Genomic DNA, 57671 nt, shown 5'->3' with positions numbered 1-57671 from the left:
CGATCTTCTTTATACATATTAGTACCCTCCGAAAATAATATTCAAGATGGTAGACGTATCTTTCGACATATATTTTCGGTAAAAAATTAATTCACCAATATCTCTACACACTTACTTTAATAAGTTTAACTCGTTTTCAGATGAATTCCAGTCTTGTATTATTCACATATATGTGAGCAAAATCATTGTCGAGGGAATTGATTCTCCTACATTTTTGGCGGTGTTAGATGTTGAATTATCACCCGTTATGTCATTAACAATAATCTTTGCGAAAACAGCCTATCTATTTTATCACGTTTCCTTCTTCCACTAACCTGCCCTTTAGTTTAAGTACATTTCTTCACAAACTTCTATAAGTTATTCAACAATATGGCCCGTTTGTTGAACAAAAACATCCTGCATATCAACACAGGATGTTTAATCAAATTTTAATATAAATTATCAATCTTTGTTTTAAATAATCGAACTTTTTTTAATGATCAAACTTTTTTATAAAACTACAATTAAGTATTTTGGAAACACTTGTTCTAATATAATTAATTACTTCTCAGGCTTTTCTAAAACAGGATACAAAGACACATTCAATTTTTGAAGTAACATTTGGGTTTCTAGACTAATTGGCTTTAGACAAGCAATACAAAGTAACTCCTTCGGCCTACTAAATGCTACATACCCTAACCTGCTTGTATCCTGATTGCTATTTAACCGTGTATCTTTATCTTTTTCTAACCATTTCAATAATTCGTTTTCAGTTTTAGCTACAACTAGAACTGCATCTGCTTGTAATCCTTTTGATTTATGAATTGTTAAAAAAGAATCCTGATACAAATCGGCTTCACTAAAGGAATCCATACTTTGTGCAGATTGTCTAACTGTTAGTGCTTCTACAAATTTCTTTGCCTTTTCTTGGATAATAAATTGTGCCTTAGCTTCATTAATAGCACGTTTGAAATTAAATACACCTTCTATCGAGAGCAAGATTTCTTCCAAATCAGTTGGTTGCTTTTGATTGATAACATTAAATAGCAAAAAGCACTTCTTTCTCAATTCAACTTCATCTAATCCTAATGTTTCGGATAAATTACTTTTTTTTACGTTAAAAAATGCTGATAAAAAATCTAATATGGAAGTAATCAAAGGTACATTTTCTTTAGATTTATGATTGAGTGCTGTGGTTCGGAAATCGCCATATAATTTATTTTCAAATGCTAGAAAATATCTAGTTTTAGGCTGAATTTGAGCATAGTTCTCATCTTCACAAATATTATTAAATTCATCTATTATAGTATTAACTTTTGTTGATGATATAAATATTACCGCATTTTTCGATTCAATATCTGTATTAGCCCAATTTTGTTCAATACTCGAATGAAAGTTATTAATAAATTTCACTATTGTTTCACTCGACCGATAATTATTCTTTAATCGTTTTAAAATATATTTTCTTCCATTCGGTTTTTGTAATTCGTCTATCGGATGTTTTTTTATTTTATTTTTAAATCCCATTATACGTTGCTCTGGGTCGCCGACTAGAATAACCTGAGTTTTCTTTTCTTTGCGCAATTTCTCAATTATTTCAAATTGCCCATTTGAAGAATCTTGAAATTCATCCACAAACAAATATTTAATTCTATTACAAAAATGTTCTTTTACATTGGCATTTTCTATAATTTTTTTTGCTAATGTTTCAATATAATCATAAGTCACTATACCTTTTCTAGAAAGTTGTGCTTCAATATTTGCTTTGGTAACAAACTGATATTTAGACTCTTCTAATTCAATTTTATATTCTGTGATGATTAATTCATCTGATACAAACCCTAATATTTTCCCATAAGGCCTTATTAGAAATCTTAAAAGGAAACTATGTATAGTACCAATGAACACATTTGATTGAATTGTAGAATTCCCACCTAATCTCTCAATAATTTCATTAGTGGCCGCATTAGTATAAGTTATTACGGCTAATATCTTATTGCTTGGTAGTACCTCTATTTTATTTTTAATTAGGCTTATTAATTTTGTAGTTTTACCCGATCCAGCAGCAGCAATTATTAAAGTATTATCCAATTGTTTTTTCATACGCCTCACCTACTATGAATTCAAAAATTGAAGTTATGTACTCTGGTATCACGAATCCATTATTATCTTTTAATAATTCTTCATGCAAAGTAAAAGCAAAATCAGATTTGTCTCCTTCAATCTCACTAAAGTATATTTCCACATCAATTTCTTTTTCCCATAATTCTTCATACTTTTTATAGTTAATTTTATGAAGTGCTTTGAAGACTCGCTTTAAGATTGCATTTCCTTGATCCACTTTGTTATATTTAATTATTTCTTTTTCAAAAGTATCTTCATTGATGGCCACTTCAATTAAATGATTTGATTTAGCATATTTGATTTTTAAATTCTCTGCTCTATTTTCAGTTTTCTTTCCTTTATCTCTATCTGTAAGAACTCCACATTTAATGAAATAGCCGTTTTTTATTACTTCAAGGAAATGTTTGAACGCCACTCCATTAACATTTACAATAGTCGCTCCCATACTTTCTAAAGACTGTTTATACTTCATCTCAAAAAATAATGGTATTAATATTTGTTCGGAGATTCCTTCTACTAAAATTATTCTTCTTGCATAAAACATTGATGAATTAGTAGCATCTAAATATTTCCTTAAATATGTAATATGTTCTCTCCCTGCTTTTTGATCAGAAAAACCATCTAAAATATAATGAAAACATGTTTCCCCGTCTTCCCCATATAAAACAACTAAGTTGTTTAAGTCAATCGAAGTAGTAATATTTGTCGAATGAGATGTAATGATAATTTGAGTATCCTTTTTTGTTTCCTCTGGATGTGTATTTTTATTGATTTTGCTCAAATTTCTAGCTAAATGAGTTTGTAGATGGGGATGTAGGTGTGCTTCAGGTTCTTCAATTCCTATTACTCTAAATGCTAGTTCTGTTTTATCTTCTGTTTGAGAGGCAAGGTGTGATAGTATAAGTGAAATGAAAAGCAAATTATTTTTCCCTAAACCATTTCTTTCAATAGATATAGGATTTTCACCATACACTATACTTAGTTTTTTTATAATCTCTTTAACTTGGGGTGAAACAAAATTAAAATCTATATTATTCTTTTCCTTCGGGTTAGATAAAGAAATTTTATCCAAGTATTCAGTAATCTCCTCTTTTATTGAGACTAATTTTTTATTTTTCATTAACTCTTTATTTAAACTTGTAAGCATCGTTTGGATCTCAACAAAATCTGTTTCATAGTTTTTATTTAAGATTCGATACAGTAATTTATATTCCCCATTTGCATCAAGTTCCTTTCTTGCGTCTCTTAATGCATCCAAAACCTCTAATTTTAGCATTTTCAAAAAATATGGATCACATTTATTTGTAGGGTTATTACCTCCAAAGATTAAATATTCATATTGCTCAATAGGGAATTCCACATGAGTATGTAATTGATCCTCAGTAACCACATCTGTATTACGAAGAATAGTCAATTTAGCAAGTTGTTTTTCTAGCCACTCTGATTTTTTAAAACCTGATCTAACTCTAAATAAATATGTCAGTTGCGCTTTTGAAAGTGTTCCTTCAAAAAACCAATCTCCTACAACTGCTTTTTGATCCTCGTCTAAGTCATCTAGAATAATATCTACTTTTACCTCTGGAAACACCAAGTTATCAGCATCCATTTCACCAGGTAGCATTGCTACAACTGACTTTTTAAAAATATCTAATGTACGTGAATTAATGTCTTCCATGTCTAAAACACGTTTTTTAAACATAGTTATATCTTGGCTTAGTATTAATCCAATACAATTGAGAAGATTTGATTTCCCGATATTATTCTCTCCAATTATTGCAGTAAAAGGTTTCAAAGGTATAGTAAACTCCTTTTCACCAAAACTTCTGTAATTTTTTATAGAAACACTAGAAATATGCATCATTTACCCTCCAACTAATAATAATGGAAAATCACTACAAATCCATTATATACCATTTGCTATACTAATTTCTCTTCTAAATACAATTGTTATCCATTAAAATAATAAACAAAAAACCACTCTACTGAGTGGATTATTGAAGTCTCAAGTATAATCAATTTCCTGATTATTTATCTTTTTTTTCATACGTCTTAAACACTTCATTCGCAATATTAATAATTAAGCGAACTTCAGCTTCATTTCTATCTTCTACTAGGTTTTGTAAGATCATAATTAATTCTTTTTTTTCAAAGTACTTATTATTAAAATTTAGTGTATCAAAATTAACAATACTACTTGGTGTTTCTTCTAGGCCATCAATAATCTTTTCTAAGGACTGTATGGTAATATTCCTATCTCCTCGTTCAACCCCAGCCACATACGAAGTTTGGAGACCACATTTCTCAGCCAATTCTTCTTGAGTAAGTTTCTTTAACTTTCGGATCTCTTTGATATTGCTACCAATTAATTTGACTAAACTTTCCACAAAATCACCTCACATTTAGACTATGTGAGGTTTGTACTATCTTACAGTTGCATATAGTATAAATTTGATTGATATATGTACTTATAAGTACTATAATGTTTGAGTATTAAATTTTATTAAGGAGTTTTTATTATGAATAATAACTTACCTTCAAATATAGCAATAGAAAATGTATTACAATCTAAGATGCGCGGTCGTGTTACTTACCAGGGCTTTGTCTCATCTCAAATTGCAGTTAACTTTTCATACTCCAAACTTTATAACGATCCTTCTGGCAAAGGATATCAACGCCCTATAGATAAAAAACGATGTAAAGATTTTGCAAATTATCTTTCTCAAGGAGAAGAGGCACTTTACACACCGATTTTATTAAATGCTTCAGGAAATTGGGAGTTTCATGCATATGATGGTCAGAGAAGAAATTTTGGGAGATTAATATGTACAAAAAAAGCTACATTGATGGATGGGCAGCATAGATTAGGTGGGATTAGTGAATATATAAATGAAACAGATAGCACATTAAACGTTCCCTTTTTGGCTTTTCATTATTTAGATGAGGATGAAGAAATTAAATTATTTGATGTAATCAATTCAAAAGCTAAGGGTATAGGTACATCACTAAGTCGCTATTTAAATAGGGATAATGATGATATTAGCTGGGTTGCTACAAACTTAATACTTAAGCCAGAGAGTCCCTTCTTTAGTAAAGGAACATTAATCGGAAGAAGAACAAAAGAAAAAAATGTAACATTACAAAATCTGTACAACATCATAAAATTATTAACTAAAAAATCTGCTTTAGCAAATCTATCAAAAGAACGAAAACTAAATATTGCTTTATTTTACTTTAATTTAATAAAAGATTTGTTTCCAGAACAGTGGGATGATAACCAGTTATATAGGATGACACATATTACTTGTCTTAATGCATTGGCTATTGTTGGGAATGAAATAATTAATGACAATTATTCAATTAAATCTCAACAACCAGATTCTGTTCAATTAACTAAGCTTTTAAGTAATTTAAAAGAGATTGATTGGTTATCTTCAGGAAATTTGAAATATATAAAGGGTGCTGCAGGTTCTAAGATGTTAGCAGAAGATATTTTAAATTGCCTTAAAAACTAAATCAAACATATATAAAACCATTAAGGACAGCTTTCTTAATGGTTTTGCTTTCTAACTATCACTTCGGAAGAGTCCCTCTTTTATCCATATTAATTATTGCAATTTGGGATGGTGTTAGATATGGTTCATATTTTTTATTCTTATCAAAACCACAAATATTTTTTTCTTTTCGCATCTCCTGAATTAATTTTTTTAATTTTTTATACACATTTTGATAGTATATGGTAGTTTTTTGTATATTCTTATCAATTACAATCAAATGCATTGGTATTATATCAGGTAAAATATAATTACTTGACTTATATTTCGAAGGATATAGTATCAACTCTAAATATTCACAGAACCTTTCAAGTAATAAAAAGGATAGCAGACTACTTACAATCTTTTTTATTTGATTTAAATCGATTGAATCAAAATCATTTGTGATTTTAAAACAATTACCCAATAAATCTTCAAGATAATTACAATAAATACCTTTAGGATAAAGTGAAAATCTTTCTAAATAACACTCAAAGTTAAATATTCTTGTTTCTACTGGTCCTTGCTTTATTCTTTGAGATAGCTCTATTTCTTCAAACTCTTCTCTCCAAAATATAAATGCCAAAGCGAAACCGCAGTAAGAATCATTACTATTTAGCTCATTATTTAATTGAATACAAGTTTTATGGTTATTTAGGTGGTGATTCATCAGATATCTTTTAATTGTTTTATAGATTTCTCTGGATTGTATATATATATCATAGAACACAGCATCGATCTTATCTTTTTTTCTTAGTGAAAGAATATTATAACGATAATTGAAAGTGTATTTATAGGCACTAATAGAACTTTCTAATACTCTTTTTGAGGACAGAAAGTTAAATGAATATACTTCTTTTAGATCTGTTTTTTCTTTAAATTCTCTATTCAAATAGTAATTTTTTTTATAACTGATTAATGAACTTAAATTTGATTGATCTATTTCATTATATTTTCTTAAAATCCGTATTGGGTGGATTAATAAAGGGGTTTCTTTATTATGTTTATATAGGTTAAGAAGAAATAATAGTTCCTCATCTTTAATAGTAAATTTCTTTCTCCAATCCTTAAAAATTGAAATCACGTTGTTATTTTCTAATATACAAAAACCACATTCACAGGTAAACGGAGGGTTTGAAAAATTGGACAATAGGTATTTACCAAAGATCTTTCCACATTTTTCACAGCTATCTTCTAATGGTACATTGGGATGGAAAACACAACTTTTAAAAAGAGTCATCTGATGAAAAATACTGTGGAAACCACATTTAATACAACTGGGGCAAAAGGTAATAGTATCTCTGATAGTATAAGCATATGTTAAACCTAATATGGGTTTTATTTTTTTGTATATCAGTGAATTTCTACTATTCAAGTTTACCCCTAATATATCAAGAGATTTATTTTTATCTATACCAGATAAACTTACAAGATTTCTTAGATAATCACCTACACTTGTAATACGCTTTACTGATTTTACATTATTGTTTCCAAAAATACCGAGTAGATCATTATTATTGTATAAGGCGTTAGAAAATTTAAAACGTTCGAATATACACCAATTGGACATATAACTATGAATCCACTCCCTATCCCATACAAACTCTTTTTTTTCCATATTGCCCCCCCCTTTATTCAACATCTAATAAAACTAACTCAGATTGAATGTAACCCGAATTAATTATTGCTTTTTTGAAAAGATTTTTATTAAGTAGTTGAACATTTTCACCAAAAAAACCATAGGTTTTCAAGATATATTCTACAGACAGTGTAATGTATTGCATTGGTATTTCTTTGTTTTCTTGTAATCCTTTCTCTAATTGAAGTTCTAAATATACACCATGTAACTCCCCTGCATAGTTAACCAACCTAAACCCATTTTCAAAATGGTCCCTGTAATAATAATGAGTATATGACACATTTGAATTAACAGGAAATTCAGTTCCTTCATCATATTGCTCCAGAAGAATTTTAAAATCTTCTTCATTTTTTACCCCATTAAACTGATAGCTATCACTCATAAATCTACCTACTATTTGAAAATCCTTATTTTTAATAAATCTTTTTCTTCGGTCGATTAATTCATCATGTCCTACTAATATAGTAGTTAATACAATCCCATATTCATCTAACTCATTATATACATCCATAAGCCAATCATATTGGATTGCTGTTAGTTTTTGTGCATCATCAATGAAAATAACAATTTTATTTTGTTTTGATTTTTCTGCAGCATTTATAAAAAAATGTTTTAAACGGATTCTTTTTTCACTTGGTCTTCCTAGTTCCGGTGATGCATGTCCAACTCCCTCTAACAAATTCTCAAAAAATTTATATTCACTAGGATTTTTATGAGTTTTACATCTTATATGGAACATAGGAATATTTTGATCTAATTCTTTGGGTAGTACTTTTATTAGGTATTTAATAGCACGTGTCTTACCTAGGCGAGGGCGTCCATGAATAATAGCACCTGGAAATCTATTATCAATCCAGTTCCCTACTATATAACATAATTTATCAATTTCATTTGTTGCAATTAGATATTTCCCAGTGTCAACAGGGTGTTTTCCCAAAGGAACGTTTATATTTGATAAGTTCACCATAATATACACCACCTACAGAGAGATTGATTTTCTTTTATTTTTATTTTTGTTTTTTTCTACGTTTATTAAATGGTCATAGTAGTTTGTTTCTGTGATTTCAGGGTTGATGTTATTTAATCTAATTTCATCTTTATCTGAATTAGTGTTAGGCGTCGTAGAACTTTTTTCTTTTTGAATTAATTTTTGTTCTATGATTAAATCGTGAGTTGATTTGAATTCATCATTTTGTTTATTCCTAGGATTACCTCTAGAAATATTTTCAACAGTAGCGATTTTTCTGTCATCAATAACTTCTTGGTGTAGTATTTGTTGTTCTTTCTTTAACCTCACTTGAACTTTTTTCTTCTCTTTATTTTTCGAATCAATTTTATATCTCTTTTTATAGGATTTGAATTCAGCTAGTAGATTCCTAAGTTTTCTATCATTAATTGCATTTTCTTCTAAAAAAGCTTGAAAAGCATCCATGGGATCTTCATCTTCGGTATAATGAAAATATCGTTCGCGTTTAAATTTATTTATTGCATCTCTTATTTTTAAAGAATGCTGTACAGTTCCCCAATAACCACTACAAGTTAATACCCCATACTTTGAGCCATCCTGCCTATAAACTACAACTGAACGAAGATCCTCAGTATTAATCAAGATAATTACTTTTTCATTTACCATTGAAAAATCTTTACTAAGTTCAGGGCTAGAATAACGTTCTTGTTTATAATGTATAAATGGTCTTCTCCCTTGTTCCAAGCTCCCTTTAACGCTCCGTTCACAAGTTATTGGAAATAAATTAACTAAGTCTCTGTTTTCGATCGGAATAGTATTAATATGCATTCCTTGATTAATCCTACTTTCAAAGACCTCTAATGGAGTAAAGCCATCATTACCATCATGAGGTGTTGCATTGTAATTTGCTATAATTACCTCACATAATTCCTCAATCGCATCAGAAGTAATAGAATACTTAATTGCATTCTTTTCAGCATCTTTTCTTCGTGGATCCATTACATTACTACCTGTAGTTGAGGGGAGCCTATGAAAACTGTTCTCTTCAATTTTTTTGAAAAGTCGTTCAACAATTGGTCTTTTAACAGGAACTGCTATCGGTCCCATATTAATAGAACAACCTATTTGTTTTGTTAATAAATCTTTTATTTCATTTGAAAGATGTGATTTTGCATTGTCATAGCTTATTTCATCCCAAGTACCATATTCAACTTCAGAAAATTTTGATGAGGGAAAACCAGCATTTTTAGAATAGTCTAATCCTGGTATAGTAAGTTCTTTAGATTTCCAAGGTAAAATTGCTGATTGAAAACACTTTTTTACATCTTCTTGGTTATATTCCTTATTGAAAGATAAATGGTAACCTATAACTGCTCTAGTTGCTACGTCAACAACAGTTAATATCCAAATACGATCTATTGTATCTATTATTTCTTCACCCTTTGGCGTTTTATAGACAATTGCTGTTATTACATCAAGTTTATGACCATCAAATTCTACTCTTTCTAATGGTCTAGTGATTGTCGAATTTGAATTAATAGAATTATTTACATTATTTAAAAGCATATAGGATTGCGCCCCATTAATGCTAGCTACTTCTCGAATGTAATTATTAGAGATATCTTTAATAAACCTTTCAACTGACTTTCGGGCCAAGCTAGTCGTATTGAAAGGATACTCATTAGGTTTTATTCCTAATTTCCTACATTCATTAATAAACTTTCTATGCAAATTTTTTAAACTAATTTTACGTTCTCTAGCACTATTCTTTACTTTAGATTTTTTAAAATACTCCTCTATTAAAAAGGTTTTTAATTCAGGGAAATTCTTTAAAAGTAATTGGAATGCACCTGAATAATTAGTGATATCTTGATTATTAAGTGATTTCCTTTTATACGGAACAACCTTGTTATTGTGTAATAGAGCTCGGTATCCCATTATTTTATTATTATCGTCATAGATCATACATCTCAATGCTAAACGATAGATTTCACTTCTAAATAAGCCCGTTTCTAAAACTATTTGATTTATTGGTAGTTCGGTACTAAAGAAAAGGTCTATTGCTTCCTTTTTTGTATTAAAAATATTCAGTTCTTGTTCATTAAGATGACCTGTATATATTGCATCCCACGAAAAGATATTTATATCTTCAATTAAAACATCTTTTTCTGAAAAAAACCTTCGCATATTTATTTCCACACCTCCGAATACTTCCCTAAATGTTTTACTTCAAAATTACATTTAATACTTCCCTCATATAACAGATTGCATAAAATATAGAATAATGTTTGAAATTCGATTTTTGTCTCATTTGCTATTTGCAGAATAGTTTTTGGCTCTTCATTAATATGATTTTTTATAAAATCGATGGTCTGAGAATTTGGACTTATTGAATTATTAACTTGTTTTATTAATAATTTTAGATTTGATAATTTAATTGGATTCAGTCTGATTTCCCTCTCTGTTTTGATTGAATGTTTTTTTTGATTCGCCTTACACCAAACTTCTTGAACATAAATTTGTTTTTCAACAGATTTTTTTAATAAATCGTTGGAATATTTTATTTCAATAAATGTTTCCTCACCATCTATATATTTAACCCACATATCAATTATGGATGAATGTGTTCTACCGTCTTGAATGATTTCCATTTTAATCGGTTGTTCGCAGAAAGTAATTATAGCTGGATCAGTTTCTACCTGTAACCAATGCTCATATTCTAAATCGCTAAATAAATAGACTACTCTTTTTAATTTATTACTGTATGCCAACCACCTATTGTTGCCATATTTTTTACTAGCGTCAGTAATTAAAGGTTTGTACAATATAAGCACCTCGTCTTTTATTTTTTGAATTTTCAGAAAAAATAATGTATAGAAGTTCTTGTCTTTATTATACAAAATCTAAAAGTTCTTGTCCTTAATTTTGGACAAGAACTTTTAGACAAATTTTATAAGATTGTTATTTTATCAATGTTTAATAAAAATTATAATGTCTAAAAGTTCTTGTCCATATACAACAAGGACATGTATATGGACAAGAATCTACAGACAAAATATAATTCCCTACTTTTGAGACAAGAATGTCCAGACAAAGTCACGTTTTCAAAAGAAAAAATGGACAAGAAAGTCCAGACAGCTCATTTTTTAAAATACATGATTTTACATAAACCGTTGGGTTTGAAATTCCTCATATCCTTTAATATCTAAAACAAAGTTTGATCATTTTCTACATGTGCAGCTCCACAATAGCCATAACTTCATAAATTATCCTGGTTTACTTTAACTTTTTAATTTCTATTTTAGAGTAATTATATGTGTGATCTTCCTTATTTTTAAATGGACTGCTCTTTAGTGTTTGTATTGTAATAAAGAATAATTACTAAATGGTATTCAATCCCTATTTAACAACAACAAATGCAAAACCCTCATTTTAGCTAGTATTGATTAGATAATTCACCTAGCAAATTAACAGTCAATTGGTCTTCTATTATTGCATCTGTATGAACCAATTCTTTTGTCGTAATCCTCATTATCCTAGCTAATTGTTCAATACGTTCCGATTTTAGAGTACAATCTCCTTTTAACATAAATCCTACAAGTGCTTTACTTACACCTAATTGTTCAGCTAGCCATTCATAAGAAACTTATAATAAACAACATGGAAGTTCATTATAAGTTATTCTGAAGAACAATACTAAATAACCAGTCGTCAAATAAATTTCGACAACTGGTTAGGTGTATACTTTTTCGACTGTAATATATCAGCAATTTTCACTTCTACCTGTAAAAAGGATACTAAACATTAGTTTTTACAGAAGGAAGTTCTCATCTTCTTTTGCAAATTTATTTTCTATAAAAAACTTTTTTACTTTTTGCTGGTCGGCTATATAAATAATCAGCACTAGGGATTTAATGGCTCGACTACATGCAACATAAAATAATCTGTTTGTTTTATGAAAGATTATTACGTTCTTTCATGGGAGTTTAAGTATATTTCTTCACAAGGTGATTACATACCATGCGTAAGGAGCAATACTTTGTTCAATTCGCATTTTACTACCTCAGGATACTGATATGTACGCTGTAATTGATTAGCTGTTAGATTCTTAAGTAAATATATCCAGCGTTCATGTAGACAATCTTTTTTTCAAACAGTACGACTTTATTTCAAAGACACAACGATCTTACTACACGCTTTTTATTTATCCCACACTCTCATCTGCAAGTACTACTATTTTTTATTACCAAATTAGCCGTTTCACTCGGATGGTTAAGAGGAAAATGATGACCATATGGAACAAAATCAACCTTACCAAGATGCGAAGGAGCAGAATAGCCTCTGTCATAATCCCCCCAAATAATGTGAAGATTATACTTTGTTACTTCATTGAAATCACTTTGATAGTTTTTCAATAGTAAACTGTTAAGCTGAACCGTAGTATTTAAAATTCTAGGAGAAGTAAAACTGTTACTTATTTTTTTAATATAATGTTCAGGGATGCTCTCAGTACTTTCAAACAAACCATTACTTAATACATAACGCTCTATCAAATTAGTAGTTGCCAATTTCAATGTCCATTTGTTCATAAATTGAGGAACATTAAGTACTTTAGCATTTCTTTTAGCAACAGGTGGCTGAAGTAAAGTAATTGTATACTTCTTTTCTATATACTTTTGTACTAATGCTTCCAAAAGAATAAACGCACCAAATGAATGGCCAATTAGATGTGCACCATTAGTAGCTTTCTCCAATAACTTTTTCACTACATTCAAATAGATATCTAGAAGATTTTTCTCTCGTTTAAAAGGAGAACGTCCCAAACCTGGAAGATCCAAGATCCATACAGGTTGACCCGTTTTTTCATGAAGCTCTTGTCCTAAAGGAAATAAATCCTCTCCATCACTCAATAAACCATGTAATAAAATAAACGGTTTACCCTCTCCTTGTAATTGGTAAATGGTAGTGTTATCGCATAATGTTCGTTTAAATAAATGATTATGCTGGCTATTTGGATACATCATGCGATAATCCAGATCAGCTACTACGGCAGGGAAAAATTTCATTACATTTGTCTCCTTAAACCAATCTTCTCCCATAATCTTTTTCGCTGAACCATTTGAAAATGTTCGATTTGTAATAAAGTTTAGCCCATCAGCAGGAATTTGGGTTATTTTGCTTACGCCACTATTCATAAGTGCTTTCATAAATGGCAATGGGGCAGAGATTTTAGGTGCAGTCATATTCATACTTTCTGACATAGTATCTAATAATTCTGAAATATTCTGATCATGTTGTTTATCTTCAACAAGTGTATATGTTTGTATAGTTGGTTGCTCCAATCTGAAAACCTGCACAATAAACTTTGCTAGTTCATCGTTTGCAATAAGTGGTAATCTATATTCCTTACCTCCAGGAATCACTGGCAAGAGCCCTTTTCGCATACTCATCACAAGCAAGCCTAAGCCTCCTGTTTGCTCCGTACTCCCTGTTTTACTACTACCAACTACAGTTGGTGGATTAATTACTGAAAGCGGATAACCTACTGTTGATGCCTGCTGACGGATATAAAGATCTGCTAAAAACTTTGTTCTCTCATATGGATTTTTTATTTTCAAAAAATTGTTTCCTTCTTTAAACACATCTATCGCAATCTTGCTATTTTTATCATCAAAGGGACTCATATAGCCTACAACATGAATAAATTGTTGCAATCCCTTCAATTGATGAATATTTTTAGCAAATTCACTAATATGTTGGGCACCGTTCAAAAATACGGAAGCTGCCTCTTTGCTTGTCGCCTGAATATCCATGGGGCCTCCTGCGTGAATAATCACATCCGTTTTCAATACCAACTCCTTATCTTCAGCACTTAGACCTAAGTCTATTTTCGTCAAATCACCTTCAATAAAGTGCATAACTGCCTCGTTTAAGATGCCTCTTTCTTGATAAATGCGTGTTGCTTTACTTTTCGATCTCACTAATAGAAGAATTGTAACATGCTCTTTGGCTAATTCCTTCACTAATTGCTTTCCAATAAAACCTGTTCCACCAGTTAAAAATACTGTTCTCATATAAATCCTCCTTTTAGTACTATTCAGTACTAATTTGATGTAAAAAAAATGCTTCTTTTATCGAAGCAAGTTAAATAAATGATCTGCTGTTTTCATAATTACAGTTGCATCCTTCAGAGTTTCTGAAATAAATAGCGCTCCTTCAAGATTTGTAATAAAAAGAGATGCAACCTCGTCAATATTAATTGTCTTTCTAAATTCCCCATTCTCTACCCCTTGTTTAAGTAATAGAGAAACTTTCGTTTGTAATCCTGCAAAAAAAAGACCTATTTTTTCTTTTACTTTTGTGGCATTTGTAGGGCTTTGAATATAAAGCGTAATAAATGGACAGCTCCCCTTATATTCTCTCGTCTGAACTCCTTGTGATAATTGCTTTAAAAACAGTTGGATACGATCTTCAACTAATAATTGGTTTTGAGATAGTAAGCCATCAATTGCAGATTGATACATTTCAATCCAATAATCAACGACCCCTTCCAACAATTCTTCCTTATTAGAGAAGTGGTAATACACATTAGACTTTGAAACTTTACTTACACGAACTAATTCATCCATGCTTGTAAAAGCAAACCCTTTTTCTAAAAATAATGTTGCAGCTACTTCAATCACACGTTTTTGATTCATTAATTTTCCTCTCGTCATAATTAGTACTGTACAGTACTATAATAGGTGTTGCAAGTATTTTTGTTAGTTTAATAAAAAAATTGATCAAAAAAGCTATACTTTAATTGATTTTACTGTTAAAAATTATTCTCATTTTGAACAAAGTTGAACTGAAACCCAAAACTGTTTTGGATGGCTTGCAATTTTTCACTTGTGTTTTAACGCTAGGTTCATATATTTTTGAAAAGAAAACAAATATGTATTTTGGAAGATACATACGAATTTATTTTTGTAGTCACTAAATTGTTTAGAGGAGATGCTTTTATGACCATTTCAGTACATCATATTCGACATGCTACATCAATTATCTCAATAAATGGAAAATGATTACTGATTGATCCGATGTTGAGTGAAGCTGGTAAACTTTCACCTGTCCCTTTCACTAGAAATTATCGCAGAAATCCATTGACTTCATTGACTGTTTCACTTCACATTTTCGAAGATGTAGATGGTGTCTCAAGAAAATGGCCTTTTTCATGAAGAAAGACGCTTTCCTCATTACAGAAAAGCGCCCGATTGTGGAATAGCGGAATATGTGTCAGAGCTGTAAAATGTCATTTCTAAATTTTTTCTAATGCACCCCATCCTTGGTTATAGTAACATCTTTTTTAGTCTCGCTAAATTTCCTTTAAGAAAGTATTTTTTCAGCTCCACGGCGGTTACACCACCTTATACTATTAAAAGCATCTGTAAATCGATAAAAAGGCAATACAATTACCTGTTACAGGATATCTAAAATCGCTTTTACCCGTTATTTATTTTGGGGCAATTACTTCTTTTCCACCCATATGTGGTCTTAAAACTTCAGGAATTACTACGCTTCCATCGGCTTGTTGATAGTTTTCTAGTATAGCGGCAACTGTACGACCAATCGCAAGACCTGAACCGTTTAATGTGTGAACATATTCTGGTTTTACATTTGGGTCACGACGGAAGCGAATATTTGCGCGTCGTGCTTGGAAGTCCTCAAAGTTTGAACAAGAAGAAATTTCACGGTACATGTTTTGTGCTGGTATCCAAACTTCTAAATCATATTTCTTCGCTGCAGTAAAACCTAAATCAGCAGTACACATTTTTAGTTTACGATATGGTAAGCCCAGTAATTGCAGTACTTTTTCAGCATGACCTGTCAACAACTCTAACTGTTCATATGACTCCTCTGGTTTTACAAAGCGTACTAATTCTACTTTGTTGAATTGGTGCTGACGGATTAAACCACGTGTATCACGACCCGCAGAGCCTGCCTCTGAACGGAAGCACGGACTATAAGAAGCAAAGCCTTGTGGTAAAGCCTCAGCCAGTAAAATTTCATCACGATAGAAGTTTGTTACAGGTACCTCTGCCGTTGGAATCATGAAATAATCTGTTTCCTCTAATTTAAATAAATCTTCCTCAAATTTAGGGAGATTTCCAGTACCCGTCAAGCTATCACGATTAACAATGACAGGTGGCAGCATTTCCTCATAACCATGCTCTTCTGCATGTAAATCCATCATAAATGTCATTAACGCACGTTCTAAGCGAGCCCCCAGGCCGCGGTAGAATAAGAATCGGCTACCAGTTACTTTCGCGCCACGTTCAAAGTCCACAATTTTTAGATCTGTAGCTAGATCCCAGTGTGCTTTAATCTCAAAATTAAATGTTGGAATTTCGCCCCATGTATATTCCTCAACATTGTCATCTTCTGTTGTACCCACGGGAACAGATTCATGCGGAATGTTCGGCAGACGCATCATCATATCTTTAAAGCGCCCTTCTACATCATTTAATTGAATATCAAGCTCTTTAATTTCATCGCCCACTTGACGCATACGAGCAATCACTTCATCTGCATTTTCTTTGTTGCGCTTCATCACTGAAATTTGTTCAGATACTTTATTTCGTTCTGCCTTTAATTCTTCTGTTTTAGCAATTAACTCACGACGTTTTGCATCTAAATTTTCAAAGTCATCTAAGTTTCCTAAATCTTCATTACGTGTTAATAGCATTTCTTTAATTTCCGCGAAATTATCGCGTACGCGTTTAATATCTAACATAGTCATACCTCCAGTAGTTTAATGATGGGAATCGTTGCATCCATTAAGTCTTGGTGTAATTGCGTTGCAAGCTAAACTCGCATAGCTCCATTTTGAATAAAAATAAACACAAAAAAGCCCCCACCCCTAAAAAGGGACGAGAGCTACCCGCGTTGCCACCCAAATTGATTAGGCATATGCCTAATCCACTTATTTCATAACGGCATTTTAGCCGGCAACAGCCTACTTGCATTACTTCGACTGTGCAACTCCAGGACGGATTCACAAGTGCTTCTATCAGCTTCCACCAACCGCTGACTCTCTAAAAAAAACGTGATTGCTACTACTTCCCATCATCGTGTTCAGTTATTTAAATTTTAACCATACTGTACTATATTAAAACAGATTTTTCAAGTCATACCATAGGATACAAATTATTCTATAATCCTTAATACCTTTACAAGATACTCCACAATCTGGCCCTTAAATGGAAAAAGACGCATTCCTTACTAAAGAAATGCGCTCGATTGTGGAATAAAGAAATACTCTACAAAATAGTTTTTTTATCTTCAATGCTCTATTTTAAATCTGTCTCGGCTGGGGTAAATGCTTCCCATTGATTATATTTGGTTGTTATTGATGAAATAAACCAATACTCTTTAAATGGTTCTAAATTCTTCTCCATGTGCTCTTACTGTGCCACAACAATGCATATTTGGGTCAATTAGTGGCGCTAATGCATGCACACTTTCTGTTGCTGAATCAATGGAAAGACGTAGTTCGCTGTTAATCGAAAGGTCTGGTCGATTTCCTGCATTAACAATAAGCTCTTCAAATCCTGATAATAGCTTTTGTTTCTCCATTTATAGTACCAATAATATTGATGTTCTCTTCTTTCTTCACCTACGAGATATAGAAAGGTGTTATTACCTCAACCTTACCTGTATCTACTAATTCGTGAATACGTATACCGAGTGCGCCACGTGCTGCCAATGCATCTTTTTCTTCGCCACCATAGGCTTCTTCTACAGATCTTCTACGCATAATCCATACTAGCTTCGTTGAAGGATTCTCTTTTTGTAATTCAGCAAGTGATAGCAAGGTATTGATAGCTGAATGGCCACCACCAATAACTGCAATCTTTTTATTGGCATATCTCTTAGTATTCGTATTTATGTCTGGGATACCATACTCAATGTGATCTGCTAATGCTTTTTCATTTTGTAGCCATACACCTGTAGTATTTGCTGAGTTTGGATTTCCCCATGTACCCGTCGCATCAATAACAGCTCTCGCATCAATGATACTGATATCATTCTCTTGTTCAATATAAATATTAAAGGACTGTTCTACTCGAATTTTTGTTTTCATCTTATCATTAAATTGTCGTGAAATCCCTACTACTTTTGCTTTCAATTGAATGTTAGATTTTATTTGTACTAGCTCAGATAAAGGTTTTAAATAAAGATCAATTAATTCATGTCCTGTCGGTAACGTATCTAAATTAGGTTAGGTTCTACCCAACCGGAGACAATCTAATAAGGCTTTAGCAGCTTTATTGATGTTATATCGCCATGGTGAAAATAATGTAACATGCCCCCAGGTACGAATATTGTGTGCTATTTCACGCCCAGCCTATAGTAAAATAAAGGCTTGCTTTTGTTCCACTAAATGAGCAGCTGCAGCTAATCCAATTGGACCCGTACCAATTATTACAATCGGTAAATTATTATTGGAATTACTAACCTCCTATACTTCAATATCCTTAGTAGTACAACAAGATCCATTTTGGTTGATTACTTTTAGTGTTTTCATCATTAACTTCTCCTCTTTTTTCTTTATATAAGCATTCCCTTATATAAAATCTATTTTTTACGTCTAGCAGTTAGCTAGACGTTTAAACTTTGCAAGTGCAATTAACACAATTCAATTTCACACTTTATTTTATCCATTTCTTTTATAGCCTTTTCAAACTGCAACCATGTAGAAGTGCCGTAACGATCCATATCTCCTTTAAAAAAGAAATCAAAAGCAAACTCCTTATCCTGCATCAATGTGTATTCTCTACTATTCATAATTAACTTTATATAGGCGATAAAATAATCTTTAGTTAATACGCTAGCATTATATTTCAACCTCTGTTTCAGACAAATTCAATGCTTTTCCGCCCACCTTTACCTCAATAATTTCTTTCCCTTGAGTGGTTAACGCTATAACTATTTCTGAAGGTTTTTTCATAGAGTAACCTTGCTCAACAGATATATTAATAACATGTTCAGGTTTGATTTTTCCATATTTATATAGATAACATGAAAGGGCACCATTGGATGTACCAGTTGCAGATTCTTCTGAAATTCCATATAAAGGTGCCAAATTTCTACAGTGTGCATTTGAACCCTTTAGTGATTCAAGGGTAAAAATATGATAACCAATGGTATTATATTTACTGCTGATATTTGTTACTTTTTCAAAATCTGGCTTTATAGAATTTAATATATCTAAGTTTCTAATCGGTACAAGTATATCCCTAAGGCCAGTAGATACAATTTGCACTGGTAGATCCTCCAACATTTCATCTATAGTAATATTTAAGGAATCTGCAATTTCCTCCTTGTCTATTATTTCATAATAGCTTGGAGCATTTTGATCCATCATAATTGATAGGTCTTCCATTACTTCTACATTTAAAATTCCAGCCTTTGTTTCTTGAGAATATTTTCCTGGTTTAATATATCCTTGGCTTGAAAGTGTATAGAACGCTGCTATCGTTGCATGGCCACAAAGATCAACCTCTTCATTAGGTGTAAAGAATCTAACCTTGAAGTCAGCAAGGTCTGACTTCATGACAAAAGCAGTCTCACTAAAACCGATGATACCTGCTATTTTTTTCATGTCCTCATCTGATAGATAATCAGCGCTAAGTACCACTCCGGCAGGGTTCCCTCCCTCAATGGATTTTGCAAATGAATTTAATGTATAAACTTTTAACTTCATAATATGATCCCTCCAAATTGTATATCGATTTTATATTTGCACGATTGTCCCAACATTCATTTCTTCTGCTTTTGATACAATATATTTTGAAACTGCAAGATCCTGCAATGCTATGCCAGTACTATCAAAAATCGTAATTTCTTCATCACTTGTACGTCCTTTCGCATTTCCAAGTATGAATTGTCCGATTTCAGTCAAATTGTTTTTGCCTAATATACCAGCCCTTATAGCACTTTGTGTTTCTCCGACTGTCGATGCTTGTGTAATATCATCTACATATACAGAAGCTACCTCAAAGATCTTTTCATCTATTTCCTGTTTTCCAGTCATGTCTGCCCCCACACAGCTGAAATGTATGCCTGGCTTAATCCACTCCTTAAAAATCAGTGGTTTTCGCGAAGGCGTTATCGTAATTACTGCATCGGTTTCTTCCAAAGCTTTCACTGGATTTTCTACAGCTACAAACTGAACTGACTCAATTCTTTGTTTCCAGCTCTTATTATAAGTATCGTTGATATCATTTATGATTTTATGTAGTTCCGTCTTTATTGAATACTGGAATTTTGATGCATTTTCATATTTTACGGGGTCATATATATATACCTTGTTGATTGTCTGAACTTGAGATAGAGTGGCTGCAATTTGAAAAATCGCCTGAACTCCTGTACCTACAATCATTAGTGTTTTTGAATCTTGTTTTGACAGGTGTTTCACGCCTATTGAACCTGCTGCTCCAGTACGCATTCCTGTCAAATAACTTGCGTTGATCATTGCCTTAGGAAACCCATTCTTCAAATCAAATAACATAGTCAGCCCAGTTATAGCTGGAAGCCCTTGATTTTTATTATCACCAAACCATGAAACGAGTTTTAATCCAAACACATCTTCTTCATTAAGCATCCCTGATTTAATATCCATTTCTGCCCTACCCTCAAAAATCACCTCAGATACCATGGAGAATAGTCTCACCTGATTGTTGGCTTTAAGCGCATAGGCTTTTTCTACACATGCTACTGTATTCTTGATATCAAGAATGTTCTTAACATCATTATCACTTAGAATTCTTATTGGTACCATAGTTATCATTCTCCTTTAAAATTTTAATATCTGTTAATGAAATTGTATTTGAACAACAACAAAAAGTCTCCAACCATTCTTGGTTGTTATTTAACCAACCAAATGATATGGTAAAAATACTATGATTTTGGAGGAATTTTATGTTGGATATCAACTGGAAACCTGATAGAAATAATCCTACTCGATTGAATATACAGATTGTTAACTTCATAAAAGATAAAATAGCAACTGGAGAATGGCCGGTTGGTTTCAAATTGCCAAGTCAGCGGACACTTTCTGAAATTTTCTGTGTAAACAGAAGTACCGTAGTATCTGCCCTTGAAGAGCTGGCAGCTGAAGGCCTTATTAGCGGTAATGCTGGTGGAGGTACAAAAGTAATAAACAATACATGGACATTAATGTCCATTAATCATTCACATAATTGGCTTCCCTATATATCTTCGGGATTACATCAAACAAATCAAAATATAATGCAGCAGATCAATCAGGCTGAATTCCAACCTGATATCATCCGAATGGGGTCTTGCGAACCTTCCCCTGAATTAATACCTAACAAAATGATTCAGGGCGTACTAAAAAAACTGTCTAAGTCTATGGCATCGCTGGGTTATGAAGAACCAAAAGGAAATATCCATCTAAGAAGAGAGGTATGCACATATCTTAAAACAATAGGAATAGAAGCTGATCCATCCTCAGTTTTGATTACCTCTGGTGTTTTGCAGTCACTGCAGCTTATTTCCCTTGGCCTTTTGCACACGAACTCAGTAGTATATGTTGAAAAGCCATCCTACCTATACTCTCTTAGAACCTTTCAATCGTTCGGAATGCAGCTTTCGGGAATTAAGCTGGATGAAGAAGGTATAGAAATAAAAGAATTGGTTGATCGACATAGGCGGAGAAAAGGAGCCATGCTTTTTACAATACCTACTTTTCAAAATCCTACCGGGAGTGTCATGTCACTTGAAAGAAGAAAAACGCTTGTTGATGCGTGTGATAGGGAACGTTTGCCTATTATCGAGGATGATGTATATAGGGAGCTTTGGTTTGATGAACAACCTCCACAGCCAATAAAGGCATTTGATAACAATGGACTTGTATTATATATTGGTGGAATATCGAAGAATTTAAGTCCTGGTCTCAGGATTGGATGGATTGTTGGATCAGAAAAAGTCATTGAAAGATTGGCAGATATAAAAATGCAAACTGATTATGGAACCAGCTCACTCTCCCAGAATGTAACCACAGAACTATTCTCTAGTGGTCTTTATTATCAGCATAACGATATAATGAGGAAAAATGTTAAGATCCGAAGAGATGTTGCTCTTGAAGCATTAAAGAAATATTTTACCGGCATCGGTACATGGAATATCCCTAGGGGCGGATATTTCATCTGGCTTAAGTTAAATGAAGGTATATCCATGTACCAGCTTTTTACTAAAGCCTTAAGTCGGAAAATACTTGTTCACCCTGGAGATTTGTATGAGTTTCACTCTGATCAATATTTAAGAATTTCTTATTCTTATGCATCCTTAAATGAAATTGACTATGGAATTAAAACTCTTTCAGAATTGGTAGCAGAACAAATTTTTTAAGTTTCATATAGAGATTTAAATATGGCACATAATTATAAAAATGAGTATTGAATAACCACTGTATGAGATTCGAAAGCATCATCAACTCCTCTAGTTCCTGAAGTTTTGAATCATTAATCTATCTAATTTTCTAAAAAACAATTGTCTTATAACTCAAATAACCTATGCGCAGAACTCGAACTTTAACACAAATATCCATAGTTCTGCGTATTTGTTCGGCCCCCTAAAGCAAACTTCCCCAAAAATAATTAGTCTGAGGGAACACTTCAATATACTGCACATTAATTTCACGAAATACATCATAATCTCGAATGTCATAGTAATCGTGGATATAACTGATGTTTCTTGCCATACGCTTTGTCCATTACTAATCGTTAATAAAAAATCCGTTGTCATCACAATCGGTTCTTCTGTTTTAGGATCAATAGGATGTTTAATACCTAACTCATCTGCAATAGCAAGTGTTTCTTCCAATGGTAATAAAGGGAATTGTTCACGAACTCATAAATGTTTTTAATTCAACTTACTATTTTTTACAATAACGCTATGAAGTGAATCGAGATTGAGCAACACGTACCGTTGTCCATCTCAATCGCTCTCATAGCGCATAAAAAAGCCTTCCATGTCTTACGGATGACATGGAAATTAAAATTTACCTTGCCTTTTCAAAACAAATGTTCACTAATGGAAAAAAATCATCTTTCGGTTCAATTGAGATATTTGTAAAGCTTGCCTACATCCTTTAAAAGTTCTACTACTAGTTTGTAGCCAAACACCTTTTTTGACTGGTGCTTTGATTAAATCGAAATTTTTTCTAGACACATTCATTGAAATTTGATAATCATTAAGTGAATATTTTTAATAAATATTGGAAAGATATACTTTAAACGATAATTAACATAATTTATCTCCTTTTAAAAAAGAAAATGGATTTATAAAACTGATTCTATTAATAAATACTTTGAACTTTTAACTAGAATATTAAATTAACACTATAAAGCATAATATAACAAGAATATTTGATACGAATCATGCATATATTGATTTTAGTATTTCATTAAAATAGAAGTCTATAATTATCCTAAGATGGATTTAAAATATAAGCGGAAATTTTCTATAAAGATAGGATGATGACAATTATTGAAAAATCGGTTCTTGCTATGGTTATTTTACGTGTATTGTCTGGAAGTATTGAGGTAAGTGCTGGATTGTTGATGCTAAAGTTGAATAATTTAGAAAAAGCATTCTATATTAATACAATGCTTGCATTGGTTGGTCCAACAGTTTTAATCGTAACGACAGCAATTGCATTATTTGGACTAGCTGATAAAATTCCTGTGACGAGAATCATTTGCCTATTTACGGGAATAACACTTATTATTATTAGCTCACATGTTAAGTAATTTGGACATTCCATTCTTATTCCTTGCTAAACTCTTTATTACAAACCTCACATTTATTAGCCGTAATTTTTTGTCCTTTCTAAACAATATCTTTTGGATTATTCTTTCTAATAATGTTCATTAGTTTGCTGTAGCGTGTGATGACGCTACGTTTTTTTATGTATAAGTAATCTCTATTTGCACAAATTTATATTGAGTGTATCGCACGCAATTATACGGTTGTGGCGTTGGTTGACCGTCACATCCTCCCTCATTCAGGGTCACCTTAATATTACCTTTAAAAATTTCCCTTCGTAAAACTGCTCGATTTCAAATGGTCTTTCGCAAAAAGCACGAATTTGTGGGGTTGTTTAAATCAGTACCCAAAAATCATATTCCAAATCGCTAAATAAACGAACATTTCTTTTAACTTTTGGGCTATATGCTTCCTAATAGTTATTTCCGAACTTGCTGCTTCTCTTTATTTGAATGGGTGAATACATGAGATCAACCCCCTTAACGGCATATCTGAAGCAATATTATAAAAAGAACATTATGTCAGATATTCTACATTACTTTGCAGAATCCTCTGTCGAAATTTCGATAATATGTAGAAATATGCAACTGCTTAAAATGATCACTTTTTGGCTTCCATATAAAGAATGTACCCACTTTTAGTTCTAACGTTTAGACACAAAAGTGAGTACATTAATTGGTGAAATGGTTGATTAATAGGCAATTTTAGATAACGGAAATGTTCTTACTTTTATGACCTTCTACAGTTAACTCCCTATTGGACTTTTCGATTTGCACTTGTAAAGTTCCTTATAATTTACATGTGAACGATAACGCTCCTCTTATGATTTTGTATAGATAATAATTATTTGTTTATTATGATATCTGGAGATTTTATACTTGCAGCTCCATGCTGTCATTATTGATAAATTTGTATTGAATATTGAGATTGAAAAATTACACAGCCAATATTATTAAGGTAGAAAGCTTTTAAGTATAATGTTCGTATTTTATTCGATTGATGAAGTATCCAGCCGATGAAAGAATAGCACTTTCACTATTAAAACACGAATGTTACGATTGTTTTTATATCTAATGGTTCGTTAATTATATTCTGTTAGTATTTTTGTAAACTATCATTTCTAAGTATATATACTTAAATTCCCTTCTTTCCAAACGCTGTTTCTCAAAGGTATTTGTTTTGTTAATTCCCATTGTTCATCAATGGCTGCATATGGCTGTTCAACCTGTTTAAACGAAATCACCAAGACCCAAGTACGTCGATTCATCCAATATCTATTAGGATCATTAAAACAAAACCTCGCTCGGTAAACCGAAAAATTTCTTCTTTAAAATTGTTCGCCAAATATTGTCTCTATGGTTCCCAAAATGTTGCCGGATTTGCGCTCTTTATCACATTCTTCGTAATAAGGATAACCTTCATCAAAGCCTTTCTCCCAATCATTTAGATTTTTAATACCTTTTAGCGGTACACGATTATGAATAGCATTGATTACTGGTTCCTCATTCGAAACAGACTCAATTTCCCCGAACTTATTCTTTAAATGCTTCCATACTTCAATCAAATGATATGTTGGAATTTGACGTCCTAATTCAACTAAGGCTTTCTCTTGATCATTATTGTAATTCGTGAAGTAATCATCGCCAATGTATATCCATGCCGTTATGGATTTTGCAAATTTACTTTTCAACACCTTATTGCCATTTGCTATTAACGTGTTTGTAACCTCATCTTTATACTTTTCAAAATTTCCACAGTTTATAATACTAATTGCATCTCGCATACTACGTGTAATAAATGCTACTGCTTTAAGATTTTCGTACTGTACTTCATCAAAAGTCCGGTGTAGTATACCAAAATAATGTTCTTCTATTTCACAGGCATATAAAACTGGCACCGTTTCAAACTGTATTTTTGGTGTACCCGGAATGCGATCATAGCCATTACCACGTTTTGTAAACAAGTAGGTTTTCTACTGTTCTAATTTAGGTTTGAAGATATTTTTCTAATAAAGTTAAAAAGAGCTTGATATCATCTTTGCTAATATCACCAATGTTGGCTACCCTAAAAGAATTTAATTGATAAAGTTTTCCAGGATAAATCGTTATTCCATTAGCATAAAAATAATCATGCATTTCTTTAAAATTATATTTTTCACTTTCGGGCTCTACTATTGCTGTAATAATCTTTGAATGGTGCTCGACAGGGACGAGATATCTTAAACCAAGTTTAGAGAGGCCTTCTATTAAAATTTCCCAACATTCGGAATATCGCTCATATCTTTCTTCCATTCCTTCTGCTTTTAATTCTACTATCGCCTGTTTTAGCGCATAGATAGTTTGTACAGGGGGAGTAAAACGCATCTGACCTGTCTCGATGAAATGGGTATATTGAGAATAAAGATTCAAGTAATAATTTGTCGGCTTTTTTGTTTTTCCTTTTTCTAGTTCGCTTTTTTTAGCTATAACAAAAGAGACTCCTGCCATTCCTTGAAGGTTTTTATTGGAACTAGCCGCCAAATAACTTATTTTCATTTTACTCATATTAATAGGAATAGCCGCAAACGAACTCATTGCATCTACCATCATATTAATCTCATTTTCTTCACAAATGGAGCCAATCGATTCTATATCGTTTAATAATCCCGTTGTTGTTTCATTATGCACGACAGCTAGAAAAGAAACTTTTCGTGGGATTTTTTGAATGAATGAACGTAACTGATCTAATTCAATAGGTTGATCGGGTTGACTTAAAAACTCAATCCAATCCAGCTGATAAGCTTCTGCAATTTCACACATTCTTTTTCCATAGGCTCCGTTATTAATGATTACTAAAACCCCATCAGTCATTACTGAACTCAAGATTGATTCTACAGCAGCAGTACCTGAACCACCGAATAAAACGGTTGTATATTGATTCTCTTCTGAAACTAAACTAGTAATTTCAGAAGTAACAAATTGCAATAATTGGCTGAAGTCATCTTCACGAGGGCAAATATCAGGTACCACTTGTGCGTATTTAACCGTATCTGTTGTAGTAGCAGGTCCGGGATTCAGTAATATATTTCTTTTAATTTTCTTCACGGTACTCCTCCCTTTAATTTTATTACATTTTTATACGCGGTTTGAATTATCTCTGTAAAGAGGTTCTTATAGACAAGATCAACCTACTAATATTTATTTTTAGAAACAATTATTTAAGAAATCTCTGTAGGCGAGTTTTAACTTCACTTGGAGTAACTTTTGGACGTCCTAGATTTTGTTTAGATCCCTTTGAGATTTTTAAATAAATAAAAGTCAGCCCTTTTGTCATTTTCCATTCTTGAATACACTTTTCAAGTTCATGTAAACTATGGATATAGCATGACTTTGCATATCCGCAAGCTGCAGCAATATTGACAAGATCAACATTGTGAGAAACGGTGTTTTGCCCTCCAGTTGAATCGTGAACTTGATTATCTAGAAGAATGTGGAGCATATTTTCAGGTTGATAGTAGCCATTTGTAGATAAGCTCCCCATTCGCATAAGGAGAGAACCATCTCCATCAATAACAACTACATCTATACCTTTTCGTGTATAGGCTAAGCCTAAGCCTAAAGAACCGACACAACCCATGGAGCCAACCATATATAGATTATTATCAGAATCCTCGACCTGATATAGTTCCCTTCCTGTTTTACCAGTTGTGGCCATTAGTACTGTTTTCATATCTTTGAGTCCATTTATCACTTTTAAAGTGTCAAAACGACTTGGCAGTTCATCTAAGTCAGTTTGTTCACTTTTTTCCTTATTTTTATGATTAAGACGTTGCTCTATCTTCAATTTCTCACTTTTAAAAGTTTCTTTTCTCACTACAAAAAAGAATGGTTGATTAGCTTCAATCCACTTGTTAGCTTCTTCAAGCTGTCTCTTTGCCTCACTATCATCAGGAGATAAGAATTGCCATTTTATTTGCATGAGATCTAATAGTTGTGTAGTAATTTGCCCCATTAATTCATGCTGGGGTTCATCATTCAACCCGGGTTCTCCACGTAGACTTACAAACCCAAGTATAGGTATTTGAAATGGGTAGTTTAAGGAAGTCAATGGAGAAATACAATTGGTTAGACCAGAGTTTTGCATTAAAACAACTGATTTCCTTCCCCCAAGGTATGCTCCTGAAGCAATGGCTACTGCATCACCTTCATTGGCTGCAGCAATATATTCACACTCATTTATGGAATAGTTAATAAGATTCTTTAAAAATGAACATGGGACCCCACTGTAAAAGTCAAAACCATGTCTTTTAAGCTCATTTCCAAATTCGCTTGTATTTAGCATACCATCACTCCGTTTCCGTTTTTGATTGGTTATTAGTTGATGGCAAATATTTCTCCTCCGCTTTTTGAAGCTCCTCAGCATTTTGGAGTCTAAAAATCTCTTGCACACTTACGATCGATTTCTCTACTTGAATGAGACTTTCATCTTTTAGGATTTGTTTTGAGATGTTCTGCATAGCAGTGATCGCTGCTCTTAAGTTATGGTTAGCCCAGATGGCAGTACTTATTCCTGCTTTTCTGAATTCATTAGTTGGGGTTGTATAATATTTTGTAGGCACAATAACTACTGGATGTCTTCCACTCCATTCCTTCATAAATGCTTCAATTTCTTTAAAATCTGACTTTTTACTATGCACCAGAATTGCATCGGCGCCTGCCTTCCTGTAGGCTTCCGCACGTTTAAGGGCTTCATCTAATCCCAAGCCTGCGATAAAAGCCTCGACTCTAGCTACAACCATAAAGTCTTCATCCTCTTGCGTATCTTTCATTGCTTTTATTTTCCCGCAAAATTCTTCAATCGATGCGAGATGCTGTTTTTCTCCATTAATGAATGAGTTCGTTTTCGGAAAAATTTTATCCTCGATACAGACTCCGGCAATATCCAATTGTTCTAGTTTTCTAACTAACCTCCGAGCATTATTAAAATTTCCATATCCCGTATCCCCATCTAATAGAATGGGAATTGTTGTCGTATCACTCATAAATTCAAGTATATCTAATACCTGCGTCCATGATGCTTCATTATTATCTCTTACACCTAATGATCCTGAAATCGATAGACCACTCGCCCAAATCCCTTTAAAACCGGCCTCCTCTACAACTTTTGCGGAAAGACCGTTATGGGCTTCCATTAAAAATTCGAGTTCATCTGAATATATTAATTCTTTTAATTTCTTCGTCTTTTTCAATATCTTCCATCTCCTTACTCGACATGTCGTATTATCATATGACTAAAAGTAAAGATTAGCAGGGCAGATACATTAGAAACTAATGATTTTGAAATCAAAAAATGAAGTATAGAGAACAATCAAAATGCTATTTTCTGTGTAGTATACAGAAAAAATGGGAGAGATTAATTGCGTTACTAAGTCACACCCACCTATGCAAGACAATTCTATTTTCATACAATACAGTTACCTTCATAAAAGGAGAGGACTACACTCTTCATACAAAAAATAAAATATCTTACTAAATGAGGTGCGATTATTGAAAAATGGACTTGGAAAATGGGAACAATTCTTACTATTAAATCAAAATCCTTTAACAACTAACTGTATTCCAGAATCGACACTTTACAGCCTAGAAAACCTAATCGATTTATTAAATAGGTATGAGTATGTTTATGTGAAACATACTAGCACTGGACAAGGAAGAGCAATTTATAAAGTCTACAAAAGAAAAGATGGACACTATTGTTTTAACGGTTTTACGATGCAAGGTGAAGAAATAAATAAGTGTGTGGCAGCAATTGAGGATTTCCATCAAGTTCTACACCCATATGAGAAACACGATAGATTAAGCGGAATTTATATTATACAGGAGGGGGTCAAGAGTCTAACCCCTGATGGGGATTCAATATCCATTCGTGTTCATGTTCAAAATCTAAAGGGAGAATGGATAATTGGTGGAATTTACGGAAGAATTGCAACTGAGGATCATGGGATTGTCAATTCAAATCGGGGTTCTCAAGTAATACCGATTGATGAATTATTATCAGATTATATGATGATGGATAATATAATGAAAGTTGAAACAATAGAATCTCTAAAAAAAGATTCAATTTTAGCATCTGAAGTAATAGCATCCCACTTTCCTTGTAGAGAATATGGCATTGATTTTGGAATAAATCCTAAAGGAAAACCTATGTTATTTGAAGTAAATACAACGCCAAGCATAAGTAGTTTTGCCAAAATTGATAGGGCGATTTGGAAGAAAATTGTTGAGATTAGGAAAATGCAAAATGAATAAAAGTTCCATTTGGTGGTAAGAAGATAATGAGCAATGACGTTTATTTTTCCATCAAGGAACCCCTACAAAATAGCACTACTATAAAAGCGTATTCGAAAAAATCCCGAATACGCTTCATTTAATCTTCAATCGTTTCTAAATAGCATTGCTGTAAACATGTATCCGTCAAAAATTTCTTAATCCCCGTAGCAAAAGACAATTCAATCGTGCTACTCGTAACGGCTAATATTTCTCCTTCTCCTAAAATCACATGCTTTACTTTTGAGCCGACGATTAACGCTGACTCGGTTGTAATCGTCCGCTCATTACGGTATTGCTTCGGTACTTTCCTCGGACTTTTCGGCGCTTTCTTTGGCAATTCCTGCGGTGAGACGATTTGTTTTAACGCCTTCATGAAAATCGATGGCACCACACTTGTTTTAAAACGCTTGCTATACGAAATTAATTCCAAATGGCGAATCGCACGCGTGATACCGACATAAAAGAGTCGCGTTTCTTCTTCGATTTCTTCTTCCGCATCACTAGGTAAAATCCCCTCAATCAAGTCAATCAAATACACATGATCAAATTCCAAGCCTTTTGAACTGTGCAATGTTGTCAGAGTAATTGTATTCAATTCATTTTTCATATGAGAAGAACGTGCTAAATTTTCAAGCTGCTTCAAACGACCCGCAAATTCGGTCATCGTCGTCGTATGACGAGCAATTAAACCGAGTACATCCACAATATCTAGTAAATTTTCATAATTAAAACCGAGATTCTCGCTCATATTCTTTAAGGTACGCTCATAACCAAAGTCATAACGGATATGCTCTAGCATGGCTGTTGGCGTCGTTTTATCAAATTGAATGCTATCATACGTTTTGCGAATGTGCTTAATATATTCAGGCTGATAATCCTTTAACTCAACATGTTCTAACAACTGTGTAAATACACAGCCATCTTCCGGCACTCTCTGTAGCGCCTTCAATTGCGTTGGTGTAATATAAGCATTCATTTTTCTGTAAACTTTTTCAAATACCGTGATATTTTTTGTATTATACGCTAGACGCATGAAGTTCATAATATCCTCCACGACCCAATGCGTGAAAAAGCGAATTGTGGAATCTTTCATATAGAAAGGCAAACCTGCTCTGTCAAACGCGTCTATAAGCGGGATGGCTGACGTATTATTTCGATATAAAATAGCCGTTGAGCCGCGCTTAGACAGATTTTTCAACTGGTCTACTAAATACTTAGCCTGTAAATTGTAATTCTCTAGGATTTTAAACGAGATCGGTTCTGCAGCAGGGTTTTCCGTAAACATTTGTTTGTTAAAACGCTTTTTATTTCGCTGAATGAATAGATTGGCTGGCTCTACAATCGTTGCAGCTGAACGATAGTTTTGCGTCATAAGTAAAACTTGCGCCTCCGGATATATCTTTCGGAAATTCAACAAATAATCTGGCTCTGCACCGCGCCAACTATAAATGGCCTGATCCTCATCTGCAACGACGCATAAATTTTGATGGACTGCGACGAGCTTCGCAATGATTGCATGTTGAACGGGCGATGTATCCTGACTTTCATCCGTTAAATAATAATCGTAGCGGCGTTGGTATTGCGCCAGCACCTCTCGATTTTTCGTGAAAATATCATTCGCCATTAATAGCATATCATCAAAATCAATTAGCAAACGGTCACTACCTGTGCGTTTATATTCCTCATAACGCTGTAAAATCTCGACTTTTTTAGGTACCTTTACTTCTGCAATTGCCCATTCCTGTTCTGGCAGCATTTTATTTTTGATAAACGTTATGTACGTCAGTAGCTCGTCTAACTGATCTTCGGTAATTTTTGAGCCATTTAATTGTTCAAAAATCTCTCGAAGCACTCGCTTTTTTGAAACAACACCAGGCTTGTCCGATTCTTCAATGATACCGTACGAAATGCCCTGGCGTTCAAGTGTCTGTCGCACAACTTGAAATGCTAAACTATGAATCGTCGAAAAATCAACTGGTGGCAAATGCGGGAAAAAATTTGCAAAACGTGCCTTCATATCATCGGCCGATGCCTTACTAAACGTGACAGCCTTTATGCGAGAAGGATTCACACCGAGCGCCTCAATCATATAGCCAATACGCATAATAATCGTCGTCGTTTTTCCTGAACCGGGAGATGCCAATAGTAACAGCGGCCCACTCGTTTGTAACACCGCCTGCGTCTGCACATCATTTAGACGAACGCCAAGTGAACGTTCCTTTTCCTCAAAAAACGCTTTTTGCGCTCCATTCATATCAATCTCTCTCCGTTCAAAAAAAGTCTATACTTTATTATACCAAATGATGAGGATTCATCCGAGGAAAGCAGCACAATATTAAAGCAAAATAAGAATAAATGTAAGCGTCAAATAGCGCCCACCTGTTGTTCAGTGTGCGCTATTGTTATCATAATTTAAAGTATTCAGCCGATGACCATTAGCACTTTCATTAATGAAATACGTATATTTCGTGTCGATTTATATATAATAGTTCGTTAATTATCCTCTATCATGATTTTTACAAATCCTGATAGAGGATAATTAAAGCATGTTTTCTCAAGGATTGTTTCTGTTAAAACCAAAAGACAAAATTAATCTACAAAATGTGTAGAATGAACTCTGCCTTTTGGTTTTGATATTTCATGAATCGAATATTGAACTAAAGCCTACCGTTAGCCATCCATGAAGCGCAAAAATAAGCTCTTCACCACAGAAAATGAAAGATAATTAAGTTCTTTCATGGGAGTTCAATAAACTTTAGCTGCTAAAATAAATAGTGTTACTATTAAATATTTATTTCATTGTGCTTCCACGTCGGCCGAGGGAATGTGGATGCCTGGCACTGAAATATCAAGTAGGCGCAAGTATACCCCGAGCTGCGACCGGTGGTGGATCATGTGGTTTAATCCGAAGGTGCGGAACGTAGTCGCTCGCTGCTCACGACGGATGATATGGTCACCATGGCGTAGCGTCCATTCTTCGCTGAGCGTTTTTTCGTCACATTCGGCGAGCAACTTTTCAAACTTGCCGACGTTTGCGTCAAACTCATCTAGAACGTCAGATCGTTTTTCCAATGGCTCCCGTCGCAGCGGTACGAAATGCTCTTTCGCATGACGGTCATGAATTTATTTATATTGTAGAAGGTGAATTAACCGTTATTATTGAAGAACAAGAATTTGTTTTAAAAGAAAACGAGTCTAAAATGTTCGATGCTAGAAAAATACACTATTAGTACAATTACCAAAATAAACCTGTATAGTTCCTGCTTGTCTCATCTCAATAAAAAAATGTTATGAAGGACACAGCCTTTAAATTATCCAATACTTGTTTATTACTGGTAACGTTATTTATTGTGAAAATCAAAAGAGCCATGCTACATTATACATGTAGCATGGCTCTTAAAAGCTGTTTCAAATACAACCAACTATAAGTTTAATAGGTTTGGTTCTCTTGATATGCAATCTTCACCCGTTCAATTTGATCAAGATGGTTTCGAACGTGTTGCACTCGAAATTCCAGCAATTGCTTAAATGTGAACTGGGCCTGATCGACATACACCCCCACTCGCTTGCTTTGTTCACTAGTTAGATGGTCTAGAATAGGCTGCATACTGGAACGTAGCAATTGAAAAAGAAGCAAATGTTGTTCACGGTCCAACAAATCATAACCCAAGTTATTTGCCCAAGCCTCTTGGTCAAATGAAATCAGAAGCGGCGCATCCTCTGCCAAGACTTTTTTTAGCCTAGATGTGGACGAAATCTCGGAATCCGTTACATGTATGAGGATTTGATGAATGCTCCATTTGTCCGGTGCGGGCTTGTAACGAAGCTCCTCCTCTGTTAATCCTTCAATGGCTTCCCGAAGCATTGTGTATCCTAAAGCGTACTCCTTAATTAACTCTTCCAATTCATTACCTCCTATTCTCAAGTATTGCTTATTAAAATACCAATAAATATATATTCTTGTTTCTGCGAAAGAATCCTTTTATTTTTTCTTTAACTAACCTGCTGCTTATTACAATAAGTTCAATATAAAATTATCCAATACTTGTTTTTTATTGGTAACATTATTTATTGTGAAAACCAAAAGAGCCATGCTACGCTATATATGTAGCATGGCATGGCTCTTAAAAGCTGTTTCAGTAACCAAACCCTATCACAATCTAATGCATCGCAAACGACAGTAGCTGGACAGCTATCAGATTATATCAAAATTGAAAATGACATGCTAAAAGCTGTTAATTCAAATGACTTTTCCTCAGCGAAAAAAGATGCGGATGATCTGGAACATCAATGGGATACACAAGAACCTAGACTTAGGGCAATTGATGGTAACACATGGACGAAAATTGAAGGAACGATTGATATTGTATTAACATCTGTTCGTTCATCAAACCGTGATGCCAACAAGAGCAAATCTTCTCTTAACAATTCACTAAGTGTTATAAACAGTGCAAATAAATAAAAATTTTAGGGAATCGTAAATTGCGGTTCCCTTTTTGCGTTGAAGATAATGTCTAAACAGCTATTTGGCTATTTAGAACGCGACCAATCACGTTTTTCGATGCGCAATGAGATAATGTTTAAATTGTTAGCAACAACAGGTCTGAGACGTCCAGAACTTGTTTCATAAAGATGAGATCAAGTTGATTTGTAAATGAAACGATTTGCATTGATGGAAAAGGGAAAAAGAACGGTTATTCCCCTTCATCCACACCTAATTCCGCTTCTGGCATCCTATAAAGCTTCTTTAAGATCATATCAGAATCTGTTTTCCTAAATAAAAATCGTAAAGCATTAGATCCGCGGGTTTTACATGTCATCTTTTAAGATGTGTTGAAAAAGGTAGGCCTCCCACCTACCCGCTTCACACTACATCACTTATGGCATACTGTTGAAACATTGATCTTACAACGAAATAAAGAAAACGATGATTTACGAACACTTCAGGAATTTTTTCTTTACGCAGTTTTCTCAAAAATTGTTTCTATTCAACTAACGGAGCAAGTTCGTTAAATGGAAATTTGTAACTTTATTCCACTTTTTTCGTCTGATTTATTATGAAGTTTGATTGTACCAATATTATAAAATTCATTGGAGGATAATAGTATGAAAACTTTTTACCATTGTTTAATAATGTGGATACCTTTTGGATTGCTGTTTTCCTTAGCGGGATTAGGACTAGAAGCATTAGAAGGAAATAAAATCAGGACATCAGAATATATGGGACTTCGTGATTTTGGAATTCTTTATTTGTTCTTTATTGGTTCTTTCGCCTTTATGTTATATCCTATTTCATTTTTGCCACTAACATTTATCGTAAGTAAGTTTATAAAATCTTTACTGTTTAAAGGGATTATCTTTACTTTTTTTGGCGGTGTATTAGGGGCTTTTACTTTTGAGATAATACATGCTCGTTTTAAAAATGAATATAATTTAAGTATGATTAGTTCTATTATTATTTTTGGTATAGCAGGTTTACTCTATGCTTTGGTGGAATATTCTTTCAAGAGAAATATAAAATTTGTTTAAACTAACGGAGCAAGTTAGTATAAGAAGCAATATGTAAAGTAAGAAATTGTGGCAAGGTTTATTAAGAGGAGGAATTATTAATGCAAAATGTTGTTCGTTTATTATCAGAAAAAGATTTAGAAGAAGCATCAATCATTTTTACTTATGTTTTTAGTTCTAATCCGTGGAACGAACCTTGGAGTTCTCAGACAGCTTACAAACGGTTGTTAGATATAAGTAAGACTCCTGGATATATCGGGATAGGTTATTTTAATTCCGATAATCAAATGAGTGGTTTTTTAGTTGGAAATGAAGAACAATGGGCAGATACTAAGAACTTCTATATAAATGAAATCTGTGTGCTAACTAATACTCAACAAAATGGGATTGGCACGATTTTACTTAATTATTTAAAGAATATCCTTACACAGAAAGAGGTTGATACTGCATATTTATCAACTGAGAGAGGCGATGGTAAACCAGAAATATTTTTTAGAAAAAATGGCTTTGTGACAATTGAATCTAGAATATTAATGTCTTTGAGCGTTTAAGTACATAATACCGTAACTCTTTTTCAACTAACGATGTCTTTAGTAAAGATTCGGTTTTCGAAATATAAAAAAGCAGAGTTGATCTCTACGCATTATTGTAGATTAACTCTGTTTTTTTGTTGTCCTTCAAGTTTTAGTTTAGCAACAATCCTTTAAGAAAACAGCCTTTCTTTAAAAGGAAGTAACTACCTGTAATTGGGTAGTTATTTTTTATTGGAAAAAATATCGTAACCGTTCAAATGCTTTGAATAAACAGGCTGATCATGATTAGTTGTTAACTGCGGTTGATAAGGATACTGCATATTTGTTGGCGGCATTGCCTCCCCATCCGCGTAGTGCCAAATTATCGCTACACCACAGAAAAATTGAGAAAATAGCATTTTACTTATGTTTAGATAACTTCCAGATATAATATTCGTCTTTTATTGAATTGATGATGTCTCCAACCGATGAGAGAATAGCATTTATATAACAAAAACACGAATGTTTAGTGGGGTTTTGAATAAAAAAGTTCGTCATTTATCTTCTGGTAGGATTTTTGCAAACAATCGCATCTAACTATAATTAAAATATTTTTTATAATACAACTCTATTAATTACCAAGTTTACGAATTAAGTAAGATCAAATGAAACCTACCTTTTATCTAATGTCTATACCACGAAAATTCGAAAGCTGTTCTAAAAGCGATTTTAGGTCCAAAATGAAGACTTGATGATTACTATATAACGCTACGGTTCGAAACCCTTCTGGCTAATGAAAAGTTCATCTTTCGAAAAATACTGCCGCATTCGTTTATAAACCATTTGATAGACGGATGGATGATACCATTCTTCCATTTCCAGATTTCTATATAACGCTTGTAAGCCCATCTTTTGTGTTCGTTTACCACCGCTGCCGTCCCCCATAAAATAATCGTCAATACATACTCTATTAACCAAGGGACGCAATATTTCTGCAAATCGCTCGCTACTTGGTAATACGGGTGCAATGGCAACCTGTGCAGGAATACCGATTTCAGCAAGCTGTTGGAGTGTTTTAAGTCTTGCTGGAATAGGGGGAGCATAGGGCGTAAAATGCTTACGAATATCTTCCCTATCGGTTTCTATAGTCATACTTACTCGAACTTTATCTTTAAAATGTTGCAGCAAATCGATATCTCGACTTACAAGTGGGCTTCTAGTCTGTACTAATAGAAAGTCAGGTGGATCCTCTACCATAACTTCTAGTAAAGATCGCGTCACTTTTTCTTTATGCTCAATTGGTTGATAGGGGTCTGTACTTGACGACATAAAAATGGTTACACTCCCTTTGGCTTTGTCGCGATGAAGCTCCTTTTTTAATAAATTCGCAGCTCCGTTTTTAACATCGACCCAATTTCCCCATTCTCCTTCTCGAAAAAGAGATACAGGCATTTCGCGTACATAACAATAGGAACATCCAAATGAACAGCCTGTATAAGGATTTAGTGAATGCGTATAGCCAGAAAGAAAGCCAGTCCCTTTATTTAGAATGGTTTTCGGATTTTTATAGAATAATTCACTTTTCATGACGGAGCCTCCATTCATTGTACGGAAATAATTACTCATTGCTAGATGAAGCTTGCTTTTCCAGATCCAGGAGCTGTGTCTTCATTTCTAAACCGCCCCGATAGCCAGTTAATGAGCCATTCTTTCCTATAACACGATGGCACGGTACAGTAATTAATGCCGGATTAGCCCCAATAGCCGCTCCTACAGCACGAACAGCTGCTGGTTTATTGATAACATTTGCAATATCGGAATAGGATTTCGTTTGTCCATAAGGAATTTCACAAAGTGCATTCCAGACAGCTAGCTGAAATTGCGTACCTACGTACTCAAATGGAACAGTAAAGGTTTTCCGCTTACCTTCTAGATACTGAGTGATTTCAACGACAAAGGGTTCAAGCTTTTCATCATTTTCAACAAGAGGACTTCCTGGAAAGCGTTTCTTAGCCCATTCGAACAATTCCTCGAATGGTTTGTTCTGTGATCCTACAAATACAAGCCCCTTTGAAGTTGAAGCAATATAAAAATGCCAATCCTTAAACTTTAGTAAAGACCAATAAAGGGTTGGTTTATTCTTTGTTTTCATTGTACTTTTCCTCCATTTTACTCATTTGACGAAATTGCGCTGGTGTCTGTCCAGTTTTCTTTTTAAATAAAGTAATAAAATAAGGCGCGTTAGCCATACCCACGCATATGGCGATATCTCCAATGGCTTTATTTGTCTGAAGCAAATACTTTTTAGCAGCGTGTACTCTAACTTGCTGTATATACTCAACCGGCGTTATGCCTTTAATCTTTTTAAATGTTCGATGCATATGGTACGGACTCCCGTGACAAATAGTTGCTAACGATTCTAAAGTTAATTTTTCTGTGAAATGTTTATCAATGTATTCAGTAATTAAATCAATCCACTCGCTATCCGGCAGATTTTCATTCGTGGGCTTGCACCGTTTACAAGGGCGAAAATTTGCGCGGAGAGCTTGTTCTGCGTTTGAAAAAATGCATACATTTTCTTTTTTCGGAACGCGAGATTTACAGGATGGTTTACAGAATATCCCTGTAGACTTTACAGCGTAGAAAAATTGATGATTGTACGCTGTATCATTATTTATAATTGCTTGCCACTTTTCATCTGTTATCATTTCAACATCATTCAAAATTTTATGATCATGCCTCTCTTTATGTCCGTTATTGTTATTATCCGGCATTTATCTCACCTCTCCTTACAATATACTCCCTTTAAATTCAAAATGTACAATTCTGGAAATGGAATAGCAAGATAGTGAAGTTTAATTTTTATTTAGAATCGTGAAAAATGATTCCAAGACCGTATCGTTCTCCAGAAGTAACCGTGCTTACTCCGTGACGAACCGTATTTTTGTAATATCCTTTTTTACCTAGAACAGGTCTATGATTAGTAGGAAAAATCAGCGCACTGCCTTGTTCTAAAGTAATGACATGTCCCCGACTCTGCGCACGAGGAATTTGTTCGACTAATAGAGATTCTCCACCGCAAAAGTCTTTATCTCGTTGATTTAAAACAAATACTACTTGAAACGGGAAAAATATGTCGCCATATAAATCTTGATGCAAACAATTAAACCCGCCTGTTTCATACTTTAATAGTAAAGGTGTCGGTCTAGTTTGTTCATATTCTTCACAGGTGTTCAAAAAATCTTGAAGCTGATCTGGAAACTGTTCTATTTTCTTTAAATAACCTAACCATCGATTGGCTGTTTTGGCCAATTGTAGATAAAAGGATTCTCTTAAACTTTGGATGATTTCAGGTAATGGATAGGAAAAATATTTGTACTCCCATTCCCAAAGCGATATCTCGTCATATTGATGGTCGTTCTGTATGGTTCTTCCTCACAATACAATGCCATGAAGAATTCACATTCCTCTTTTGTTAAAATCACTGGAAGCTTTGCAAATCCTTGCTCATCTAATTCATTTTGAATTGACGCCCAATGTAAGTTTTCGACACGTGTTTTTATATGTTGGACCAATTTTATCAACTCCTCTTTAGCATTCTTGATAACTAACACTATAACCTCATAATTAGAAAAAAATAAGGTGTTTAGAATGTAATAGCAAGATAACAAAATTAGGTAAGATGATTATGTGATAAAGTAAAATTATAGAAAATAGATGAGGAGAATAACAAAATGACATGGCATGAAGTTAATGATGTTATTGTAATTACTTTACCTGACAATTTCGACATGAAGGTTAACCTAGGCTATCTAACAAGAGAAAAAAATGAATGTATGTATGAAATAGAGAACGATATCATTACAAAAGTTATAGCCATTGGGGAAATTCGGTCCTTAGTACAGATAAGCGTAATCAATAATAAACAAATGGTTGTTCAATTCCTAAATGATTCTAGACCTAATGAAAAGTGGAAGCGGGAAGAGATTGTAAAATATATTCATGAATGGTTTGATCTTGATAACGATTTAACGCTATTTTATGAAATGGCAAAAGCTGACCCAATACTTAAAATGCCTGCCCAAGAATTCTGTGGATTGCGAGTTGTCGGCATTCCCGATTTATTTGAAGCTTTATGTTGGGGAGTTTTAGGGCAACAAATTAACTTAGCCTTCGCGTACTCCTTAAAGAAGCAATTTGTAGAAGGATTTGGCGATTCCATCGAATGGAATGGGAAAAAGTATTGGGTATTCCCACCGTACGAACGAATTGCACAGTTAATACCTACCAACCTAGGAAATATTAAAATGACGGTGAAAAAAAGTGAATACATCATTGGAATTGCTAGATTAATGGCAAGTGGAGAATTATCGAAGGAAAAATTAATGACAATGAACTTTAAAGATGCCGAAAAAAACTTAATTAAAATACGAGGAATCGGTCCTTGGACAGCCAATTATGTTTTAATGCGCTGCCTCAGGTTCCAGACAGCTTTTCCAATCGATGATGTGGGTCTTATTAATTCAATAAAATTATTATGTAATATGAACCGAAAGCCTACGAAAGATGAAATTTTAGAAATATCGTTTCCGTGGAAAAACTGGGAATCATACGCTACCTTTTATTTATGGCGTGTCCTTTACTGAGTAATTACAAATTAACCGTAATGTACTCAATAAAAAGAGAATGAAATTTTAAACCTAAACCCTGTAGTTTTGTAATAAAGCTTGATTCAAATAATGATATTAAACTTGATATGAGAACAAATCTAAAGAGCGTGTTTTGAAAAAGATAGATCAAAACACGCTCTTATTTGAATGGGGGCAGATTAACTAAATGTAAAAGAGCCATACCCTCATCCTAGTGTATGGAAAACGGTAATCCAAATGGTAAACTTCAATTTCATAAAAGCTTTAGATAATTTACTCTTATTAACACATATTATTTATAAAACGTATTTTAGTGAGGCTTAATACCCCATGAAAAAATTAACTTATATTTTAATGGCTACAGTAACTATTTTGATTATTCCCAGTAAGATTAATGCCCAAAGTGAAAAGACTGATTATAAGCTTATGAATGATACATTGATTACAATCCTTTCCCCATCTATAGATAAGGAAATTATTCATTATTATGGCTACCGCAAGCAATATGGTTTATATGATGCTAAGATCCTGAGTATCATCAGAGAGCATGAAGGTCAGTTTAGTTTTATTATCGAAGTTCAAATCACAACATTTGAACATGCACATGACCCTCCTTATGGTAAAGAAACAATGACTTTTGAGGTAAGCCCAAATGGAGTTAAAACGATTAGTTTTAAACATGTGGGAGATAAAGTAGAAAAAGATTTAAATGCATTCTATAGTGCAACACTATCTGATGTTAAACAGACTTTAAATCTGAACTTAGAGTCTTACAATTCTTACACATATCATCAATTGCAATACCAAACAGAAATAAATAATGAATTTAAACCCCTTTTTAAACTTGTAGAAGAAATAGTAACTTACATTTTGTTTCCCCAGCGAAAGATACCCTACAAAAATGTTATAGACCTTGTAACTTTTATAAAAGGCAATACAGCTTATATAGTCTTTAAGCAATCTGATGGTACAAATGTAAGTTATCAAGTACAAAAGAAAGATGGTAATTGGATAGTGACAGATAAAATTAGTGAACAAGGTAAGAAAATGGATTATAAATTGCCATGGTATCTATGGAAAAATGAAGCCTACGGAATCAGCTAGGCTTCATTTTTCGCAAAACTAACTTCGAAACAAATGCTCACTTTTAATCATATTTGATAATAAAGAGCATGCTTTTGTTTCTAAAAATTGATGGATGGGAAAAATTTCAACGATAACTTAATCTCATAGTGTCCTTAATCGATATATGAAAGACATAATGAAAAGATTGATCAAAATAGATTTTTTTTCAGTTACTTCCTATTTACTTAGAAACTATTCCGAATGTTGTTGTTTAGTATTGTAAAATTTAATAAATCACCTATTCATCGCGACAAAAATCCAAATGGTAAGATAGCGATGGATAGGTGTTCAGTTTGGACCCATTCCTCAATTACTTTTACCCTATATGGCAACAATCGGTGCCACAATTGTATCCAGTTAAAGACTTAATCGGATCTAATATGCCCTTCATCAATTGCAATTGATCCTTCGCTAAACTACCAACTTTCAGTAATAATGCCTACCTCCTTTAATTTTCGCGATGCTGACTAACTGCGGATAGTGAAATTCCTAGAACAAAAATGCAACGTTGCATGATTTCCTTCAACCCAATATACCTGTGAATGTACATTTTTATCAGAAAAAACAATAAAATTCGATTTATTACTTCGATTTGATATAATGAATCAGCATTTTTATATTATTTTCCCGGAGGATTTATGAGCAACCAAAATAAAAATAAATTTTTAGCTCCAATAGCTATTATTGCTGGTTTAGTATTACCAATTTTTCTACCTGCATTTATAATGATGGCTCTAGTAAAATTCATGCCTAATGAAATTTCTCATTCAGGAATGATGTCATTATTTATTTTATCTTTTGCGCTATTTATAATTGCTGGTATTTTCACTAAGGTATTAAGCCTTATAGGTTTAACAGAACAAAAGATAGAAGAATTAGGCTTTCTAGGCTTTATTATTTCTGTATTAACGTCATTTACCTCTATAGTTGTAGGCTATTATTGGATGAAAACGCTCCACCTTACATCTGTCGATATATCTTCCGTTGGGATATTACTAATTGCAGCTATCACTACAATTGTATTAACAGTCCTAACAAGAATTTTAGAGAAGCTATAATAAACACAAATGCCCAGGCTCAAAATTAATTGAGACCTGGGTTTAATATTATTCAGCTACTATATTTGGTACATGGACTATTTAACCGTTTCAATATTATTTGCTCCTGCCTTGGCAGTAATCACGGAGTAAGTAGTTAAAGGCATTCATTTCCTTGAAACTATTCCAAGTGTTGTTATTCAGTAACTATTTTATAAATAGAAATAAAATCTTCTACTGTTGGCCCTCTTTTGATTGGAATTAGTATAGCTCTTTAAGTTGTTACATTTCTTATTCAACAAACGCCACCCGTTACTTTAATTATATTTCTTCACAATCTGCTAATTTATAAAAGATTAGTTATATGATAGTTTAAAAATGAGTTTGAGTTCGGGATTGTTTTTGTTGCTAAGTTAAATTTTCTTTAATATTGTGCTATGCACCATTCTTTCGTTTCTTGATCCGCAAAGGATGCTTCTACACTATTTAAATAAATTTGTCGATAATCTTCTTCACTTAGATTAAATTCGTTGTCAACTAAATAGATTTCTTTTTCCATTGTAGTATCTGATACTGTTCGGTTATCCGTATTAAATGTCACTTTTATTCCATCTTTATGAAACTTATAAATCGGATGTTCCGAATAATTATGAACGGCTTTCGTCTGGACATTACTTGTTGGACACATTTCAAGCACTACTTGTTTTTCTTTCACAATCTTATAAGCCTCGGCGCAATCTTTAATAAATACTCCGTGCCCTATTCTTTCAGCACCTAGCAGTTCAACAGCATCTAAAACGTTTTTACCAATTCCTGTTTCACCTGCATGAATAGTGACTCTGTAGCCATATTTTTTGGCTAATGCGATTGGATCTACGAATTTTTCACAAAAGCCTTCTTCTTCGGATGCACATAGGTCAATTGCTACCACACCTTTTCCAAGGAACTTTTTCCCCTTTTCAACCACCTCGAATGCGCTTTCTACAGACATCGTCCTCATACAAGACAGGATTATATTTCCCTTTATTTCGTAACAGCTTTCAGCGTCCCTCATGCCCTCTATAACAGATTGAATAACTTCTTCAACACTAAGACCTTGTAGTGTATGAAGTAACGGGGCAAATCGGACTTCTAAATATTTCACATTTTCTCTTGTTGCATCCTCAAATAGCTCAAAAGTAATTCTTCTTAAGTTCTCCTTGGACTGCATGACCAAATTAGGAAGAGAAAACCTTTTTAAATACTCATCAAGGGATTCACATTCTAACGGAGCAATCAGCTCCTTTTGCAGTTCATCCTTATCAAAAGTGGGTAGCTGAATACCTTCCTTTTGTGCAATATCGATAATAGTTTCAGCCCTTAAGCTTCCATCCAAATGACAGTGTAGTTCAATTTTGGGCAATGCTAAAAAGTTCATGTTTGACCTCCTGAAATAAATGTTTAGATTAAAATACAAAAAAATTCCTGACTACAAAGAAAATACAAGTGTTTTGTACTTTCTTCGTAATCAGGAATTTCGGTTCCTGGTAGAGACCCCCAAACCATATTATTGGGGTTATACGAAAGTTTATGGATTCTTTAACGTTTGTAAAATAATAATAAAAAAATAGTAGATTGTCAACATACGAATTAAGCACTTTAAGGTGTTGATTACTTTTAAGCATTTCCAAATGTGGTCGGTTAGTAACCAAGTTATATACTTCTCTTTCTATTAGGTCATCTTCAACTTCTTTTTTCCATTATAATCGTATCATGCCATTTCCCATGTAACTGAGCAATTCTTTCTCGCGTACCAACTTTTCTAAATCCCATCTTATTATGTAATTGAATACTGGATGTATTGATAGCAAAAATAGATGATTGAAGCGTCCAAAAACCTGCGTTTTCACTTTCCTCGATTAGTTTTCGAAAAAGCTTGGAGGCAATACCTTTCCCTTTACTATCATTTGATATATAAACACTTACTTCCCCAACTCCAGAATATACAGTGCGTGTAGAGACAGGTGAGATGGTAATCCATCCAATTAATCTGTTATGTTCCTCTGCTACAAAGCGCAAATTTGCATGATGTCTTTCATCCCATACTTGTTCACTTGGTACATTTGTTTCAAAAGTGGCCATCCCTGTATCAATTCCTTCTTTATAGATGCTTAATACCTCTTTTAAATCTTTGTGTTCCATTTTCCGAATAAGTAATGTTTCCATTCAATTTCCCCCTTATTATTAGAAAAGGACTGCTAGCTTTCGCTAACAGTCGAATAATTAACAACATGTATTGGATTGATTGGAAAGATTGCTACTGCAGACGCCTGTTTCTGGTAGCTCTAATTCCACACGTTGCGAAGCTTCCTCATCGCCTGTTAAATAGGCAGTTATTGATCGGACTTGTTCAAAACCTGTTGCCATTAAAAATGTAGGTGCACGTCCATAACTTTTGGCTCCGACAATATAGTAACCTTTTTCCGGCTGTCTTAGTATTTCTTCTCCATGTGCTCGTACTGTTCCACAGCTATGCACATTTGGATCAATTAATGGTGCTAATGCTTGCACACTCTCAGTTATGTTATCGATGGAAAGACGTAGTTCGCTGTTTATTGAAAAATCCGGTCGATTCCCTGCATTTACAATGAGCTCATCGAAATCTGTTAATACTGTTTGTTCTCCATTTGAAGTACCGACAATATTTATTTTTTCATCTTTTTTCAACATTGAAATATAAAATGGTGTCACTACTTCGATCTTACCTGCATCTACTAATTCGTGAATACGCATACCTAGAGCTCCTCGTGCTTTTAAGGCATCCTTTTCTTCCCCACCATATACTTCTTCAACAGATTTTTTACGCATAATCCAAACAAGTTTCGTTGAAGGATTCTCTTTTTGTAATGAAGCCAATGATAATAAGGTATTGATAGCCGAATGACCGCCTCCAATAACAGCGATCCTCTTGTTTGCATATCTCTTAGTATTCGTATGAATATCTGGAATACCATACTCAATGCGACTTGCTAATGCTTTTTCATTTTGCAGCCAAACACCTGTAGAGTTTGCTGGGTTTGGGTTCCCCCATGTACCTGTTGCATCAATAACAGCTTTAGCCTCAATGATATTTATGTCGTCTTCCGTTTCAATATATATCTTAAATGGCTGATTTACACGATTTTTTGATGTCATCTTATCATTCAATTGACGTGAAACGCCCACTACCTTTGAGTTTAAATGAATAAAAGGTTTTATTTGTGCTAACTCTGCTAAAGGCTTTAAATAGAGATCAATTAACTCATGCCCAGTTGGTAATGTTTCTAAGTTAGGTTCTTGCCAATCAGTTTCCTCAAGTAAAGCTTTAGCAGCTTTATTGATGTTATATCGCCATGGAGAAAACAGTGTAACATGACCCCAAGTACGAATATTATGCGCTATTTCACTCCCGGCCTCTAGTAAAATAAAGGACTGATTTTGTTCCACTAAATGAGCAGCTGCAGCTAACCCGATTGGACCAGCGCCAATTATTACAGTAGGTAAATTCTTATTTAAATCATTAAAAGCCTCTTGTGCCTTAATGTTATAAGTAGTACAACAAGAATTATTTTGCTGAATTATATTAAATGTTTTCATAAATAAACCCTTCTTTTCTATAAAATATTAATATAAGCATATCCTTATATACAGTGTATTTTTTACGTCTAGCATTAAGCTAGACGCGGTAATATTTAATACTTTCTGATTATGTTTCAATCTCACATATTTTTTTTAATAATGCCGAAGAAGCGGAATGTTTTCGCGTCTGAATCAGCTAATACTAGCTCTATAATTTAATAGTTTTATAATATTTCTTCTGCCATCGTAAGGCGACCCAAACAAGTCCAATAAGTACTGGCACTTCGACAAGTGGACCAATAACAGCAGCAAAAGCAACGCCACTATGAAGTCCAAAAACACCTACAGCTACAGCAATTGCCAGCTCAAAGTTGTTACTAGCGGCTGTAAAAGAAAGGGCTGCTGTAACGGGATAAGATGCGCCTACTTTACGTGAAGAAAAGAATGAAATGGCAAACATCACAATAAAGTAAATAAATAATGGAATCGCAATACGCACTACATCAAGTGGTAATTCCACTAATTTCTCACCTTTCAATGCAAACATCATTACAATTGTGAACAGAAGTGCTATTAACGTAAGTGGTGAAATTTTTGGTAAGAACTTTTCCTCATACCACTGTTTCCCTTTTGTTTTCATACCTATTAATCGTGTTAGGAATCCAGCAGCAAATGGAATACCTAAGTAAATAAGGACGCTTTTCGTAATTTCCCACATAGAAATGGATACATTAAAATTTTTAAAACCAAACCAACCAGGTAATACGTTTAAGAAAAAGTAAGCAAAAATCGAATATGTTACGATTTGAAAAATAGAATTAAAGGCAACTAGACCAGCTACATATTCACGATCTCCACGAGCTAAATCATTCCACACGATGACCATTGCTATACATCTTGCTAAACCAATCATAATGAGTCCAGCCATATAGTCTGGGTAATCATGCAAGAAGATAATCGCTAAAAAGAACATTAAGAACGGTCCAAGTAACCAGTTTTGAAAAAGTGATAGTAAAAGAACTTTCCAGTCCTTAAACACACGCCACATTTCTTCATATTTTACTTTTGCCAACGGCGGATACATCATCACAATTAGCCCTATAGCAATTGGTATGGATGTTGTACCAACCGACATGGATTCTAATGCTTCACCAATATTAGGCATTGTCATACTTAATAGAACGCCAATACCCATCGCAACAAAAATCCAAAGAGTAAGGTAGCGATCTAAAAACGAAAGCTGTTTTGTTAAAGATTCATTACCCATTAATTTTCCTCCCTTATGTTTGTACAGTCAGAGCCGCAATTGCATCCATTTAATGGCTCAATTTGTTCTAAAACACCTTTCATAAGTGGCGTCTGTTCTTCCACTAAACGATAATGTTTCCATGTACCAACCTTGCGTTCAGTAATAATGCCTGCCTCCTTTAATTTTCGAAGATGCTGACTAACTGCTGGCTGAGAAATCCCTAGAACATCCACAAAATCACATACACAAACTTCCCCATTTTTCATACATGCCAGTAATTTAATGCGGTTCAAATCAGCTGCTGCCTTTAATTGTTTTTCAATTAGATTATTTTCCATATCTGCTCTCCTTATATAATCATTTGCTTATATATCATTTAAAATAAAATCACCCGATAAGTACAGGTGACAAAATAAATATATAACTATACACTTATATTATGATTGCTGAATAATAATTGCAATAGATTTTTACCCATTTTTTCTAAAAAAATTTGACATTTTACAATCGATTTTGAACAAAAAATTTTTGAACAGTCCTAACATGAAATTTAGAGAAGCTATAATAAACACAAATGCCCAGGCTCAAAATTAATTGAGACCTGGGTTTAGTTCTGCTTTGCGTGGCTTTTTCAGCTAAGTCTTTGCTTGCTTTAGAAACGCGACCAATTACTCCTATTTTCTTTGTAGGGTTATAAGAGACAATTTTATTTTATCTTCAGTCGTGATGCGTTCGCCACCGATAATAAGTGGGTAATCTTGATCTAAATAACTCTCAACTTTATTTAAAGCCTCTACATATGCGTTGTAGTTTGCCTCTTGTGAAAAATCTGTGAATGGTTCGTGTTTGTACTCTCTATTAGTAAAGTTATTCATCGTCTTATGTTCTCCTCTTCTATTGCATTTCAAAAGAATATTGGCAAGAGATTAATGTATCTATACCCTAGGAAAACGTGCTCATAATCGCTCTAAAAAGCAGCTTTTAAGATTTCTAAATAGTCGGCCTTCGTAATAGTACGTACATTACTTGGAGTAGAGTTATTTTGTTCAGCTAGTTCCGCCATTATATCGAAATCTTCCTCTTTTACATAAGATAATTCTTTTAGAGTTGGAATTCCAAGTCTATTTGTAAAATCATATAATTGATTGACTAATTTATTGATGGCTTCCTCATCTGTATCGTTCTTTTCTGCAAAATTCATGATTCTCGCTAATTTGGCATGCAATGGTTTATTTTCAGTAGAATTGTATTGAATGACATATGGTAAGAATACAGCATTTGCGATACCATGTGGTGTGTCATAAAGACTTCCCAAAGCTTCAGCCAAGCAATGTACTGCCGCAACATCAGCTGATCCAAAGCATAATCCAGCCAGCAAACTTCCTTCCTGCATCTTGTATCTCGCTTCTAAATCCTCTCCATTTTCGTATGCTTTTGGAAGATATTCTACAATGGTTGCCATCGCACTTGCTCCCATAGCTTGGGAAATAGGGTTAGTTACTTTGCATGTAAAGCCCTCAATGGCATGTACCAACGCATCGACTCCTGTTGCAGCTGTTATGCTTTTGGGAACTGTAGTCGTAAGTACAGGATCTAATATGGCAACTGTCGGTCTAAGTAAGGCATGCTTTAAAGTAATCTTTTTATGCGATGAAGCTAGAGTAATAACTGATGAGCGAGTAACTTCTGAACCAGTTCCAGCTGTTGTTGGTATACAGATCACTGGTGCAACATTTGTATACGCTTTCTTTCCTGCGACATAGTCTTCTGGTGTTCCTCCATTTGGTCCTAGTAATGCTATCGCTTTTGCTGTATCCATAGGACTTCCTCCACCAACAGCAATCAAGCCACCTACTTGTTCTTTTCTAAATATCTCTGCGCCCATTAAACATTCATTATCTCGTGGGTTTTGAGACACTTGATCAAATAAGATAACGTTATATCCTGTTTCTTCAAGATGCTTTTTTATTGGAACGATTAATCCCGCCTTCATTACTCCTGGATCGCTGACAATCAAAATTTTCGAATGTGGTTCAATGATATCTAATAAAATATTGCCTATTTCTTTTGATTTACCAGCACCCATAATCATTTTTGTATTACAATAATATTCGAAGTTCATCATTTTTTTCTCCTTCTATATGTTTTGTTGATATAGCGGATTGCTTGTCTGACTCCCAGCACTCAACGCCCTTCAAACCTGGGATACTGGAAGCATAAAATATAGGACTTAATCCCAACTTGCGTTGCTGCATGTAATCGTGTAATGCTGCAAATGAAAATTTCCCCAAAAAAGCAATGGCGATCAGATTTATGACTGCCATAATGGCCATAGATAAGTCAGCTAAGTTCCAAACAATTTGAAGATTGGCTACAGCACCAAACATAATCATGATTAACACCGCAATCCGATAAATTAACAATGCTAATGAACTATTATGTATAAAGCTTAGGTTCGCTTCACCATAATAATATCCACCTACAATGGAACTAAAGGCAAAAGTAAATATGGCAAAAGCTAGAAAAATACTTGCCCATGAGCCAAAATGCTGTGTCATCGCTGCTTGTGTAATTTCAATACCAGATAGTTCACCTGATGTTTCTACGTTTGAAAGCATAATAATAAATGCTGTACAGCTACAAACAATTAAAGTATCAAAAAATACACCTAACAATTGAACAAAACCTTGTTTGACAGGGTGAGAAACATTTGCGGTTGCAGCCGCATTTGGAGCACTTCCCATACCTGCTTCATTCGAAAATAATCCTCGCTTCACCCCGTTCATAATGGCTACCCCGATGCCTCCTCCAGCAATTTGTTCGAAGCCAAAGGCACTTTTAAAAATACTTGCCAAAGCAGCGGGAACGTCAGAAATATTGGTAACAATAATATAAAGTGCTAAAGTGATATAAAATACCGACATGATTGGTACTATAATTTGCGTAAAATTAGCAATTCTCTTTACACCGCCAAATATAATTAAAGCAGTCAGGATTGTTATAAACACGCCCATTAAAACAGGATTTAATCCAAATGAGTAATTAAAAGCACTTGTAATTGTATTTGTTTGTACAGCATTAAAGATTAATCCAAAACTAAGAATAATCGTGAATGCAAAGATCATGCTTGGCCATTTAAGTCCGGATTGCTTTTGAATATAATACCCTGGCCCTCCTTTAAAGCCTTCATCAGTTTTAACTTTGTAAATTTGGGCTAATGTACTTTCTACAAATGCCGATGCACCACCTAACACAGCTGCAAACCACATCCAAAAAATTGCACCCGGACCACCGATAGTTAAGGCAATGGCAACCCCTGCCATATTCCCAGTACCAATTCTTGTTGCTGCCCCTATGAAAAAAGCCTGCATTGAGGAAATTTCATTACTTCCATCTTTTGTTTTAGGTGCTTTTTCAAATATGGAATGAAAGATCTCTTTTAAATAGAGTATTTGCATGAATTTCATTTTCACTGTAAAGTAAATCCCCAAGCCTATTAGCATTACAACTAAAATATACGTCCACAAGAAATTATTTACTGCATTTATTATGTTTTCGATCAAAGCCATTCCCTCCTTCCGAATATTCAAAATTGTTCGTCTTTAGGTACCTGCATTCATCATATAAAAAATGCTATAATCAATCTATAGAGATTTTTTGATTACATCAATCGGCTGAACCGATTTAGGGGTGGTTGAACTTGGAAATTAAACAATTAATTATGTTTCAAACAGCGTCAAAAGTACTGAATTTCACAAAAACAGCTCAAATTCTTGGTTATGCCCAATCCAGTATCACTGCGAATATAGTAGCTTTAGAAGAAGAACTGGGAACCCCTCTATTCGAAAGACTTGGAAAAAGAGTTATTTTAACAGAAGCTGGGGTATTTCTTCAGGATTATGCTGACAAAATTTTAGGATTAACAGAAGAGGCATTAGATGTTGTTGGTGGAATTAATGAACCAAGTGGTATTTTGAGAATATGTGCATCCGAAACACAATGTACGTACCGACTACCTAATATCTTAAATGACTTTCAAACAAAGTATCCTAAGGTTGAACTTGTATTTCGCCCAGGAATATCTGAAAAGGATTTTTTAAATTTATTAATGGAAGGTCAAATTGATGTTGCGTTATTATCCATGAATCCTGTAACATCTTCACATTTAATAGTGAAAGAATTAAAAGAAGAAACAATGGCTATAATATGTTGTCCAAACAATCCACTAAGCGAGAAACAAGAGGTCAATCCAATTGATTTAGATAACCAAAGATTATTGTTAACTGAAGAATGCGACTACCGTAATGCTTTTGAAAATTCTTTGATTCAAGTAGGTGCAAAGCCAAGAAGTAAATTAGAATTAGGAGATGTAGAGGCCATAAAAAAATGTGTAATTGCGGGACTGGGAATCGCCATTCTACCAGAGATTTCTGTGAAAAGGGAAATAATAGAAGGTAGTATTCGAAAAGTAAACTGGGTCGGACCAGACTTTACTACCAAAATACAATTATTTTGGCATAAAAATAAATGGATGTCTCCAGCTTTAAGTGCATTTGTTGATTTAACAGAGAATTATATATTAACAAATGATTAATCTGCCATTTCTAATTTAAATAATGAAATAGATTTAGAATTTTTAATATGATAGTTCGTAAATTGTCTTCTGTCAGGATTTTTACAATCAACCGTCTCTAACTATATTTCCTCAATCCTCTTCTTTCTAAACGCTGTTTTTCGTATTTAAGAGCAATTAAAAACGCCAGGATCAATGATCCTGGCGTTTAGTTTTATTATTGAAATATGCACAATTTTATTTATGTGTTCAGCGACGTTACTATGTCAACTGTTATCATCTTTTTATTGCCGACTAGCTTGATGCGTATTTTACATGTAATAAAAGACGGCAATTAATATGTTTCCAAATAACATCGCTAACCCAGCATTCGTTGCTGAAAGTAATAAAGATCCTTTAGTAACTGTATTAAGTCGAATGTATAGAAAACCTAAATTTCACACACATTATTATTGAGTGTATCGCACGCACTTAGGTTGTGGCGTTAGTTGACCGTCACGACCTCCCCCATTTGTTACTTAGGGTCATTCCATCCCAGTGACCCTTTTAACGTTATTTTACTTATATTACATATCGAGGTGCTTAAATTGACTACATTCGGAAAATGCTTATATATCACTTTCTTTGTAACACTGTTTTTATTTACAACGGTTTGGGACTATTTCAAAAATAATAATTTGGCTTTGCTTGAAAATTTTTTCTTTTCGTTTTGGGTAGCAAGTTTTTTATTTATTGCATTGCTACTTAGAAGTAAAAAAGAAGAAATGGAAAAAAGCACAGAAGCAGAATAGATATTTCTATTATGCTTTTCTCATTTCTAATGGCCATGAACTATACAAACTTAGTTATTAAATCATATAAATAATAATTTACAACTAAATATAAATTAAGTTTATTGTTGGTCACTTTCTTATTAGGGGGTGGCCATTTTTTCTTAAGGAGATAGCTCATATTTTCTAACAAATTTATAGTTGTAATGTTTTTAAATACTAGTACATACACTTGTTTTGGGATAGCAACCTGTTGCATGCATCGCCCCAAGTTGTTTATGAACTGTGCTATCCCGCCAATACATCATTTTTACCTTCATAGCTAATGTATAAATAAGCTAAAATCCATACAAAATAATAATGTCAATATTGTTATTTTCGCAATACCTAAAGCTATAACGACCGCGTTATGGCTTTTTGGTGATTTACCACAACCCGAGGATGTGGCACTCATTCTTCTTACTGCTTTTCTTTATTATCAATTTGTTCTTTCTTTTGTTCTTTTTCTTCAGCTACTTCTAATTCTTATGGACTAAATTCCATGCCGAATTCTTCTTGCTCTAATTCTTTCTTTTGCTTTTCTTTTGCTAATGTACTCACCTCCAGTAACTATTAAATTGTCCGTTTTTGGGTGAGTTATACTTTTTATCGTAGTCAAAAGTTCAAAATGATGTTACCTCAATATTTTATAAACGTGACCTATTGAGATGTATTAACCTACAAATACTACGAGGTACTTACTTGGAGCTAAGCTATTACGTCCTAATAAAACTAAAGCTTGGTTAGTTCCACTACCATTACCTTGGGTTTTTGTACCCTTTTGAAAAGAGTTTTTGAGTAAACTAGGAATTTAAACACAAAAAGACCAGGTACCCACTTTTTATGAGCACCTAATCTAATCCTCAACATTTTATTCTATAACTTATTGCAGAATGTACATGCGATTGTATTTTGTTTGAATCTATGGTTAATGAATGGCTAGACCTCTCCCTTCACTCTTGTACATTACTATTTTCTATCTTATTTTCATGAATACCCCATAAATAAAAAATGAAGGCGATAAAAATTGAAAAACTGATAAACATGAAGAATGTATTGACATTAAAATATTGGTTGTTTACATGAATCGATAATACAGTTGTGATGTCTTGTATATATTGACTATCTACTTTCCCATACTTTTCAAGATATGCATCTTTAATAATATCTCGATAATTTGCTAGAGAGATTCTTTGATAAATAAAAGCGATCATCAAGTGAACGAAAGTCAAAATTATTCCAACAATTGAAAAGCGTTGACTTATTGAATGCACTCGTAAAATTCTTCCCCATAATAAAACCATTAAGATAAATAGTGGGAGCAATGGGGCTACTACTAGCAAAAATGGATTCCCGTTGCCTGAAACAGTGATTGGGCTCACAGTATTTATGTTAATCACATAGAACAGTATTAGTACTACTAAACTTGTTATAAAAAGTGTTAGCTTAGCAGCTTTCAAATTAACATCCCCTCTCAAATAGTATTTTACAAAATCTCGTTAATTTTATTTTTCTATTCTCTGGTTCTAAAACAAAAAACGGGCACCACTAAATGCTGTGCTCTCCAAAAAGCCATTTCTATTCCATGTAAAGTCTGCTAATGGTCTGTTAGTGCAAATCCACTTTTTCAAAAATTCCGGGAAAATAGCATTCAAAAAGTAAATTATTAAAATGATTATTACAAGAATAATAAACTCTTTTTTATCGAAATCTTTATGATCCCGGATTTGATTTTTACTTCTTCTGTAATTTCCCTGCACCTTTTTATGTATATGTTTTTTATTTTCTGACATAAACCCTCCCCCTTTTTGCCCTTTCACCTATAAATAATTCCGCTTCTAGCATTTTATCAATCTTCTTTAAGATCATATCAAGTTTATCCATAAACCATGAATCATTAGATCCACGCGGTTTGCATGTTATCTTTTAAAATGTGTTAAAAAACCGCTTCACGTTGCATCATTTGAATACATTAACAACACCGATATTACAGCAAGATAAAGAAAACGTTGAAAAATAATAAATGAAAAAAGTTTTCACTTACACCTTTCCCTAATTCTTTGCAATACAAATTTTAACACGAAAACGACAAAAACGCTGAATTTTCAGATAAATTATCCTTTTGTTTAACTATCTAACTTCTGTAGTAGCGCTCCTTACCCTGGAATACCTCTAAGTGCTCTACAATTGTATTGATAGCCAAGAAAAAAACAAGAAGCCTTTTATTCGAAGGCTTCTTGTGATTATCAAAAATATTCTCAAATACTGAACACAGCGTTTATTAAACTGTAAAACAAGCAATAACTACATCGATATTAGCGCCTGCGCAAAATTGTAGGACTACTCTTGATTAGGTTCTAAATAGTATGGATTTACATGGATAAGGACTTCCCCTACATCAGGGTATTTTTTTATTAACGCATTTTTTATCTCACGAGCTATATCATGGCCTTGTTTAATTGTTAAATCATGATTTAGTGATAGACGAATGTCGAGAAGCTTATAGTGACCGTGTTCTCTTGCACGAAGTTTGTCTATTCGTTGCACTTGATTAAATTCATGAATAGTAGCTTCATACTCGTCTAAAAGTTCCTGATCCACACTTTTTTCCATTAAAACATCAACAGAAGGTTTAACTAATTCCATTGCGATTCTAAAAATAAAATAAGCTACTAAAGCACTTGCAATAGCGTCAGCGTATAACAAAAATGTCCACCCAATTGCATTTCCTATAATTGCTAAGAGGACGCCAATAGATGCGGCAAGAGAAGCAACAATATCCCCTTTATGATCTAACGCAATCGCTATAATAGCCTTACTATTCCACTTTTTCCCCTGTTTTATGGAGTATCTATATAATATTTCTTTCGCTATGTAAGAAATTATTGCCGCAATCAATGCACTGTATTGAGGTACGCTCGGTTTTTCAAAAAATGCTAAAATTGCTTCTGCTAAAATATATAGGGAAACTATTATTAATATAATGCCAACGATCGCTTCACTAATAACCTCCGCCTTACCATGCCCAAAGGGATGATCCTTATCAGGTGGTTTATTAGAAATACCGACTACTGCTAGAACAGCAATCGAAGCTACTACATCTGCTCCAGAGTGAATCCCATCTGCAAAAACAGCCTCACTACCACCAAAAAGACCAAAGAAGATCTTACCTATCATAAGAATTAGGTTGGATATAAGTGCAATCCATGCAACTTTTTTGCTAATTTGTTCTCTCTCACTAACCATTTATATCTCCTCCGAGTAAGAGTTTTTTACATAAAAAATACGGGAAGAATTTTCCTCAAATACCCTTTACTCATCTTCCTTCAATTAATACTCAACTATGATAACAGACGAATATCGAGTGGGTCTACAGCAACCTTTTTTACCATTACTAAATAAAATTCGGGCGTAAAAATAAGTTGCCTTAGACCAAATTAATCAAATTTAAGGGTTGCCCAAAAATAGACGTTTCACCGGGTCCCTTTGCATTCGAAAAAAACAACCATTCCAATTTTGTGTTCAATATGCCAATTTATTACATATATACGTTTAACATATTAATTAAAAAGCTATGTATCTAATGAATACTGTAAAATTAGGAAAAGGTGGATTGATTAGAAATTCAATATACAAACCATTAATTTTAGCGTTGGTAGTAGGGCTATACGTTTATATAGCGAATAAAAGTGATAATAGTGTAATTCTAAATTTTGTCATACTTTATTTTGTACTTACAATGGTTTCTTTGGTATTTCGAAAAATCGAACAGAAAAGAAAAGCGGTTCGAAAGTTATAGTTACTCTGAAAAGATTCACTGTAAATTGCTTCTTAGACTGTAGGCAAAGTCGGAATTTCGTGCTTGTCTACAGTCGCCCTTATAAATGCTTTTTACTATTAAAATAAAAAGTTGTTTTCCCTAAGATTATTGCTGTAAAACAAAAAGGCAGATTTAATCTACAAAACGTGTAGAATAAATCTGCTTTTTTGTTTTGATATTTCGTGAATTAAAAGACGTCCTTTTATTGACTATTTTTCTATTAGTTTTTCTTGCCATAAACGTTTCATATTTACTTCATTGTTTGTGTAACATAATACAAACACATCAGGATTACTAAGATTCTTCCAGCAATCAAAATCAAAGCTGTTATCATAATTCATTAGCAGCAGAGACATTAAATTTCCATGAGTAACGATTATTGTGTTTTTAGATTCACTTTTAAAAACTTCA

At 33.5% G+C, this 57671-nt stretch carries 50 protein-coding genes, 4 pseudogenes, 1 riboswitch and 1 other annotated feature (2 of these 56 cut by a window edge); of the genes and pseudogenes, 14 read left to right on the top strand and 40 right to left on the bottom strand.

Annotated elements, in window-relative coordinates; translation table 11 throughout:
• The 4 genes from ACQKMI_RS11565 to ACQKMI_RS11550 all read right to left on the bottom strand — a co-directional run.
• Positions 1–17, bottom strand: partial view of a hypothetical protein gene (locus ACQKMI_RS11565; RefSeq protein ID WP_427488989.1) — the 5' end (the start) only. It extends 487 nt beyond the left edge of the window; the window shows 17 of its 504 coding nt (coding positions 1–17); it begins with the start codon at positions 15–17; the stop codon falls past the left edge of the window.
• A gap of 523 nt (positions 18–540) precedes the next feature.
• Positions 541–2082, bottom strand: coding sequence for a UvrD-helicase domain-containing protein (locus ACQKMI_RS11560; protein WP_427488987.1), 1542 nt, complete (start codon positions 2080–2082; stop codon positions 541–543).
• A complete protein-coding gene (locus ACQKMI_RS11555) occupies positions 2063–3961 on the bottom strand; it encodes an ATP-dependent nuclease (RefSeq protein WP_427488986.1) in 1899 nt (632 codons plus the stop codon). Before ACQKMI_RS11555 ends, ACQKMI_RS11560 begins: the two co-directional genes overlap by 20 nt.
• 166 nt (positions 3962–4127) lie before the next feature.
• Positions 4128–4487: a helix-turn-helix domain-containing protein gene (locus tag ACQKMI_RS11550; RefSeq protein WP_427488984.1), complete on the bottom strand. Its 360-nt coding sequence runs from the start codon at positions 4485–4487 to the stop codon at positions 4128–4130.
• 132 nt (positions 4488–4619) lie between these two features.
• Between ACQKMI_RS11550 and ACQKMI_RS11545 the strand changes: the two genes are divergently transcribed.
• Positions 4620–5615 carry a DGQHR domain-containing protein gene (locus ACQKMI_RS11545; protein WP_241603747.1) on the top strand — a complete coding sequence of 332 codons (996 nt, stop codon included), beginning with the start codon at positions 4620–4622 and terminating at the stop codon, positions 5613–5615.
• A gap of 58 nt (positions 5616–5673) precedes the next feature.
• On the opposite strand, the gene ACQKMI_RS11540 is transcribed toward ACQKMI_RS11545, so the two are convergent.
• The 12 genes from ACQKMI_RS11540 to ACQKMI_RS11485 all read right to left on the bottom strand — a co-directional run bounded on the left by ACQKMI_RS11540 (position 5674) and on the right by ACQKMI_RS11485 (position 21062).
• The gene (locus ACQKMI_RS11540; RefSeq protein WP_427488982.1) at positions 5674–7251 is read right to left on the bottom strand and encodes a hypothetical protein; all 1578 of its coding nucleotides are present in this window, start codon (positions 7249–7251) and stop codon (positions 5674–5676) included.
• Positions 7252–7264: 13 nt separating this feature from the next.
• On the bottom strand, positions 7265–8239 hold the full coding sequence (locus ACQKMI_RS11535; protein WP_427488980.1) for an AAA family ATPase: 975 nt from the start codon (positions 8237–8239) through the stop codon (positions 7265–7267).
• A 12-nt stretch (positions 8240–8251) separates the two neighbouring features.
• Entirely contained in the window at positions 8252–10438 is a 2187-nt protein-coding gene (locus ACQKMI_RS11530) for a hypothetical protein (RefSeq protein WP_427488978.1), read from the bottom strand.
• Entirely contained in the window at positions 10429–11064 is a 636-nt protein-coding gene (locus ACQKMI_RS11525; protein ID WP_427488976.1) for a TnsA endonuclease N-terminal domain-containing protein, read from the bottom strand. Before ACQKMI_RS11525 ends, ACQKMI_RS11530 begins: the two co-directional genes overlap by 10 nt.
• 1392 nt (positions 11065–12456) lie before the next feature.
• Positions 12457–14313, bottom strand: coding sequence for an alpha/beta fold hydrolase (locus ACQKMI_RS11520; RefSeq protein WP_427488974.1), 1857 nt, complete (start codon positions 14311–14313; stop codon positions 12457–12459).
• A gap of 57 nt (positions 14314–14370) precedes the next feature.
• Complete coding sequence (locus tag ACQKMI_RS11515; RefSeq protein ID WP_427488972.1) at positions 14371–14937, bottom strand: TetR/AcrR family transcriptional regulator; 567 nt, start codon at positions 14935–14937, stop codon at positions 14371–14373.
• Between the two features lie 794 nt (positions 14938–15731).
• Positions 15732–17012, bottom strand: a complete 1281-nt coding sequence (gene serS, locus ACQKMI_RS11510) for a serine--tRNA ligase (RefSeq protein WP_427488970.1) — start codon at positions 17010–17012, stop codon at positions 15732–15734.
• A 129-nt stretch (positions 17013–17141) separates the two neighbouring features.
• Positions 17142–17357, bottom strand: a binding site (T-box leader).
• 293 nt (positions 17358–17650) lie between these two features.
• Complete coding sequence (locus ACQKMI_RS11505; protein WP_427488969.1) at positions 17651–17854, bottom strand: hypothetical protein; 204 nt, start codon at positions 17852–17854, stop codon at positions 17651–17653.
• Between the two features lie 40 nt (positions 17855–17894).
• Positions 17895–18407 carry a hypothetical protein gene (locus tag ACQKMI_RS11500; protein ID WP_427488967.1) on the bottom strand — a complete coding sequence of 171 codons (513 nt, stop codon included), beginning with the start codon at positions 18405–18407 and terminating at the stop codon, positions 17895–17897.
• Between the two features lie 500 nt (positions 18408–18907).
• Entirely contained in the window at positions 18908–19126 is a 219-nt protein-coding gene (locus ACQKMI_RS11495) for a hypothetical protein (RefSeq protein WP_427488965.1), read from the bottom strand.
• Positions 19116–19985, bottom strand: coding sequence for a PhzF family phenazine biosynthesis protein (locus tag ACQKMI_RS11490; RefSeq protein ID WP_427488963.1), 870 nt, complete (start codon positions 19983–19985; stop codon positions 19116–19118). Before ACQKMI_RS11490 ends, ACQKMI_RS11495 begins: the two co-directional genes overlap by 11 nt.
• A 30-nt stretch (positions 19986–20015) precedes the next feature.
• Positions 20016–21062 carry an ornithine cyclodeaminase family protein gene (locus ACQKMI_RS11485; protein WP_427488961.1) on the bottom strand — a complete coding sequence of 349 codons (1047 nt, stop codon included), beginning with the start codon at positions 21060–21062 and terminating at the stop codon, positions 20016–20018.
• A gap of 140 nt (positions 21063–21202) precedes the next feature.
• Between ACQKMI_RS11485 and ACQKMI_RS11480 the strand changes: the two genes are divergently transcribed.
• Positions 21203–22654 (top strand): PLP-dependent aminotransferase family protein, encoded by a 1452-nt coding sequence (locus ACQKMI_RS11480; RefSeq protein ID WP_427488959.1) that lies wholly within the window; start codon positions 21203–21205, stop codon positions 22652–22654.
• A 265-nt stretch (positions 22655–22919) separates the two neighbouring features.
• Here ACQKMI_RS11480 and ACQKMI_RS11475 read toward each other — a convergent pair.
• Positions 22920–23155 (bottom strand): annotated as a pseudogene (locus tag ACQKMI_RS11475) (heteromeric transposase endonuclease subunit TnsA); the annotation flags it as partial.
• 626 nt (positions 23156–23781) lie between these two features.
• Between ACQKMI_RS11475 and ACQKMI_RS11470 the strand changes: the two are divergent.
• Positions 23782–24057: a YqhV family protein gene (locus ACQKMI_RS11470; protein WP_054611762.1), complete on the top strand. Its 276-nt coding sequence runs from the start codon at positions 23782–23784 to the stop codon at positions 24055–24057.
• Between the two features lie 1343 nt (positions 24058–25400).
• Here ACQKMI_RS11470 and ACQKMI_RS11465 read toward each other — a convergent pair.
• From ACQKMI_RS11465 to aepX, 4 genes are all read right to left on the bottom strand, one after another.
• The gene (locus ACQKMI_RS11465; RefSeq protein ID WP_427488957.1) at positions 25401–26036 is read right to left on the bottom strand and encodes a hypothetical protein; all 636 of its coding nucleotides are present in this window, start codon (positions 26034–26036) and stop codon (positions 25401–25403) included.
• Between the two features lie 22 nt (positions 26037–26058).
• Entirely contained in the window at positions 26059–27156 is a 1098-nt protein-coding gene (locus ACQKMI_RS11460) for a 2-aminoethylphosphonate aminotransferase (RefSeq protein ID WP_427488956.1), read from the bottom strand.
• 109 nt (positions 27157–27265) lie between these two features.
• Positions 27266–28393 (bottom strand): phosphonopyruvate decarboxylase, encoded by a 1128-nt coding sequence (gene aepY, locus ACQKMI_RS11455; RefSeq protein WP_427488954.1) that lies wholly within the window; start codon positions 28391–28393, stop codon positions 27266–27268.
• A 4-nt stretch (positions 28394–28397) separates the two neighbouring features.
• Complete coding sequence (gene aepX, locus ACQKMI_RS11450) at positions 28398–29300, bottom strand: phosphoenolpyruvate mutase (RefSeq protein ID WP_427488952.1); 903 nt, start codon at positions 29298–29300, stop codon at positions 28398–28400.
• 298 nt (positions 29301–29598) lie between these two features.
• Between aepX and ACQKMI_RS11445 the strand changes: the two genes are divergently transcribed.
• Complete coding sequence (locus ACQKMI_RS11445) at positions 29599–30360, top strand: YheC/YheD family protein (RefSeq protein ID WP_427488950.1); 762 nt, start codon at positions 29599–29601, stop codon at positions 30358–30360.
• A gap of 118 nt (positions 30361–30478) precedes the next feature.
• Here ACQKMI_RS11445 and ACQKMI_RS11440 read toward each other — a convergent pair whose 3' ends face one another.
• Entirely contained in the window at positions 30479–32635 is a 2157-nt protein-coding gene (locus ACQKMI_RS11440; RefSeq protein WP_427488948.1) for an ATP-dependent helicase, read from the bottom strand.
• A 542-nt stretch (positions 32636–33177) separates the two neighbouring features.
• Positions 33178–33474 (bottom strand): annotated as a pseudogene (locus ACQKMI_RS11435) (DinB family protein); the annotation flags it as partial.
• On the opposite strand from ACQKMI_RS11435, the gene ACQKMI_RS11430 reads away from it, so the two are divergent.
• A complete protein-coding gene (locus ACQKMI_RS11430) occupies positions 33453–33611 on the top strand; it encodes a cupin domain-containing protein (protein WP_427488946.1) in 159 nt (52 codons plus the stop codon). The pseudogene ACQKMI_RS11435 and the gene ACQKMI_RS11430 sit on opposite strands and share 22 nt — an antisense overlap.
• 200 nt (positions 33612–33811) lie before the next feature.
• On the opposite strand, the gene ACQKMI_RS11425 is transcribed toward ACQKMI_RS11430, so the two are convergent.
• Entirely contained in the window at positions 33812–34285 is a 474-nt protein-coding gene (locus ACQKMI_RS11425; RefSeq protein ID WP_427488945.1) for a DinB family protein, read from the bottom strand.
• A 213-nt stretch (positions 34286–34498) separates the two neighbouring features.
• On the opposite strand from ACQKMI_RS11425, the gene ACQKMI_RS11420 reads away from it, so the two are divergent.
• The 4 genes from ACQKMI_RS11420 (at position 34499) to ACQKMI_RS11405 (ending at position 36440) form a co-directional block, all read left to right on the top strand.
• Entirely contained in the window at positions 34499–34843 is a 345-nt protein-coding gene (locus ACQKMI_RS11420) for a hypothetical protein (RefSeq protein WP_427488943.1), read from the top strand.
• Between the two features lie 371 nt (positions 34844–35214).
• The gene (locus ACQKMI_RS11415) at positions 35215–35394 is read left to right on the top strand and encodes a hypothetical protein (protein WP_427488942.1); all 180 of its coding nucleotides are present in this window, start codon (positions 35215–35217) and stop codon (positions 35392–35394) included.
• 93 nt (positions 35395–35487) lie between these two features.
• Positions 35488–35910 (top strand): hypothetical protein, encoded by a 423-nt coding sequence (locus ACQKMI_RS11410; RefSeq protein WP_427488940.1) that lies wholly within the window; start codon positions 35488–35490, stop codon positions 35908–35910.
• 80 nt (positions 35911–35990) lie between these two features.
• Positions 35991–36440 (top strand): GNAT family N-acetyltransferase, encoded by a 450-nt coding sequence (locus ACQKMI_RS11405; protein ID WP_427488938.1) that lies wholly within the window; start codon positions 35991–35993, stop codon positions 36438–36440.
• A gap of 729 nt (positions 36441–37169) precedes the next feature.
• Here ACQKMI_RS11405 and ACQKMI_RS11400 read toward each other — a convergent pair.
• From ACQKMI_RS11400 to ACQKMI_RS11385, 4 genes and pseudogenes are all read right to left on the bottom strand, one after another.
• The gene (locus ACQKMI_RS11400) at positions 37170–37988 is read right to left on the bottom strand and encodes a radical SAM protein (RefSeq protein ID WP_427488936.1); all 819 of its coding nucleotides are present in this window, start codon (positions 37986–37988) and stop codon (positions 37170–37172) included.
• A gap of 31 nt (positions 37989–38019) precedes the next feature.
• Entirely contained in the window at positions 38020–38553 is a 534-nt protein-coding gene (adaB, locus tag ACQKMI_RS11395) for a methylated-DNA--[protein]-cysteine S-methyltransferase (protein WP_427488935.1), read from the bottom strand.
• Complete coding sequence (locus tag ACQKMI_RS11390; protein ID WP_427488933.1) at positions 38537–39175, bottom strand: bifunctional transcriptional activator/DNA repair enzyme AdaA; 639 nt, start codon at positions 39173–39175, stop codon at positions 38537–38539. Before ACQKMI_RS11390 ends, adaB begins: the two co-directional genes overlap by 17 nt.
• A gap of 88 nt (positions 39176–39263) precedes the next feature.
• Positions 39264–39976, bottom strand: a pseudogene (locus ACQKMI_RS11385) (2OG-Fe(II) oxygenase).
• A gap of 159 nt (positions 39977–40135) precedes the next feature.
• On the opposite strand from ACQKMI_RS11385, the gene ACQKMI_RS11380 reads away from it, so the two are divergent.
• The 3 genes from ACQKMI_RS11380 to ACQKMI_RS11370 all read left to right on the top strand — a co-directional run bounded on the left by ACQKMI_RS11380 (position 40136) and on the right by ACQKMI_RS11370 (position 43233).
• Complete coding sequence (locus ACQKMI_RS11380; protein WP_427488931.1) at positions 40136–41047, top strand: DNA glycosylase; 912 nt, start codon at positions 40136–40138, stop codon at positions 41045–41047.
• Between the two features lie 333 nt (positions 41048–41380).
• The gene (locus ACQKMI_RS11375; RefSeq protein WP_427488930.1) at positions 41381–42154 is read left to right on the top strand and encodes a DUF3888 domain-containing protein; all 774 of its coding nucleotides are present in this window, start codon (positions 41381–41383) and stop codon (positions 42152–42154) included.
• Positions 42155–42813: 659 nt separating this feature from the next.
• The gene (locus tag ACQKMI_RS11370) at positions 42814–43233 is read left to right on the top strand and encodes an epimerase (RefSeq protein ID WP_427488928.1); all 420 of its coding nucleotides are present in this window, start codon (positions 42814–42816) and stop codon (positions 43231–43233) included.
• Between the two features lie 403 nt (positions 43234–43636).
• Here the strand turns inward: ACQKMI_RS11370 and add are convergent, their stop codons facing one another.
• From add to ACQKMI_RS11330, 8 genes and pseudogenes are all read right to left on the bottom strand, one after another.
• A complete protein-coding gene (gene add / locus ACQKMI_RS11365) occupies positions 43637–44629 on the bottom strand; it encodes an adenosine deaminase (protein ID WP_427488926.1) in 993 nt (330 codons plus the stop codon).
• Between the two features lie 67 nt (positions 44630–44696).
• Positions 44697–44795, bottom strand: a riboswitch (purine riboswitch).
• 139 nt (positions 44796–44934) lie between these two features.
• Positions 44935–45417: an N-acetyltransferase family protein gene (locus ACQKMI_RS11360; RefSeq protein ID WP_427488924.1), complete on the bottom strand. Its 483-nt coding sequence runs from the start codon at positions 45415–45417 to the stop codon at positions 44935–44937.
• Between the two features lie 57 nt (positions 45418–45474).
• Positions 45475–46827, bottom strand: coding sequence for an NAD(P)-binding domain-containing protein (locus ACQKMI_RS11355; RefSeq protein WP_427488922.1), 1353 nt, complete (start codon positions 46825–46827; stop codon positions 45475–45477).
• A 190-nt stretch (positions 46828–47017) separates the two neighbouring features.
• The gene (gene arsB, locus ACQKMI_RS11350) at positions 47018–48076 is read right to left on the bottom strand and encodes an ACR3 family arsenite efflux transporter (protein ID WP_427488920.1); all 1059 of its coding nucleotides are present in this window, start codon (positions 48074–48076) and stop codon (positions 47018–47020) included.
• Complete coding sequence (locus ACQKMI_RS11345; RefSeq protein WP_427488918.1) at positions 48076–48396, bottom strand: ArsR/SmtB family transcription factor; 321 nt, start codon at positions 48394–48396, stop codon at positions 48076–48078. The genes arsB and ACQKMI_RS11345 overlap by 1 nt, the downstream gene beginning before the upstream one ends.
• Before the next feature lie 280 nt (positions 48397–48676).
• A pseudogene (locus ACQKMI_RS11340) lies at positions 48677–48933 on the bottom strand (hypothetical protein); the annotation flags it as partial.
• A gap of 92 nt (positions 48934–49025) precedes the next feature.
• Positions 49026–50183, bottom strand: a complete 1158-nt coding sequence (locus ACQKMI_RS11335; protein ID WP_427488916.1) for an iron-containing alcohol dehydrogenase — start codon at positions 50181–50183, stop codon at positions 49026–49028.
• Positions 50158–51627, bottom strand: a complete 1470-nt coding sequence (locus ACQKMI_RS11330; protein WP_427488914.1) for an alanine/glycine:cation symporter family protein — start codon at positions 51625–51627, stop codon at positions 50158–50160. Before ACQKMI_RS11330 ends, ACQKMI_RS11335 begins: the two co-directional genes overlap by 26 nt.
• A gap of 131 nt (positions 51628–51758) precedes the next feature.
• Here ACQKMI_RS11330 and ACQKMI_RS11325 point away from each other — a divergent pair, with 131 nt between their 5' ends.
• Complete coding sequence (locus ACQKMI_RS11325; protein ID WP_427488912.1) at positions 51759–52652, top strand: LysR family transcriptional regulator; 894 nt, start codon at positions 51759–51761, stop codon at positions 52650–52652.
• A 566-nt stretch (positions 52653–53218) separates the two neighbouring features.
• Entirely contained in the window at positions 53219–53422 is a 204-nt protein-coding gene (locus tag ACQKMI_RS11320) for an RNA polymerase subunit sigma (RefSeq protein ID WP_323645980.1), read from the top strand.
• Positions 53423–54393: 971 nt separating this feature from the next.
• On the opposite strand, the gene ACQKMI_RS11315 is transcribed toward ACQKMI_RS11320, so the two are convergent.
• The 4 genes from ACQKMI_RS11315 to ACQKMI_RS11300 form a co-directional block, all read right to left on the bottom strand.
• The gene (locus ACQKMI_RS11315; protein WP_427488910.1) at positions 54394–54900 is read right to left on the bottom strand and encodes a hypothetical protein; all 507 of its coding nucleotides are present in this window, start codon (positions 54898–54900) and stop codon (positions 54394–54396) included.
• Positions 54901–54966: 66 nt separating this feature from the next.
• The gene (locus tag ACQKMI_RS11310) at positions 54967–55233 is read right to left on the bottom strand and encodes a hypothetical protein (RefSeq protein WP_427488908.1); all 267 of its coding nucleotides are present in this window, start codon (positions 55231–55233) and stop codon (positions 54967–54969) included.
• 547 nt (positions 55234–55780) lie between these two features.
• On the bottom strand, positions 55781–56686 hold the full coding sequence (locus ACQKMI_RS11305; protein WP_427488906.1) for a cation diffusion facilitator family transporter: 906 nt from the start codon (positions 56684–56686) through the stop codon (positions 55781–55783).
• 783 nt (positions 56687–57469) lie between these two features.
• On the bottom strand, positions 57470–57671 hold the 3' end of the coding sequence (locus ACQKMI_RS11300) for a histidine phosphatase family protein (protein WP_427488904.1). It continues 359 nt past the right edge of the window; the window shows 202 of its 561 coding nt (coding positions 360–561); its start codon lies off the right edge, out of view — the gene reads right to left on this strand; it ends in the stop codon at positions 57470–57472.

It is taken from the genome of Lysinibacillus sp. NPDC097214, assembly GCF_050277945.1.
Taxonomy (GTDB): domain Bacteria; phylum Bacillota; class Bacilli; order Bacillales_A; family Planococcaceae; genus Lysinibacillus; species Lysinibacillus xylanilyticus_B.
This window is presented reverse-complemented; position numbering and strand designations above follow the sequence as displayed.

Coding starts and splice junctions, on each gene's coding strand:
- ACQKMI_RS11560 (WP_427488987.1), bottom strand. CDS start 2,082: ATGAAAAAACAATTGGATAATACTTTAATAATTGCTGCTGCTGGATCG.
- ACQKMI_RS11555 (WP_427488986.1), bottom strand. CDS start 3,961: ATGCATATTTCTAGTGTTTCTATAAAAAATTACAGAAGTTTTGGTGAA.
- ACQKMI_RS11545 (WP_241603747.1), top strand. CDS start 4,620: ATGAATAATAACTTACCTTCAAATATAGCAATAGAAAATGTATTACAA.
- ACQKMI_RS11540 (WP_427488982.1), bottom strand. CDS start 7,251: ATGGAAAAAAAAGAGTTTGTATGGGATAGGGAGTGGATTCATAGTTAT.
- ACQKMI_RS11535 (WP_427488980.1), bottom strand. CDS start 8,239: ATGGTGAACTTATCAAATATAAACGTTCCTTTGGGAAAACACCCTGTT.
- ACQKMI_RS11520 (WP_427488974.1), bottom strand. CDS start 14,313: ATGAGAACAGTATTTTTAACTGGTGGAACAGGTTTTATTGGAAAGCAA.
- ACQKMI_RS11515 (WP_427488972.1), bottom strand. CDS start 14,937: ATGAATCAAAAACGTGTGATTGAAGTAGCTGCAACATTATTTTTAGAA.
- serS (WP_427488970.1), bottom strand. CDS start 17,012: ATGTTAGATATTAAACGCGTACGCGATAATTTCGCGGAAATTAAAGAA.
- ACQKMI_RS11505 (WP_427488969.1), bottom strand. CDS start 17,854: ATGGAGAAACAAAAGCTATTATCAGGATTTGAAGAGCTTATTGTTAAT.
- ACQKMI_RS11490 (WP_427488963.1), bottom strand. CDS start 19,985: ATGAAGTTAAAAGTTTATACATTAAATTCATTTGCAAAATCCATTGAG.
- ACQKMI_RS11485 (WP_427488961.1), bottom strand. CDS start 21,062: ATGGTACCAATAAGAATTCTAAGTGATAATGATGTTAAGAACATTCTT.
- ACQKMI_RS11480 (WP_427488959.1), top strand. CDS start 21,203: ATGTTGGATATCAACTGGAAACCTGATAGAAATAATCCTACTCGATTG.
- ACQKMI_RS11470 (WP_054611762.1), top strand. CDS start 23,782: ATGATGACAATTATTGAAAAATCGGTTCTTGCTATGGTTATTTTACGT.
- aepY (WP_427488954.1), bottom strand. CDS start 28,393: ATGCTAAATACAAGCGAATTTGGAAATGAGCTTAAAAGACATGGTTTT.
- ACQKMI_RS11440 (WP_427488948.1), bottom strand. CDS start 32,635: ATGAATGGAGCGCAAAAAGCGTTTTTTGAGGAAAAGGAACGTTCACTT.
- ACQKMI_RS11430 (WP_427488946.1), top strand. CDS start 33,453: ATGGCTCCCGTCGCAGCGGTACGAAATGCTCTTTCGCATGACGGTCAT.
- ACQKMI_RS11420 (WP_427488943.1), top strand. CDS start 34,499: ATGGCTCTTAAAAGCTGTTTCAGTAACCAAACCCTATCACAATCTAAT.
- ACQKMI_RS11410 (WP_427488940.1), top strand. CDS start 35,488: ATGAAAACTTTTTACCATTGTTTAATAATGTGGATACCTTTTGGATTG.
- ACQKMI_RS11405 (WP_427488938.1), top strand. CDS start 35,991: ATGCAAAATGTTGTTCGTTTATTATCAGAAAAAGATTTAGAAGAAGCA.
- ACQKMI_RS11400 (WP_427488936.1), bottom strand. CDS start 37,988: ATGAAAAGTGAATTATTCTATAAAAATCCGAAAACCATTCTAAATAAA.
- adaB (WP_427488935.1), bottom strand. CDS start 38,553: ATGAAAACAAAGAATAAACCAACCCTTTATTGGTCTTTACTAAAGTTT.
- ACQKMI_RS11390 (WP_427488933.1), bottom strand. CDS start 39,175: ATGCCGGATAATAACAATAACGGACATAAAGAGAGGCATGATCATAAA.
- ACQKMI_RS11380 (WP_427488931.1), top strand. CDS start 40,136: ATGACATGGCATGAAGTTAATGATGTTATTGTAATTACTTTACCTGAC.
- ACQKMI_RS11375 (WP_427488930.1), top strand. CDS start 41,381: ATGAAAAAATTAACTTATATTTTAATGGCTACAGTAACTATTTTGATT.
- ACQKMI_RS11370 (WP_427488928.1), top strand. CDS start 42,814: ATGAGCAACCAAAATAAAAATAAATTTTTAGCTCCAATAGCTATTATT.
- add (WP_427488926.1), bottom strand. CDS start 44,629: ATGAACTTTTTAGCATTGCCCAAAATTGAACTACACTGTCATTTGGAT.
- ACQKMI_RS11360 (WP_427488924.1), bottom strand. CDS start 45,417: ATGGAAACATTACTTATTCGGAAAATGGAACACAAAGATTTAAAAGAG.
- ACQKMI_RS11355 (WP_427488922.1), bottom strand. CDS start 46,827: ATGAAAACATTTAATATAATTCAGCAAAATAATTCTTGTTGTACTACT.
- arsB (WP_427488920.1), bottom strand. CDS start 48,076: ATGGGTAATGAATCTTTAACAAAACAGCTTTCGTTTTTAGATCGCTAC.
- ACQKMI_RS11345 (WP_427488918.1), bottom strand. CDS start 48,396: ATGGAAAATAATCTAATTGAAAAACAATTAAAGGCAGCAGCTGATTTG.
- ACQKMI_RS11335 (WP_427488916.1), bottom strand. CDS start 50,183: ATGATGAACTTCGAATATTATTGTAATACAAAAATGATTATGGGTGCT.
- ACQKMI_RS11330 (WP_427488914.1), bottom strand. CDS start 51,627: ATGGCTTTGATCGAAAACATAATAAATGCAGTAAATAATTTCTTGTGG.
- ACQKMI_RS11310 (WP_427488908.1), bottom strand. CDS start 55,233: ATGTCAGAAAATAAAAAACATATACATAAAAAGGTGCAGGGAAATTAC.
- ACQKMI_RS11305 (WP_427488906.1), bottom strand. CDS start 56,686: ATGGTTAGTGAGAGAGAACAAATTAGCAAAAAAGTTGCATGGATTGCA.